At 54.7% G+C, this 44288-nt stretch carries 37 protein-coding genes (1 of these 37 only partly in view); 22 read left to right on the top strand and 15 right to left on the bottom strand.

Annotation, left to right across the window (positions count from 1 at the left end):
• The 3 genes from ABJL60_RS19970 to ABJL60_RS19980 all read right to left on the bottom strand — a co-directional run.
• Positions 1-711: the 5' portion of a TRAP transporter large permease gene (locus ABJL60_RS19970; protein WP_348374114.1), read on the bottom strand. It extends 654 nt beyond the left edge of the window; the window shows 711 of its 1365 coding nt (coding positions 1-711); the start codon lies at positions 709-711; its stop codon lies off the left edge, out of view.
• Positions 711-1382 carry a TRAP transporter small permease subunit gene (locus tag ABJL60_RS19975; protein ID WP_348374115.1) on the bottom strand — a complete coding sequence of 224 codons (672 nt, stop codon included), beginning with the start codon at positions 1380-1382 and terminating at the stop codon, positions 711-713. Before ABJL60_RS19975 ends, ABJL60_RS19970 begins: the two co-directional genes overlap by 1 nt.
• Positions 1383-1498: 116 nt before the next feature.
• Positions 1499-2731 (bottom strand): TRAP transporter substrate-binding protein, encoded by a 1233-nt coding sequence (locus ABJL60_RS19980; protein WP_348374116.1) that lies wholly within the window; start codon positions 2729-2731, stop codon positions 1499-1501.
• Positions 2732-2838: 107 nt separating this feature from the next.
• On the opposite strand from ABJL60_RS19980, the gene ABJL60_RS19985 reads away from it, so the two are divergent.
• The 6 genes from ABJL60_RS19985 to ABJL60_RS20010 all read left to right on the top strand — a co-directional run bounded on the left by ABJL60_RS19985 (position 2839) and on the right by ABJL60_RS20010 (position 10152).
• Positions 2839-4434, top strand: coding sequence for a choline dehydrogenase (locus tag ABJL60_RS19985; protein ID WP_348374117.1), 1596 nt, complete (start codon positions 2839-2841; stop codon positions 4432-4434).
• 85 nt (positions 4435-4519) lie between these two features.
• On the top strand, positions 4520-4897 hold the full coding sequence (locus ABJL60_RS19990) for a rhodanese-like domain-containing protein (RefSeq protein ID WP_348374118.1): 378 nt from the start codon (positions 4520-4522) through the stop codon (positions 4895-4897).
• 405 nt (positions 4898-5302) lie between these two features.
• A complete protein-coding gene (locus tag ABJL60_RS19995; protein WP_348374119.1) occupies positions 5303-6343 on the top strand; it encodes a TRAP transporter substrate-binding protein in 1041 nt (346 codons plus the stop codon).
• Positions 6344-6439: 96 nt separating this feature from the next.
• Positions 6440-7237 carry a TRAP transporter small permease subunit gene (locus tag ABJL60_RS20000; RefSeq protein ID WP_348374120.1) on the top strand — a complete coding sequence of 266 codons (798 nt, stop codon included), beginning with the start codon at positions 6440-6442 and terminating at the stop codon, positions 7235-7237.
• 5 nt (positions 7238-7242) lie between these two features.
• On the top strand, positions 7243-8688 hold the full coding sequence (locus ABJL60_RS20005) for a TRAP transporter large permease subunit (protein ID WP_348285836.1): 1446 nt from the start codon (positions 7243-7245) through the stop codon (positions 8686-8688).
• A 9-nt stretch (positions 8689-8697) separates the two neighbouring features.
• Positions 8698-10152: an aldehyde dehydrogenase family protein gene (locus ABJL60_RS20010; RefSeq protein WP_348374121.1), complete on the top strand. Its 1455-nt coding sequence runs from the start codon at positions 8698-8700 to the stop codon at positions 10150-10152.
• Here the strand turns inward: ABJL60_RS20010 and ABJL60_RS20015 are convergent.
• The 10 genes from ABJL60_RS20015 to ABJL60_RS20060 form a co-directional block, all read right to left on the bottom strand.
• Positions 10149-11093 carry an SUMF1/EgtB/PvdO family nonheme iron enzyme gene (locus ABJL60_RS20015; RefSeq protein WP_348374122.1) on the bottom strand — a complete coding sequence of 315 codons (945 nt, stop codon included), beginning with the start codon at positions 11091-11093 and terminating at the stop codon, positions 10149-10151. The genes ABJL60_RS20010 and ABJL60_RS20015 overlap by 4 nt on opposite strands.
• Positions 11090-12919: a hypothetical protein gene (locus ABJL60_RS20020; RefSeq protein WP_348285833.1), complete on the bottom strand. Its 1830-nt coding sequence runs from the start codon at positions 12917-12919 to the stop codon at positions 11090-11092. The genes ABJL60_RS20015 and ABJL60_RS20020 overlap by 4 nt, the downstream gene beginning before the upstream one ends.
• Positions 12916-13884 (bottom strand): DUF4123 domain-containing protein, encoded by a 969-nt coding sequence (locus tag ABJL60_RS20025; protein ID WP_348374123.1) that lies wholly within the window; start codon positions 13882-13884, stop codon positions 12916-12918. The genes ABJL60_RS20020 and ABJL60_RS20025 overlap by 4 nt, the downstream gene beginning before the upstream one ends.
• A 115-nt stretch (positions 13885-13999) precedes the next feature.
• Positions 14000-15097 carry an NAD(P)/FAD-dependent oxidoreductase gene (locus tag ABJL60_RS20030; protein WP_348374145.1) on the bottom strand — a complete coding sequence of 366 codons (1098 nt, stop codon included), beginning with the start codon at positions 15095-15097 and terminating at the stop codon, positions 14000-14002.
• Between the two features lies 1 nt (position 15098).
• Complete coding sequence (locus ABJL60_RS20035; protein WP_348374124.1) at positions 15099-16964, bottom strand: LodA/GoxA family CTQ-dependent oxidase; 1866 nt, start codon at positions 16962-16964, stop codon at positions 15099-15101.
• A gap of 70 nt (positions 16965-17034) precedes the next feature.
• Positions 17035-17811: a glutathione S-transferase C-terminal domain-containing protein gene (locus tag ABJL60_RS20040; protein ID WP_348285830.1), complete on the bottom strand. Its 777-nt coding sequence runs from the start codon at positions 17809-17811 to the stop codon at positions 17035-17037.
• Positions 17808-19151: a cytochrome P450 gene (locus tag ABJL60_RS20045; protein WP_348374125.1), complete on the bottom strand. Its 1344-nt coding sequence runs from the start codon at positions 19149-19151 to the stop codon at positions 17808-17810. Before ABJL60_RS20045 ends, ABJL60_RS20040 begins: the two co-directional genes overlap by 4 nt.
• Positions 19152-19179: 28 nt before the next feature.
• The gene (locus tag ABJL60_RS20050) at positions 19180-20922 is read right to left on the bottom strand and encodes a peroxidase (protein ID WP_348374126.1); all 1743 of its coding nucleotides are present in this window, start codon (positions 20920-20922) and stop codon (positions 19180-19182) included.
• A gap of 10 nt (positions 20923-20932) precedes the next feature.
• A complete protein-coding gene (locus tag ABJL60_RS20055; RefSeq protein ID WP_348285827.1) occupies positions 20933-21952 on the bottom strand; it encodes a hypothetical protein in 1020 nt (339 codons plus the stop codon).
• Between the two features lie 4 nt (positions 21953-21956).
• Complete coding sequence (locus tag ABJL60_RS20060; protein ID WP_348374127.1) at positions 21957-22634, bottom strand: hypothetical protein; 678 nt, start codon at positions 22632-22634, stop codon at positions 21957-21959.
• Between the two features lie 354 nt (positions 22635-22988).
• Between ABJL60_RS20060 and ABJL60_RS20065 the strand changes: the two genes are divergently transcribed.
• A complete protein-coding gene (locus ABJL60_RS20065; RefSeq protein WP_348374128.1) occupies positions 22989-24020 on the top strand; it encodes a TRAP transporter substrate-binding protein in 1032 nt (343 codons plus the stop codon).
• A gap of 59 nt (positions 24021-24079) precedes the next feature.
• Positions 24080-25360 (top strand): flavin-dependent oxidoreductase, encoded by a 1281-nt coding sequence (locus tag ABJL60_RS20070; RefSeq protein ID WP_348374129.1) that lies wholly within the window; start codon positions 24080-24082, stop codon positions 25358-25360.
• 53 nt (positions 25361-25413) lie between these two features.
• On the opposite strand, the gene katG is transcribed toward ABJL60_RS20070, so the two are convergent.
• On the bottom strand, positions 25414-27612 hold the full coding sequence (gene katG, locus ABJL60_RS20075; RefSeq protein ID WP_348318582.1) for a catalase/peroxidase HPI: 2199 nt from the start codon (positions 27610-27612) through the stop codon (positions 25414-25416).
• Between the two features lie 133 nt (positions 27613-27745).
• On the opposite strand from katG, the gene ABJL60_RS20080 reads away from it, so the two are divergent.
• From ABJL60_RS20080 to ABJL60_RS20100, 5 genes are all read left to right on the top strand, one after another.
• Positions 27746-28648: a LysR substrate-binding domain-containing protein gene (locus ABJL60_RS20080; protein WP_348285822.1), complete on the top strand. Its 903-nt coding sequence runs from the start codon at positions 27746-27748 to the stop codon at positions 28646-28648.
• Between the two features lie 79 nt (positions 28649-28727).
• Positions 28728-29618: an L-threonate dehydrogenase gene (gene ltnD, locus ABJL60_RS20085; RefSeq protein ID WP_348285821.1), complete on the top strand. Its 891-nt coding sequence runs from the start codon at positions 28728-28730 to the stop codon at positions 29616-29618.
• The gene (gene otnK, locus ABJL60_RS20090; RefSeq protein ID WP_348374130.1) at positions 29618-30853 is read left to right on the top strand and encodes a 3-oxo-tetronate kinase; all 1236 of its coding nucleotides are present in this window, start codon (positions 29618-29620) and stop codon (positions 30851-30853) included. Before ltnD ends, otnK begins: the two co-directional genes overlap by 1 nt.
• On the top strand, positions 30850-31500 hold the full coding sequence (locus ABJL60_RS20095) for an aldolase (RefSeq protein WP_348374131.1): 651 nt from the start codon (positions 30850-30852) through the stop codon (positions 31498-31500). Before otnK ends, ABJL60_RS20095 begins: the two co-directional genes overlap by 4 nt.
• A complete protein-coding gene (locus tag ABJL60_RS20100) occupies positions 31497-32255 on the top strand; it encodes a TIM barrel protein (protein WP_348374132.1) in 759 nt (252 codons plus the stop codon). The genes ABJL60_RS20095 and ABJL60_RS20100 overlap by 4 nt, the downstream gene beginning before the upstream one ends.
• 48 nt (positions 32256-32303) lie before the next feature.
• Here the strand turns inward: ABJL60_RS20100 and ABJL60_RS20105 are convergent, their stop codons facing one another.
• On the bottom strand, positions 32304-33005 hold the full coding sequence (locus tag ABJL60_RS20105; RefSeq protein ID WP_348374133.1) for a response regulator: 702 nt from the start codon (positions 33003-33005) through the stop codon (positions 32304-32306).
• A gap of 416 nt (positions 33006-33421) precedes the next feature.
• Between ABJL60_RS20105 and ABJL60_RS20110 the strand changes: the two genes are divergently transcribed.
• The 9 genes from ABJL60_RS20110 (at position 33422) to ABJL60_RS20150 (ending at position 44096) form a co-directional block, all read left to right on the top strand.
• On the top strand, positions 33422-33967 hold the full coding sequence (locus tag ABJL60_RS20110) for a HAMP domain-containing sensor histidine kinase (RefSeq protein WP_348502187.1): 546 nt from the start codon (positions 33422-33424) through the stop codon (positions 33965-33967).
• Between the two features lie 252 nt (positions 33968-34219).
• Positions 34220-34825 (top strand): response regulator, encoded by a 606-nt coding sequence (locus ABJL60_RS20115; protein WP_348374135.1) that lies wholly within the window; start codon positions 34220-34222, stop codon positions 34823-34825.
• A 241-nt stretch (positions 34826-35066) separates the two neighbouring features.
• Entirely contained in the window at positions 35067-35219 is a 153-nt protein-coding gene (pufB, locus tag ABJL60_RS20120) for a light-harvesting antenna LH1, beta subunit (RefSeq protein WP_108829195.1), read from the top strand.
• 13 nt (positions 35220-35232) lie between these two features.
• The gene (locus ABJL60_RS20125) at positions 35233-35565 is read left to right on the top strand and encodes a light-harvesting protein (protein ID WP_348374136.1); all 333 of its coding nucleotides are present in this window, start codon (positions 35233-35235) and stop codon (positions 35563-35565) included.
• A gap of 114 nt (positions 35566-35679) precedes the next feature.
• The gene (locus ABJL60_RS20130; protein WP_348374137.1) at positions 35680-37131 is read left to right on the top strand and encodes a BCD family MFS transporter; all 1452 of its coding nucleotides are present in this window, start codon (positions 35680-35682) and stop codon (positions 37129-37131) included.
• Positions 37128-37808 carry a hypothetical protein gene (locus ABJL60_RS20135; RefSeq protein ID WP_348285811.1) on the top strand — a complete coding sequence of 227 codons (681 nt, stop codon included), beginning with the start codon at positions 37128-37130 and terminating at the stop codon, positions 37806-37808. The genes ABJL60_RS20130 and ABJL60_RS20135 overlap by 4 nt, the downstream gene beginning before the upstream one ends.
• Before the next feature lie 263 nt (positions 37809-38071).
• Positions 38072-39850: a BamA/TamA family outer membrane protein gene (locus ABJL60_RS20140; RefSeq protein WP_348374138.1), complete on the top strand. Its 1779-nt coding sequence runs from the start codon at positions 38072-38074 to the stop codon at positions 39848-39850.
• A gap of 11 nt (positions 39851-39861) precedes the next feature.
• Complete coding sequence (locus ABJL60_RS20145) at positions 39862-43491, top strand: translocation/assembly module TamB domain-containing protein (protein WP_348374139.1); 3630 nt, start codon at positions 39862-39864, stop codon at positions 43489-43491.
• Positions 43492-43706: 215 nt separating this feature from the next.
• Complete coding sequence (locus ABJL60_RS20150) at positions 43707-44096, top strand: Arm DNA-binding domain-containing protein (RefSeq protein ID WP_348374140.1); 390 nt, start codon at positions 43707-43709, stop codon at positions 44094-44096.
• Positions 44097-44288 lie beyond the last annotated feature (192 nt).

The raw sequence follows: 44288 nt of genomic DNA on the forward strand, positions 1-44288 counted from the left end.
GCCCGTGTAGATGCCCCAAAGCACCAATCCGATGGCAAAGAAGCCAAGCCAAGCGCCGACAGCCGTTTTGAACACCCGAAACGGTGACAAAGCGATCAGGATGCCCCACTTGTTGATGGTGGACACGATGAAGCACATTGCCATCATCGCAAAGACCATCAACGATCCGGGGATGATCCCCGCAATGAACAGATCCGAGATCGGCAAGTTCATCAAGAAGCCATAAACGATGAAAATGATCGACGGTGGGATGATGATCCCAACAGTCCCGCCCGCCGCAGCCGTTGCCGCAGAAAAGCGTTCATCGTAGCCACCGTTGGTCATTTCGGGGTGCAACATCGAACCGATTGTGGCCGTTGTGGCAGAGTTTGAGCCCGAGATCGCCGCAAACAAGCCGCAAGCCCCGATGGCCGCCATCGCCAGACCACCGCGCAGCCAACCAAGGCAGGCATAGGCAAAGTCCGATAATCTTTTGGCGATCCCTGATTTATTGATCAGATCCCCTGTCAGAATGAACAAAGGCATCGCAAGCAGCGCAAAGCCGTCTTTGAACACGTTCAGCAATTCGTTTCCTGCGTTGTCCAAGGTCAGGCCAATCACAAGGCTACAGCCCACCGACCAGTAAAAGATCACCAGCAAAACCGGTGTCCCCAACATAAACAAGACCGTTACAGCCAGAGAAATAAATGTAATCCACGTTCCATCGGTCACTACGCTTCTCCCCCGATTACCGCTTGTTCGATCAGCGTTTCGTTGTTGCGGAAACGGCCAAGATCAATCAACGCGTTGCTCAGAACGCGGCCCGCCATCATGATGAAACACAAAGGCATCGTTATGATGAACCACCAGCGCATCACGCCGTCGGTGCCCAGAACAATCTGGAAGTTATCATAGGTGTTGATTGTGATCCGCGACATGGTTGTCACGCAGATGATGCAGAAGATGAACCAAAGCACATTGTCCATCAACAGGCTGTAGTATTGGCCCTTGTGGCTGAATTTGGTGCGAAATTCGCTAAAGCTGAGGTGCGTGCGCAGTTTCACATTATACGAACACCCGTACCACGACATGATCATGAAGATCAGCGGCGGGATGGTTGTGGACCACGGCACCTGACTGGAAAAGACAAAGCGCTGGATCACACCGACAAAAATGATAAGCGCAATAAGAATGTAAGCCGTTACAGCCACAGTGCGCTCAAGGTGACGGTCCAGAAACGGAAACGCCTTGTACAAATAGTGCACAGCAATCGCGCCAATAACAGTGAGCGGGCCGAAAACCAGCCACGCTGCATCTGATCGATACGCTTGTGTAACCTTGAAATTAATATCGCCACTCAACGTCGCGGTGACGATGGTGACCATGTCTGACCAGATCGACATCTGGCGTCCCTCCCTATGATTTCGTTGCGCCCACCAAGCCGCTTAAATGCGATCTTTGGGACAAAAAAACCGGCCCGAAATCTCGGACCGGCTGATTTTAGACGTGAAGCCGGTATTTAGGCTTTCCACCAGCGACGTGGTTCCACGTTCTCTGGCAGTGTGTCGCCATCGATTGTACGCACTTCGTCGTAGATTTCTTGGTAGGTATCCGCACCACCCTGCCAGCCGTTGATGCGCTCGCGCCATTCTTCCCACAGCTGCGGTTGGAATTCGGGTGAGCACATTTCTTCGGCTTTCTTCTTCTCTTCGACAGACAAGAATGCGTTACGCACGTTGTTTTGCGCGAAGATCGTGCCTGGAAGCTGTGGATCGGATTGACCAACAGTTTTAACCAGTGCCGCCTCATTCGCCGCTTGAACGTGTGTTTGGGCCCAGTAAGAGGATTCCATCACTTCGTCTTGCAATTCGCCAGACAGACCGTCGAAGACGCCTGCGTTCATCGCTGTGTGCTCTGTGCCGCAGAAGAAGTCGAGGTGAACAGACTGAGATACAACAGGGGACATGTTGGCATATGCCACGGCCGAAGCCCATGTTTCCGCGCCATCAATCAGACCTTGCTTCAGACCATCAAGTGTTTCTTCCCATGCAACCGGAACCGGGTTCAGGTTCAAAGCCGTCATCGCGATGCGACCCAGCTGAGTGCCTGTGACACGGTTTTTTGTGCCTGCGAGTTGGTCGATGGATGTGACTGTTTCTTTGCCTTCCCATGCCAGACCCAACTGGATGCCGCGCAATTCAGCGTGGGAGAACAGGAATTTCAGACCATGGCGACGCTCATAAGGCTCACGCAAAAGCGCCTGGGACTTAGGAGAGTACAAGAAATGGTATTGGTCCGCACGGTTACGGAACATGTAGGCGTAGTCCAGAACGTTCAGGTAAGGCGCACCGCCCGCCGAGTTCTGTGTAGACGCCGCATAGATGTCGATGATGCCCTGCTGGCATTTCTCTACGCAAGACACCTGACCACAGATCTGGTTGTCGCCGATGAACTCAACGCGAATCTCACCGTCTGTGCGTGATTCGAGGTCACGCGCAAATTCCAACGCGCCCGCACGTTCGATCAAAAGGTTGCGTGCGTTGAAGCCAGCCGCGCCAAATTTCAGCGTGTGCTTTGGTTCTTTTGCGAAGCGTTTCTCATATGTGGATTCTGCCGCAGACGCCAAGTTTGCAAGGCTCATCGCCCCACCGAAGCCACCTGCCGCCATAAGCGTCGAGCTCATGCCGTAGCGACCTGCAACACGGAACAGATCTCGGCGCGAGATACCCGCTAACTTATTTCCCGTAGACATGACAATTTCCTCCCATTTGTCAATTATTGAGACTTTTAGTTTCAAAAAACTGTAGTATGACAAAACCAATCTGTATAGGGTTAATTCGAACCAAGGGAGGATATTTTGTGGAAGCGGACTATATTGTAGTAGGCGCAGGCTCTGCGGGATGCGTTTTAGCGAACCGCCTCAGTGCCAATCCGGCCAACAAAGTCGTGTTGCTGGAAGCCGGTGGCCGTGACATCAATCCGTGGATCCATATCCCCGTCGGATACTTCAAAACGATACATAACCCCAACGTAGACTGGTGTTACAAAACAGAACCTGATCCCGGTCTGAATGGCCGTTCCATCGAATGGCCCCGTGGGAAGGTCCTGGGTGGGTCTTCTTCATTGAATGGTTTGCTTTACGTACGTGGACAACCACAAGACTACGACCGCTGGGCACAAATGGGCAATAGCGGATGGTCTTGGGACGACGTGTTGCCGTTGTTCAAGAAAAGCGAAAACAACGAACGTGGTGCCGATGAATATCACGGCGACAAAGGCGGATTGTCGGTGTCGAATATGCGCATTCAACGCCCGATCACTGACGCATGGGTCGCAGCAGCGCAGGCTGCAGGCTACAAATTCAATCCCGATTACAACGGCAAATCGCAAGAGGGTGTCGGCTTTTTCCAGCTCACTGCGCGTAACGGGCGCCGGTGTTCGTCGGCAGTGGCCTTCCTTAATCCAGTGAAATCCCGCGACAACCTACGCATCATCACCCGCGCCCTTGTTCAAAAGGTCAACATCGAGAACGGCGTATGCACCGGCGTCACCTACACGGACAAAGGCGGCGTGGAACACACCATAAAAGCCAACCGAGAAGTCATTCTAAGTGGCGGAGCCATCAATTCACCACAAATCCTGATGCTGTCCGGTGTTGGCGAAGCCGCACAACTGCAAGAGCACGGCATAGAAGTCAAAAGAGACCTTCACGGGGTGGGCAAAGCAATGCAGGACCACTTGCAAGCGCGCCTTGTCTACAAGTGCAAGGAACCCACTTTGAACGATGAAGTGTCCAGTCTTTTGGGCCAAGCCCGCATTGCGTTAAAGTATGCCACGTCACGCACGGGCCCCATGGCTATGGCCGCCAGCCTTGCGACTGGCTTTATGAAAACCCGCGAAGACCTTGAAACGCCCGATGTCCAGTTTCACGTGCAGCCGTTGTCGGCAGAAAACCCGGGCAAAGGCGCGGACAAGTTTTCGGCCTTCACCATGTCCGTGTGCCAATTGCGTCCGGAAAGCCGCGGTGAAATTCGCCTGCAAAGCGCTGATGGGAAGGTCTACCCCAAAATCATCCCCAACTATCTGTCCACCGAAACCGATTGCCGCACTGTTGTGGCGGGGGTCAATATTGCGCGAACCATTGCGCGGCATGCACCACTGGATCAGAAAATCTCAACGGAATTCCGACCCGATCCTGATCTGGATATCAACGACTACGATGCAACACTGGATTGGGCACGCAACAACACCGCGTCGATCTATCATCCCACCGGAACCTGCAAAATGGGATCAGGCAGTGACGCAGTCGTGGATGACAAGCTTCGCGTGCACGGGGTTAAGGGCCTGCGCGTGGCGGATTGTTCGATAATGCCCGAAATCGTGTCCGGCAATACCAATGCACCGGCCATCATGATCGGCGAGAACTGTGCAAAAATGATTCTGGCAGGCACATAAGTCTTCCTTTTTAATGCGCAAAGGATGCGGCGCCCCCGATAGGTCGCCCATTTTGCTTCTTGATCAAACGACAGGACTGTCCAACATGAAAACCTCAAAAGACTATATGGAAGATGCCAACGCGGTTGTGCCACGGATCGATTCTGCTGATGCCGTTGCCAAACATGGTGATACAGCCTGCGTCTTTGTGGACGTCCGTGACAGCGCGGCCATTGCGCAAACCGGCACAATCGCAGGTGCACATCACATCCCGCGCGGTATGTTGGAATTCATCGCCGACCCTGCAACAGGTGCCTATAATCCTGCCCTGACAAAAGACGCCCCCATTTACCTGATTTGCGCGGCAGGCGGGCAAGCAGCCTTGGCTGGCAAAACGCTGACTGACATGGGGTACACGAATGTCACCAACATCGGCGGCATCTCGGGCTGGAAAGACGCAGGCGGCCCGATTGAAAGCGCTTGATCGTGCATCAAGCCCACCACCTATAGGGGAAAGTCGGGGCAATTGGCCCGACTCACCCAAACTAATGATCTTGCGATTTGCAGCCAAAAGTTAACACATCCCCACTTTGGCCAAATCTTTTTACCAAAATAGGCGTTTAATATTCCAACCCACTTTTGGCAATTTACGTTTAAATTCAAAGACCTGATGTATATTTTGGCATGTTCTGTGCGAATTGGGCCGTTTCATACCCCTTGCCAAGACCCCTGCTGTCGCCAAAAACTTAACCCGTGCGACGGGGGAGAAGTTTATAGACAGCTCTTTAATGTATACGTTAGCGTATTCATTGCGAACTGACCCAAATCAAAGAGGTCACTGACCCAACGACATCATCGGCCAAAATGGTCACCTAGGGAGGAATACCAAATGAAAACCAACTTTATCGCAGCCGCTGTCGCGGCCACGGTTGCCGCAACCGGCGCTATGGCCCAAGACACGCTGGAAATGACATCGTCATTCCCGTCAAGCCTGCCCATTCTTGGCACAGCTTCCGTGGACTTCAAGGATCGCCTGAACTCGATCTCGACTGATGTCCAAATCGAACACTTCGATCCCGGCAAACTGGTTCCGACACTTGAAGCACTGGACGCCGTGTCCAACGGTTCTGTTGATGCGGCTTTTGCGACATCCGGCTACTGGCAGGGCAAAATCAAATCTGCATCCCTTTTCGCGGCTGTGCCTTTTGGCCCCGAAGCTGGCGAATTCATGGGCTGGATCCTGTATGACGATGGCGCAGAGCTTTGGCAGGGCATGTACGACCAAGCGGGTTACGACGTCAAAGTCATGCCTTGCGGTATCATCGCGCCAGAAACATCCGGCTGGTTCAAGAACGAAATCAACGGTGTGGCTGACCTTGAAGGCCTGAACATGCGCTTCTTCGGCCTTGGTGCGGAAGTTATGCAGCGTTTGGGCGTGTCCACGTCCCTGTTGGGTGCGGGCGACATCTTCCCGGCGCTGGAACGCGGTGCGATTGACGCCACAGAATTTTCCATGCCGCGCATCGATGCGCGTTTGGGCTTTCACAAAATCGCCAAATACAACTACTTCCCTGGCTGGCACCAGCCGTCCACGTTGTTTGAGCTGATTGTGAACATCGACGTCTGGGAAGACCTGTCCGAGATTGCACAAAACCAGATCGAGACAGCTTGCTTGGCCAACGTGACGACATCTTTGGCCGAAGGCGAAGCCACCAACTATGCGGCGATGGTCGAGAACTCCGAAACGAACGGCGTTCAAATTAAGCAGTGGTCCCCAGAAATGCTGGAACTGTTTGAAAGCACATGGAACGAAGTTGCGGCTGAGCTGGCAGCGGAAGACGAGTACTTTGCAAAAGTCTGGGCTGATCTGGCCGACTACCGCGAAGGCTACAAAATCTGGTCCAACAACATCTACCTGCCACGCAAGTAATTGCGATGCTTGAACAATTGAAAGGCGGCACTTTCGGGTGCCGCCTTTTGAACAAAAAAAGACCCGTCGCCACTGGCCGGTTTGAGGAGTGAGAGCATGACACAGAAAACAGACCCCCAAGAAGAGCTAACAGTTGATGCCGTCTTGGCCATCAGCGATCCCGGCGAGGTCGACCGCGACCAGCACGGTGTCTTTGATCGTTTGATGATCAATGTGGGCAACGTGGTGGCCTGGGCGTTTCCACTTTTGATGTTGGCCATCGTCTCTCAGGTCGTTTTGCGCGGCAACGGCTTCAACCAAGCCTGGTTGGACGACGCCCAATGGTGGATCTACGGCTTTGCCATGCTGACCGCCTTTGGCTATGCGATCACAACATCCAGCCACGTGCGGGTTGATATTTTCCACGAACATTACACCCCCGAAAAGAAGGCCCGCATCGAAGTCTTTGCACTTGGATGGTTGTTGATGCCGTTTCTGGGCATCATGTTCGATACGCTGTTCCACTACGCCATCGCGTCGATCGTCGCAGGTGAAGGGTCGGACAGCCCCAACGGCCTGCACCGACTGTATTTGTTGAAAGCCTCCCTGCCCCTATTGTTTGGCGTGTGCATTTTGGCGGCCTACGCGGTCATGATCCGCAATTTGCGCGTCATCAAACCCGTCAATCTGTGCACTGTGATCGTGGGTATGTTGCCTATGGCGATCTTCGTCGCGTGGCGCGTCGTGGTTTATGTCATGTACTGGTTTGTCTATCTCACAAACGCCGACATCAAGCCGCGTCGTATCTTGCGCGAACCGATGTTCGAGTACGCACTTTGGGTCGCTATCGTCTTGCTGGCGGTGCTTTATCTTGTCGGATTTATCCGCAATCGTTCTGTTCAGGCTAAGGGTTAAATCACATGCAGCTGTTGTCCCTTATCGACTTTCTGACCCTGAACGAATGGTTCGTTCTGATCATTTTCCTGACGTTCATTGCCATGCTGTTTCGGGGCATCCCCGTGGCTTACGCGTTGGTCGGTGTGTCCCTGATCTTTATCGTGCTGGCCATTTTTGTGCTGGACCCAAACAAAACCGGTATCCGCGAATATATCGAATATGACGACACACGCATCAGCTACAAAAAGATGGGGGCCGCAGCGGGTCGATTCTTTGGCGGGGTTATCAAAAACCCTGTTCTGGTCGCTTTGCCGATGTTCATTTTCATGGGGCTTATGTTGGATCAATCCGGCGTTGCCCAGCGCATGATGCGGTCGATGCAGGTGCTGTTTGGCGCGTTGCGCGGCGGGTTGGCCCTGTCGGTGATGCTGATCGGTATCATTCTGGCGGCATCTACCGGTGTGATCGGCGCGTCCGTTGTGTTGCTGGGGGTCATGGGCCTGCCCGCGATGATGGAACAAAACTATTCCAAATCCATCGCCACAGGCACCATCGCCGCATCCGGTACGCTTGGCATTTTGATCCCGCCATCCATCATGCTGGTGATTATGTCGGATCAGCTGTCCATCAGCTTGGGCGATTTGTTTATGGGGGCGCTGTTCCCAGGCCTATTGCTTGGCGCACTCTATATCACCTTCATCGTGATTTACGGCGTGCTGCGACCGTCCGCGATGCCAGTGCCTGAAAACCGTGAACCCGTGACAGGTAAAGTGATTGCCGAGGTCGCCTTGTCCGTGATGCCGCCGATGGCACTGATTTTGGTGGTTTTGGGGTCGATCTTTTTCGGGTTCGCCACCCCAACCGAAGCCTCGGGCCTGGGCGCATTAGGCGCAATGGTGTTGGCGATTTTGAACCGCAAACTGACCTACACCGTGTTTCGCGACGTGATGCGCCAGACGCTGAACACCTCAGGCTACATCGTTGGTATTTTCATCGCTGCCAACTTCTTTGCCTATGTGTTGCGGCTGTATGGTGGGGACGAAACGATCAAACACATGATCGCGGGGTCTTTCGACAACCCGTATATGATCGTGATCTTTATTCTGTTTATCGTCTTTCTACTCGGCTTCCTGCTGGATTGGATCGAAATCACCTTGATCATCATGCCACTGGTGTTGCCAGTTGTTCTGGGCCTTGATCTGGCTGTGGATGGCTTTGGTGTTGTGGATGATCCGCAGATCGTGTGGTTTGCTATTCTGGTGGCGGTCACTTTGCAGACGTCGTTCCTGACGCCACCTGTTGGGTTTGCACTGTTTTATCTGAAAGGTGTGTGCCCCCCCGGCGTCACGCTGGGGCATATCTACAAAGGCGTGATCCCCTTCGTGCTGTTGCAGTTGTTTGGCTTGTTTATCGTGTTTGAATTTCCTTGGCTGGTGACATGGTTGCCAGCGGTGGCCTACGCGAACTAAGGTCGCGCCATGACAGTCAAACCTATGAACATCGGCCCCACGCTGTGCTTTATCGGCGGCGCGTGGGGCCCCTCACGCAGCGGCCAGACGTTGCCTTTGATCAACCCGTCCGATGGCGCAGCCCTTTGCAACATCGCGCGGGGGTCAGCCGAAGATATCGATGCAGCCGTTCAAGCCGCGCAAACGGCGCTTGACGGTACATGGGGCAGACTGCCAGCCTTTGAACGGGGCCGCGTTCTGGCGCGGATCGGGGAAGAGGTTCTGAAAAACATCGACCATCTCACACAGTTGGAATCGATGGATGTTGGCAAGCCCTTGACCCAAGCGCGCAACGATGTGGTGGCTTTGGCCCGCTACATGGAATTCTATGCGGGTGCTGCCGACAAAATCCACGGCGAGACCATCCCGTTTCAGGACGGTTACACCGTTTACACCCTCCGCGAACCACATGGCGTGACAGGACATATCGTGCCGTGGAACTATCCCATGCAGATCATCGGGCGCTCTGTCGGGGCGGCTTTGGCGATGGGCAATGCTTGCGTTCTGAAACCCGCCGAAGAAGCCTGCTTAACGGCGCTGGCGTTTGCACAAATTTGCAAGGACGCCGGACTGCCTGACGGGGCGTTGAACGTGGTGCCGGGTCTTGGGGCTGAGGCAGGTGCCGCATTGACCGCGCACAAAGGCGTGCATCACATGTCCTTCACGGGCTCTGTGGGTGTTGGTAAAATCATCCAAGAAACCTCTGCCGCCAACGCAGTCCCTGTCACGTTGGAACTGGGGGGCAAATCCCCGCAACTGGTGTTTGACGATGCCGATTTGGATGCGGCTCTGCCGTTTTTGGTCAATGCGGGGCTGCAAAACGCAGGCCAAACCTGTTCCGCCTCCTCGCGCATTCTGGTGCAACGCGGTGTCTACGATGCCGTCGTCCAGCGCATGGGAGACACCTATAAGGCGCTGAGCGTCGGTCCGGCATCAGATGATCTGAACGTAGGCCCGCTGATTTCAAACCGCCAAAAGGACGTCGTGGACGGGTACATCGCCAAGGGCCATGACTTGCGGCTTGTCGCCCAAGCGTCCATTGCATCCAACGCCCCTGAAGGCGGCGCTTATGTGGCCCCGACCCTATTCGCAGATGTCCCGCCGGATCATGTGCTTGCGCAGGAAGAAATATTCGGCCCTGTTCAGGTGATTATCCCTTTCGACACCGAAGACGATGCTGTGCGTATCGCGAATGGCACGGACTTTGGGTTGGTCGCATCTGTTTGGACCCTATCGGGTGCGCGTCAAATGCGGTTGGCCAAACGGCTTCGCGCAGGTCAAGTGTTCTTGAACAACTACGGCGCCGCGGGTGGCGTTGAGCTGCCCTTTGGCGGCGTCGGCCTATCGGGTCACGGACGCGAAAAAGGGTTTGAGGCACTTTACGGCTTTTCCACCCTGAAAACCGTGGCCGCCCTACACGGCTAAAACGGCCAGACGTAAATCGTTGGAAAGCCAATCGCGTCCAGATCGGGCGCTGTGCCAAATCCGCTTTGTGCAGGGGCCTGTGTCACGTCCGCGACGCAGCGTGCCGTCGCGTTGAACAAATACAATGTGTCGGTTTTGATGGCGCCGTATCGGGCCGCGTTGTCAGACAAAGTTACGGTGTCGGCCGTCTTTGCAAACCCTTCAATCACCGCGCGGCTTGGGATCGTTTCATAGGCTGCGCTGGACACGTTGCTGCCGCCCTTGGCGATCCGCACGCGGCCCATGTCACCGACCCATTCATACAAACCGTCTGCCATATTGTAGAACCCCATAGGGCTTGGCCCAAACACGCCGCGTGTGGCTGGATTGTTGCCTATGACCGTATCATGGGTGTTTTTGCCTTCCAGAAACTGACCGTTGTCTGTGGCATAGGGCGGTGTGCCACCGCGGGCGCGGGCCGCGAATTCCCATTCGTTTTCTGTGGGCAGACGCATGTTCAAACCGGCAACATCCCCCAGCCAGTCGCAGAAATCCCGCGCTTCTGACCATGTCATTTCCGCTGCAACACCTGCTGTCCCACGTGAGGTTTGGGGCGACTTATACTGCTCGGGCCGTCCTGTGGCCGCAAGAAACATGTCAAAGTCTGCGTTGTCCGCTTCATGGGCCTGCAAATAATACGAAGGCAGCGTGACATCCGTGCTTGTCTGGCTTTGGGACGCATCGCGCACCGGCAGGTCAATCCGGCTACCATCCGGCTTTTGCCATGTCACACTGTAGGTGCCGTTTCGAAAATCCCCGCCTTGCACAAAGACCAGCTCTGCAAGGGTGCGGGTTTTCAAAGCCTCCACGGCACGGCCCTGCATCAACCCCGGCAAAGCAACGGCCCCGATAGCTGCTGCAACCAAAGCTGCCGCCCCTGCGATGATAATACCACGCGTCATGCGATGGTCTGCACGCGCACAGGCGATCCTGCATAAAGCGTTGTGGGCGGCAGGCTATTGATGGCCGCGATCAAAGTCGTGAATTTACGCTGCGATCCGCCGTCCATGATGTAGTTCAGACGTGCCAATCCTGCAGAGGCTGAAGACTTGCTGCCTGCCGGAGTGATGCGTTCCACGATTTTATCCCACTCCGCTTTGGATTGCACTGTGCCGACAACCGTCAGAATGGCCGCTTCTTGATGTTCTTCGAACGAGAAGGTGTAGGTTTCCGACAGGCGGTACAAGATGGCGCCTTTTGCTTCTGGTGGCGCAAAAATCAAAGCACTTGGGCGGGCTTTGATCTTTTTCGCATAGTCTTCCGCTGCTTGCGGTTCCGAGAACAGTTTGGCGGTTGAAGACAACACTTCGCTGACCGCAAAGGCACCAAGACGGGCCAGATCAACGCCTTTTTCGATGGCGTATAAAACGGCTGCAATGACAAAGTTGAACGCCCCTTCGTCGATAAATTCCAGATAGCTAAAATCGTTATCTTTCAGCTGGTTGTACAAATACATGATGAATTCGTACATCTTGTCGAACCCAATGGTGCCCGATAGGCTGCCTTTGGCCCCAAGCCCCACAACCAATTGCGCCTTACATTTGAAGATCAATTTGCCACCGTCATAAGTGATCTTGAAATCGATCTGTGCGCCAACGCCGAAATTGCCCGCCAATGACGCACCGACTTCGATGATCGCACCCCATTCCTTGTTGGTGACGGGCTGCCCGTCCACGATCAAACCGGGGTTCAGCCATTCCAGCGCCCCTTTGACGCTGCCGCCCGCTTCTACCCCTGCAAAAGCCCCAAGTGCGGCTTCGCCTTTAACGCCAGCCATTGAGGGTTTGGCCAAGATAGAGCCATCGGGTTCGGCCTTGTATTCTACCCCTGCCGTGGCAAAGATGCTGGCCCCCAACATGGCATGGGTTGCAAAGGTAAAGTGGCCACGGAAATAGCCGAAATTCAGTTCTTTTTGGCGCCCGTCTTCTGATGCTTGTGGTGCGCCATACGGGATCAGCGCATGCCAGCCATCGCGGTGTGGGGCATAGTAATTAAAGGTCGCTTTGGCCTCGGCCAGAATGGCGCGTGCCTCTGCGTGGCCCGACATGCCAGCGCTTTTCTTTTTCGGGTTGTAGCCCAGGTTCACACCAAACCCTGCATAGGCCCGCAAAAGCTGTGCGCCTGCCGACAGATCAAACGTTGGCTCGGCATGGGAATAGGTCATGCTTTCGTTGACCGCATCAATCCACTTCGCCCAGCTTTCGTCAAAAAGCTCCAGAATACCCGCGCTGACGCTGCCCTTGGCGATTTGGTTGCGGAAGGTGATGCCGCCTTGCAGGTCGTCCTTGACCTTATTGCCGACCTCTTTGAAGGCCTCTACCAGACGCGACTTGGGCAGCTGATCCCCCGAAGGCTGCAACATGTCCTTGCCGATGCGGTAGCGGCGCCAGTGGTTGGCCATCTTGTCGCTGCGCACCCGCGTCCAGCGTTTGCCTTTCAGCGAATACATCTGCACCAGATGCTTGTCGGGCAGATGCACACCGGGTTTGACGTAGCTGTCGAGGGTTTTGGCCAAGGCTGCTTGCGCTTGAACGATCAATTCAACGTCTTCTGTGTTGTTGGCTTGATCCAGATCCCCGAAAAGCCCGTCCATTTCACGGATTTCGGCATTCACACCAAGCAGCTCATCCCCCGCAAACAACAACACGTCGCTGTCGCCAACGGCAGCGTCTCCGCAAGACGGCACGTAAAACAGTTCAAAATCGCCACACTCAACGCAAACACTCATTGTACTAAGTCCTCAAGGCCGTAATGGGCGGCCAACCGGTGGTTCAGGTACCCCAACGAATGGTCACCGCTGCGCACCGCATCCCAATAGGGTTGCAACGCACCCTCAGGCACGCGCCGCAACAGGTCGTGGGTCTTGATGACGGTGGGTTCGTTGTCATAGCCCGTCATCAGGATTTTGTAATAGGTGTCTGCACGCGCTTCGCGATCTGCCAGATCAGCGCCTGTTTTTACCGCCAAAGCCCGCGCCTGAATAAGATTGCGCATGTGGCGCAGATTATTACGCCGTGCTTTGTCCAGTTTGGGGCGTGCATGCAAGCCTTGTGCGTTTTGCGCCGTCACAGTGGGGGCCCTGACGCTGATTGCATCCCACTTTCCATCTTCCAGCGAGGGCAAAAGATACGTCAGTTCCAGAACATGCGAAAAGAATGTCGCGATTTCGGCGTCACTGGACACCGCCAGGAACGCATCCAGATATCCCGGTTCCTGCATGCGAAATACCATCCGCACCCCGCCTTCATCCGGCAGCACAGTGTAGTGGCGCAGATGGCCGCGCAAAGCTGCGATGTCCGCATGGCTGCGCAGCAAAATACCCCCCCCATGCACCAACATATGGAAGGGATTGTCGTCGTCCGCGTCGAACGAGAAAAACTGCCGCGTGATGTCGCTGTCTGCTGTCAAACGCACCAGCCAAGGGGCAACCTGTTGTGTATCGTCATCGAAATCATCAAAGTCATACAAGCAAACGTGATCCAGTTCGGCCTGACCCAAACGATCCAAAAGAAACGGAATTTTGCCCGCATCAAGCAATGCATACAGAAACTGGGGCGCACTGCCTTTGGGAACATCAGGAAAAAGCCGCGTCTGCAGGCACTCGGGCACAAACACGCGCTCTTCACCAAACTCAGGGTCCGTCAGCGGGGTCACCCCTGCATCGACGTGATAATCCAACATTTTTTGTGTCATTTTCGCAATCTATAGCTGTGATCCGGCCAGTCCACTTATATCTAACCGTGCCACACTGTTTACGGCAGTTGCAACCGACGATGGTCTAAAAACCTCTGAACCCACCAGAACCCGTTCATCCCTGCCGCCGCTTCCAGAACGGGGCGTCCTGCCAACGTCGTTCTGTTCTATAAAACAGATCCAGATGCCCACGGTACGTCGCGGCGATATCCTGAAGATGCGCCGCGTACACGGCAAAATCCATACCAGTTTTGTTTTGCAGGGCCGCATCAATTTCAGCAGCCGCGGCCAACCCGGTGTAAAGCGATTGGAACACACCGCGCGATGACAACGGATCCAACGCCAGCGCTGCGTCCCCGACCGCCAGCCACCCCTTACCCGCAGGAACAGGCAAAAGGGACGTGTTGGCGGCGGAAATACGGGGGTGGGCACTGTCATTTGCACAAGTTTGCGCCAAGGCTGCGCCAACAACCGCGTTTCGCCGTGCGGCTTCGACAAACCCGTCACTGCGACGCAGGTTTTCTGTCACAAGATCGGAGTCCGTGTGCAAGGACACAACGCGTCCGTCGCGCACAGGGGCAGTGTACCACCATCCTGTCGCACAGCTGGCAATCGTCGACACACCTTTGTGCAGCAGGCTTTTATGTAGCGGGCGCGTTGCAGCATTCGGCAACCGCATCCAGACCGCCACGGTTTTACTTAGAACCACAGGGCGCTGGCCGATCATACGCGCAATCGAGGCTTTGCGTCCGGTCGCATCCACCACAATTCTTGCATGGATCCGGGCGCCCGACACACAGCCCAACCCCCAACCTGCCGCGTCCCTTTCGCAACTTGAAACAGCTTGAGACGTCAAAACCGAAGCACCGCGATTGCCCGCGACATCACGTAGGGTTCTTTCAAAGTCAGCGCGGTCCAAATGCCATCCCGGACCGTCAGGGTCCCGAATGAAATCGGTGTTTTCCAACTGGTCGCTGCCCCACACCGATTGGTTGCCAAGATACGCAGGGTAGCCGCGTGCCTCAATCGCCTCCAACAGCCCCATATCCCGCAACAGGCGCCGTGCCCCCGGGATTAGGCTTTCACCAATGCGCGGCGCAGGCTGGCTTTGTTTTTCAACGATCACCACAGAATATCGAGACGCCAGAAGACATGCCAATGCGGACCCCGCAGGGCCCGCACCAACAATCGCGATATCGCAATCGTGCCTCAGACTATCTGCCTTTCACGGGCAACCGTTGGACTTTGTCGATATGCGAAAGATCCGAGTGCCCTTGCGGTGCAGCGCCTTTTGCCATCGCCATCAAACGCGTCTTTTGTGGTTGATCAGACACTTGGATCGTGGCCGGAAAGGCATCACTGCTGCCTTCGGGGCCCGGGTGTACTTCGACAATGCCCATCTGATCGAAGTGGTGGATCATATGGTTGATCTGATGTTGATAATATTTGTCAGGCCCCAACGGCTCCAGCCAGTCGGCGCGGTTTGTGAAGGCTGCAATGCGATCTTGCATGGATGCAGACGTGTCGGTGATCACACCATACGCTTCGGTGCTGACCACTTCGTTGGGGACCCGTGCGGGCCAGAACGTAGGCACATAGGGGTCGTAGGCTTTGGTATATCCTGACCGGCAAGATGCAGTATCTGTCTGCCAGGGCACAGCCATCCATCGTGTGATAGAGCCCGGCGATTGGCCCCCGTTGACAGGCCCGCCCGGTGCATCCCAAATTGGCGTCAATTCCTGACCATAATCCGGTTCCGCCCCGTCTCGTGTCTTAAGGCGAAACGCGCTGGCGTACATACCGGCTTGCCGCATCGGCCAAGTCATTTCGCAACCGGGGTGAAACGCGTCGGCCAAACAAAACTCCATCGCCGCACGCGTCAGCATGTCGGGCTGGTCTGCCACCGGCACAGCGTCAATGGATGCAGGTGGGCAGGCGTTCGGATCGTAGTCGGCGATGAAATCGCCCTCGACCCATTGCGCAAGAAAACCCATCTGCAAATCCGACAGCGTGGTATGTTGGCGCGGCGTGTCTGCTGGTGGCACATTCATCGCATCACCATACAGCCAAGGCCACGGCACGGGCGATTTGCTGTCGCGATCAAACACACGGAAATTGTTGTAAAGCACACGCCGCGTTTCTGCGCCTGTGTCCGTGGCATCATTCAATCGTGCCAACCATTCAGGCGACGAAAAGTCGAAAGGCCCCTCAAAGCCAAAGGCCGCAGCGAAGCCCGCATTGACCCATTGCAATTCGGTCATCCGTTCAAAAATCGGGCGAATGTCGTCTTGGAACGATGGTTTCGCAGGGCGATCCAGCATCTTAGCACTGACGGCTGTGTCGCGCATCAAGTCCCACATCGTCCGCACCGATTTGATCTGCGGGCCATAATTTGGCGGCGCACAAATGACCCACGCGGGGGCCACATCCAACTGGACGCCGTCCAGTGTCACCGTCGCGGTCACAGGCCCGTCCGATGTATCGTCATACCAACCTTCGTTGTTGGCAAATGTGATCGCGGGGCTGTCATCGTTGGAGGCTGATTTGCCATGCCCGCCAAGCACGATCAGTCGTCCGGCGTCATCGGTATGCAGTTCCCCCAGATAGACCCGTTGGCCAAAGCAGGTGCCATCGTCAAACTTGGTGCTGTCCCCCTTGTGGTTCGTGCCTGAAACCGATTGCGGGGAAGGCGCAATTGTCAGGCTGTCGCGGTCGGCCACTGCAAGATTGCGTTTGACACTGGGGTCGGCCTGCGCGGCTTCGGGCACATCTTGTGCCAGTTGAAATTCGTACCAGCTGGACTTTTGGTTGGCCAAGGCGACCTGCCATTCGATGTCAGCAGTATCGGCCGTCAACTCGGCCACGGCCTGCCCGGCTGCGTTCAATCCATAGATGCGAAATCGTGCAGCTTCACGTTTAATGCGGCCGCTGTCATCGCGGTAGCTGCCCGGTGGCAAGGGGGCCGGTTCGTTCACCTCGGGTCCGATGTAGTATTCGGACGGGCTGTTGCCCACCCGGCACACACCGATGGGGGGATAGATGGCCGCAGATACGATTGTGGTGTCCTGGACGTCAGTCAATGTCACTCTCCCTTAGAACTCATTCGATAAAATTAGGTGACGGAAATCCGCCAAGTCGTTGAAAAATAGTTTAAACCTGCAGTAATTGCGCAGGTCTGTGCAGGTCATACATACGTTGAATATAAAGCCCCGTGGGCCGTTGGCGCAGTTCAGCATAAACTTTTTGCATGAACACGGGACACAAAGCGTGGTTGGGCAACATCCCGTGATACCCTTGCGCCAAAATCATCGGCCCTAAACATGCAGCGGTGATCAGATCAGCATATGTCAGCCTATCACCGTACATAAAGGTACGTCCATCAGCCAACAGCGCGTCGATTTTGTCAAAACCTTCATAGATGGTTTTCAACGCTTCATCGGCCACGGCCTGATCCAGTTCCAACCCCTTGTACATGGCCCAACGGATCAGCGGAAACGCGACACGAAGTGTCAATTTCTCGTACCACGGCACCGAGGTCGTCACCGAAGACCAGACGACCGACTTGTATTTCAACAAGTTCCAATAAGACCAATTGACCACAGCCCCGCCGACAATGTTGCCTGCGTAATTTGCCATCTCAAGCACTTTTGCCTGTCCAGCCTCATCATCAGGCATCAAGCGCTTTTCTTCCGGCATTTGCGGATCTAGATGCAGCGTGATGCCTTTCGATCCATAGGCCGCGACTTTGCCGTCAACCACCAGCCCGGGGTATTGATCTTTGGTCAGCCCCCAGGATTTCAACGCCAAGACATGAAATATCGGGGCGTGGGGACGCTCTGTGTAGGCGTAGTCATAATGGGCCAGCACCCAACGGGATGTATCGACGCCTGAAGACGGCAACAGTGTGATCAGAAGTGGTTTGCTCATGTGTCAAACTCCACGTGGAAATGTTGCGGATGTGGCGTGCCACCGCCATCGATCTGGCCAGCAGCCCCCGCTGCACGGCGCAGGTTTTTCTGCGCCAGAAGGGGTTTCAGAATTGCCGGAATAACGGCGGCATTGATCGCGGCCCCGAAACAATTGTGCATGCCGTATCCCCAGATGATATAATCCTCGAACGGGCGATCGGTGCGGAACTGGTTTGGCGTGGGAATGTCATAGCGGTCGAATTGCGCAGATGCGGTGCCCGCAAAAACAATCTGGCCTTTTTTGATGGTGCGCTGGCGCAGGGTTGAACGCCCAACAACGGCGTCCCGTGTGGCACGGCGGTAAATGACAGGGTTGTGCGGATTGAACCGCAACGCTTCCCAGATGTGCATCGCAAGCAGGGCATCATCGCCCGCAAGCGCCGCTTTGTGGGCTGTGGCCAGTGCATCGGGACGGTTCAGCAATTCGTCCAGCGCAAGGCAGCACGCCTTGGAAATGGTCGGGATCGCCCCGATCAGAATACCCAGCATATTGTTGCGAATGCCAAGGTCGCTCATCCCCGGTGTGTCCGCGCTTTGCAAGGCAAGGCAGCGGTTCAGGATGTCTTCGGCATCTGTTGGGTTGGCTTTGCGATCCTGGATCAACGTATCGAGGTAACTGCGCAACGCGCCTGCGAATTTCATCGCTTTGGCATCCAGCTCAGGGTCCGCAGGCAGGTCTTCAAACAAGTACCAAAACAAGTCGGTCGTCCATTCCTGCATCGCTTCACGTTCGCCGCCTGCACCGAAATAGGTCGCAGTCATGTCCCAAGGCACTTCAAGCGTTAGCGCAGGGACAATGTCGATCTTGCCACCCGAGGCCTTGACGATGTCGCCGGCCCGTTCAGTGGCACGCGGCAGTACAATATTGGGCACATCGTCCATCCGCGCGGCAAGTCGCATCGCGGATGTATCACGCGTGTAGTCCCACCCCGGTTGCATCCCCAGAAAGAAGTTTTCCCCTTCGGTCAGCTTGCGCATACGGGTGCCATACACCACCTCGAAATCATCGTTGCGGTTCAGCACATCCAGCACATCGACGCGGCGCGACACCACGGCGGTGCCCGTGTTGTCATAGGCTTTCATCAGCACTTTGTTCAGCGTGAAATTGGGCACAAAGGCCCGCAGGATTGCAAAGACCCTGCGTTGGGCCGCAGCCGACGTGGCAAACGCTGCGATGCCACCCGCCATGGCGGCTTTCGCCCCGTTCAGGATCAACCAGCCCAACGCCAAAAAGGCTTCGAGCACGACTTGAATAATCCGAAACGCTGTTGTGAAGACGTTCGTGAATACTGCGACCATGGCTGGTCTCCTTTAAATTTGAGACCGGTTAAGTCGGATCGACGATGCCCATGCCAAGCATCCGAAGTGCCGTCATGGAGGGGATGAAAAAGTAGTCCCCACCGCGACATTCCACAAACGTCTTCAGCTTGCTCATCACATAGGGTGGTTTGCCAGTCATCGGACAAGACGGGATTGTGTGCCGCTTGTGGTGATCGTGGTTGCCCAACAGGGGATCGGTGTTGTTGCCTTGATGAAAATCAAGCCCGTATTGGATCCATTGCTGTTGCACAAATTCGAACTGCCGGAACAAGCTGGTGCCCAAAAGCATCATGGCCACGCCCTGTTCGGTGTCGTCGTCTTTGCTGTCAAAATTCGGCGGGCCATACGGCAGACCGCGCCGCAACACACGGCGGCGTTTGTTCAGCGCGGTGCTGGCATCCGGATTTTCAGGCTGCGTGCCATCCGCGTCCACCCCGAATTTGTTCATCGGGTCCATGTAGTCGCGGGTGTTCACACGCCGCATATGCGCACCCACTGGGCATTTCAGCCCGGCCATATCATCGGCATAGCGAAAATCGGACGCTTCCGGGGATTTGATGTATTTGATCTGGTTCATATAGGCGTCAAAGGGCGATACCGCGTCTTCTTTGCTGACTTTTCCCGCATCAATGTCTTTTTGAGGCGTAGGCACAAAGTTCATTTTGGCGCGGAACGCTTGCCACTCTGCGTAAGTCGGCACCACAGACAAGGGCACCCCGTCGGTCCAGCGACCACACATTTTGGCAAGCAGGGTCTCGCGGCCTTCGTCCTCATCCACGTCCATGACTTTGCAATACTGCGCAACTTCCGCGTCCACGACGTCCCAGAAGGTGCCGACGTTTTCGTGCAATTTGCGGTACGCCATGTAAGTGCCGTTGTGCATAAATTCGGCGGGGCGCGACGTCGGCGGCAATTCCTGGCTTTCGTCGGGATGGCCCAAAATGAACTCGCCGGTTGCTAAAGGTTCCCAACCGTTGCCCATCATTTTACCGCGTCCGATCACAGCGGTCTTCATTTGCGCGTCGTTGTATTGGCCTTCGAATACCGGATCACCAATGCCATCCGTGAAGCCAAAGTGTTCTTTGGGCGATGGCACTTTCAGCCCGCCAAAGTCTTCAAAAACAGCGGAAGCTTCCTGACATTCGCCCGGTCCGGTCTGGCTGTTGCCTTCCATCAGGCGGACACCATTGCCAAGCAGGGCTTTGATCTGGTTCACACGGTGCTCCAGCTCGGGCACAGGCTGCACGGTGCCGGGCACGCATTGCGCGTTCAAGGACAGCCAGATGTGCACGTCGTCTTTGCCCCCTGCCCCCGGAACGCGGTTTTTCTGCCAGATTGGATCCCAGTGGGCGCACCAGTTGTCTTTGGCCGCTTCCTCTTCCGTTAGCGTTTGGTCACGATCGCCCAAGACAAAGGCACGCGCCTTCATGCCTTCGGCAAACACATCCGGCATGCCTTGCAAGGTGCGCACAGGCAATTCCAGCGCCCAAAGACCAAGAAACGTAAACGCCATGTTGGTTGTGACTTTGGGTTTGTAATTGACCCCCGGCACATGGTCTTCGCCTTTTGCAGGCTCGGGTGCCCAGCGCTCGGCCGTGGTGACCAGTTTGCGCACTTCATCAATGAATTTCCGACCAGCCGCAGCGTTGTCGATGTGGAAAAAGTAATAGCGGGCAAAGGGAAAGGAAAAGCGGCCATAAGCGCGTGTGACATTGCCTTGAATGTCGTTCAAATTCAGTTCGCGGGTCATAATTGTGCCCTCAAGCGTTTATAATGTTGTCGGGACGGGACGATGAAATCACGCCCGGTTTTTGCATCGGGCCTGTGCGGTCGTCGGGCCTGTGTTCAGCCATAAATGCGCCAAATGCAGCATGCAGATCCGCGTCGGACGCGCCTTGGTGTTCCACCACAAAATCGGCAAATTTTTGTTGAATATAAATGGACTTCAACACGGACGGCAGATCATCAAATTCGGCAGGTGCCAGCGGTTTGGCCCCGTTGCGTATGGTGTAGCCGATCGCCAGTTTGGCGGCGATAAACGCCAAGACAAGCGCAATAATGCTTGTCCAGAACGTCGCCATGCCCATCACACTGCCCACGCCGACAAGCCACAAGACCAACGCAAGCACCCCAACAAGGGCCGGGATCGCCACAACCGCCAAAAGCGGCTTTGTGGGCAAAGTGTGAAAATCCGGCAGCTTCATGTAATAGTCATGAAACGGCATCGTCGTTTCGACGTGGCATTTTTCGAGATAATCAGCAAAGCCATCACCCGTCGAAATCCCGTCAAAGCCCACGCAGTTGCGATAAATTTCGACGATTTCCTCTTCCATGCTGTCCCAGATTTCCAACGCATAGGCACGCCGGACGGCTTTTTGCTGCTTGGGCGACAAATCGGTGGGCAATGGATCACCGTCTTTGGTGATCGCGTCGATGTCAGCGTTAAACACCAGATACGAACAGTTCAAACGGTCAACAGGTTGCGGAATGATCGTGTTGGTTTTTTGGATCGTTTCTTTCAAGGCGTTTTCACCGATGCGCCCATTGTAGATCACATCGTCGATGACAAACATGCGTACAAAATGGTTGCGCAAGTTGCGTGCAAAGGGGCTGTTGTACTTCGCGCGCTCTGTCGCGGGGGATTGACGTGCGGTCGGCAATTCGGCCAGCGCAATCCGCACGCGTTGGTCGTATGACGTGCTGTCGGGATCCAAAGGCGTGCCGGTTTTGATGGGTGCAAGTGTGGTCAGAAAAACGTGACCTGTGTCGAGATCTGCCATGGGTTCAAGCCTTCTTTTTACGCAACAAGTGGAACTGTTTCTGCGCGGCATTCACATAGGCCGTACGGTTCACATCGGCGCGTTCCGTATCAAGGCTGGCCACGGGGCCAAAGCCCGGATCGCCAAGGTCGTCCTGCACCTGCAAAATGGCGGTTTTGTAAGCACGCGCAAAGTCTTCTGCACTGGTGTTTGCGTGATCGCCCGACAGCGCCAGAACCTGCTGGTACACTTGAATGGCAGACTTTACGTCGCGCTGCGCGGACCCCGGCGTGGCGTTGTAGTAGTAGTCGTTGGAAAGCTGGTTGTAGGTGATGTACTCCTTGAACGGGGTCACAGGGATAGAACCCGGATACTTCGTTGCCGAGTACCAAAACAGGTTCAGCCCGTTTGGAATACCGTCCGAAAACGCATCAATATATTGGTCCCACGTGCCGTTAAAATTGGAACAAAACAGCATGTAGTCGTTGTTCAAATTTTGCTTACCCTGCCCCAGATCAGGCCAGTCTTCGGGTTTGATAATGACCCAACGCGCGAAATGGATGATCGACAGTCCCAACAGGCCCATCAGATTTGCAGGCAACCCTCGTGCCGCCATAAAGACCAGACGGTTAAGCCATGTTTTCGTAGGTTTGCTTGGCGTCACGATATTCATCGCATACGCTTTGCCGGCAATATTCGACATTGTGCCCTCTCAAAAAATTTGCTGCCAATTGTAAACGGCATGGTCGGTAAAATAATTTCCCTTAGGGAAGGCGATCAGAGGGGGTGAGTCAATGGAAAAATTCGCGTCATAAGGGCAATGCAGAGTTGCATCCCAAATTGCGAGGCAGTGTAACTAAGAAACAGGTCAGATGAAAGTTTCCAAAATCACATTTAAAACAAATACTTATACATCTCATAATCATTTGAACACCGCCATTTTCATCAACGCGTAATATACCGTTTCAAATCCCCTGTTTCACACCGAACCTCGCGCTTTGAATTGACAGTGCCACAAACTGTTCGCACTCTGATCAGCGAACCGGGGAGACAACACATGAAAAAACGCGCTTTTTTGACCGCTTTGGCGACCGCAGTTTTTGCCGCTTTGCCTATTGGCGCATTCGCCCAAGACGTCACCTTGCGACTGCACCAGTTCCTACCGGCACCCGCAACTGTTCCGAAGCTTGTGTTGAAACCCTGGGCGGATGATCTGGCCCAAAAGTCAGACGGGCGTTTGAAAATCGAACATTTTGACGGCATGGCCCTGGGTGGCCGCCCCCCCGAATTGATGGATCAGGCCGTTGACGGTGTGGCCGATATTATCATGACCGTCGTCGGCTACACTCCGGGCCGTTTCCCCAAAACAGAAGTGTTCGAATTGCCCTTTATGATGACTGATCCTATCGCCACATCGATGGCGTTCATGGACATGGTTGAAACCGATCTTCAAGCGGAAGAATACAAGGACGTCAAAGTGTTAGGCGCCTGGGTTCATGGGCCTGGGGTCATTCACACCCGCACCGGGGTCAGCGCTTTGGAAGATATGTCAGGCAAAAAACTGCGCGGCCCAACCCGTGTGATTGTCGATATGTTGAAAGAGCTGGGGGCGACGCCAGTGGGGATGCCCTTGCCCGCTATTCCCGAGGCCTTGTCCAAGGGTGCAATCGACGGCACCGTCATCCCATGGGAGGTCTCGCCCGCCATCAAACTAAGCGAGCTTGTCACAAAACACACAGAGTTTTCGGGGGACGAGGCACTCTATACAGCCACAATTGTGATGGTCATGAACAAAGACGCATATGCAGCAATGCCTGACGATTTGCGCGCTATTCTGGACGCAGAAACCGGCATGAAATTGTCAGCGTTTGCATCGCAGATCATGGAAGATCGCGACGCGCCGGGTCGGGCCATTGCGCAAAACCTTGGAAACGACATCACCCTTTTGGACGCCACTGAAGTCGCCCGCTGGAAAGCCGCTGCACAGCCTGTGATCCAACGCTGGATCCGTGAAATGGATGACAAAGGTTTTGATGGCGCAGCATTGATCGAGCAGGCCAAAGCGTTGATCAAGAAACACGGCGGTTGACCACATCTGTAAATGCAGGTGAAGACACAAGCCAACGCAAGCAATTGGGATGCAGTGGAATGACGGTGTTAATTGCGGGGGGTGGCATCTCTGGTCTGGCACTTGCCCTGTCTTGCCATCAGGCCAACATCCCGTTTCAGGTCTTTGAAGCAACCCCAATGCTAAATCCATTGGGCGTCGGGATTAACTTGCAACCTTCGGCCGTTCGCGAACTATACGCGCTTGGGGTGCAGGATCAGCTGGACGACGTCGGCATACAAACGCGTGACTTTGGGATGTACACCAAACGCGGATTGCACATCTGGACTGAAGCACGCGGCCTGCATGCGGGATACCACTGGCCGCAATATTCGGTGCACCGTGGCAAGTTCCACATGATGCTCTACAATGAGGTTCTGCGCCGTGCAGGACCGGATGCGGTGCGCACCGGCTGGAAGGCCACAGGATTTGACACACAAGACGATCGCGTGATTTTGCATCTGGTGGATGGGCAAATGCACACACAAAGCGTTGAAGGGTCCGTGTTAATCGGGGCCGATGGCATCCACTCTGCTTTGCGCAAACAAATTGCCCCATTCGAAGGCGCACCCTGCTGGGAAGGGGCTGTTTTGTACCGCGGCACAACACTGGCAAAAGCACCTTTAAGCGGTGCTTCAATGGCGTTGATCGGCCATGCCTCGCGCAGGTTTGTCACCTATCCTATTTCCCAAGCAGACCCTGAAACGGGCCTATCGACCATCAACTGGATCGCAGAACTGAATTTTGGCACCGATACGGCCTTCGACAAAGGCAACTATGCGCAGAATGTGCCGCTGGAAAAATTTGCGCATCATTTCAAAGACTTCAAATTCGACTGGCTGGACTGCCCGTCATTGATCGCAGGGGCAGAAGAGGTTTTTGAATATCCGATGGTTGACCGCGATCCTCTTGATCGCTGGACCCATGGGCGCATGACACTGATGGGGGATGCCGCGCATGCAGCTTATCCCGTTGGATCAAACGGCGCAGGCGCGGGCATTATTGATGCACGCAAACTGGTCGCGGCATTCTTGAAACATGGTCTTTCGACTACAGCCTTGCAGACTTTCGAAGACGAAATGCGCCCTTTGACCAACCGCATGGTGCTGACCAATCGCGGGGCTGGGCCGGACGAGATTTTGAACACTGTCGAAGACCGGTGTGACGGGTATTTCGAGCATATCCACGACGTTATTTCGGAAGAGGAAATGGCGCAACATGCTGCTTTCTACAAACGTATCGCAGGCACTGGAATTTCAGACACAAACGAACGGCCTGATATCGTGCCAGAAGGCGCACAGTTTACGCAACAGAGCTTGTAACGAAAAACGGCGCCCCGTATGGGACGCCGATTTCCAGTTCATTGATGCAGCGTTTACGCCAGGTCGAAACGGTCTGCGTTCATCACTTTGACCCATGCCTCGACAAAGTCGTTCACAAAACGCCCTTTTGCGTCCTGCGCGGCATATACCTCGGACACGGCGCGCAAGATTGAATTCGATCCGAAGACCAAATCCACACGTGTGCCTGTCCACTTCTTGTCGCCTGTCGCGCGGTCTGTGCCCTCGAACAAGTCTTCGTCTTCGGACACGGGTGCCCAGACAGTGCCCATGTCCAACAAATTCACAAAGAAATCGTTGGTCAATGCACCCGGAGTGTCAGTGAACACACCATGGGATGAGCCGTCAAAGTTGGCATCCATAGCGCGCATACCGCCCATCAGAACTGTCATTTCTGGCGCTGTCAAAGTCAGCAACTGGGCGCGATCCACCATCAGCTCTTCCGCAGAGATGTTGAATTTCGCTTTTGTATAGTTGCGGAACGCATCGGCTTGTGGCTCCAACATGGACACCGATTGCTCGTCTGTCATGTCCGCTGTTGCGTCTCCGCGACCGGATGCGAAGGGAACCGTCACATCGTGACCCGCCGCTTTGGCCGCTGTTTCCACACCGACGTTGCCCGCCAGCACGATCAAATCTGCCAGTGAAACCGACCCGTGATCTGCTTGGATTGCTTCAAGCGTGGACATCACCTTGTTCAGCTGATCGGGGTTGTTCACCTCCCAGCCGTTCTGAGGTGCAAGACGGATACGCGCGCCATTGGCACCGCCGCGCTTGTCCGAACCGCGGAATGTCACCGCAGCACCCCAAGCCGTTGTCACCATTTCCTGCACCGTCAGGTCTGACGCGGCAATCTTGGCTTTCAGGGCATCAATATCCGCATCCGACAATGTTGTGCCTTGTGGGATGGGATCCTGCCAAATCAACACTTCTTCCGGAACGTCTGGTCCCAAATACAGATCGCGTGGCCCCATGTCGCGGTGTGTCAGCTTGTACCATGCACGTGCATAAGCGTCCGCAAATTCATCGGGGTTGGCGTGGAAACGTCGCGCGATTTTTTCATAGGCGGGGTCCATGCGCATGGCCATGTCCGCTGTCGTCATCATCAACGGAACGGTTTCTGCAGACCCATCAACCTGTGGCGCGTGGTCGTCAGCCTCAAGACCTTTTGCGTGCCAAATGTGCGCGCCGGCTGGGGATTTCGTCAATTCCCAGTCATAGCCGAACAACACATCGAAGTACCCCATGTCCCATTGGATCGGGTTGGCTGTCCAAGGACCTTCAACGCCAGAGGTGATTGCATCGACACCACGGCCTGATTTATGTGTGCTGGTCCAGCCCAGACCCTGCGCCGCAAGACCTTCGCCTTCAGGCTCAACGCCAACAAGGTTCGCATCCCCTGCACCATGCGCTTTGCCAAAGGTGTGACCACCCGCAACCAACGCCACTGTTTCTTCGTCGTTCATGGCCATACGCGCAAAGGTTTCGCGGATGTCATGGGCAGACAGATTTGGATCAGGGTTGCCATCCGGGCCTTCGGGATTGACGTAGATCAGACCCATCTGCACAGCGGCCAGCGGGTTTTCCAGCTCGCGTTCGCCTTGATATCGTGATCCTTCGCCGCCCGACGCGGCAAGCCATTCGGCCTCTGCGCCCCAGTATACATCTTCTTCAGGTTCCCACACATCCGCACGACCGCCTGCAAACCCGAAGGTTTTAAAGCCCATGGTTTCCATGGCGATGTTGCCCGTTAGAACCATCAAGTCAGCCCAAGACAAAGACGCACCGTATTTTTGTTTGATGGGCCATAGCAAACGACGCGCTTTGTCGAGGTTGCCATTGTCTGGCCAGCTGTTCAGCGGCGCAAAGCGCTGTTGGCCAGCCCCTGCCCCACCGCGCCCGTCCGCCGTCCGGTATGTCCCGGCAGAGTGCCACGCCATGCGCACAAAAAATGGTCCGTAGTGACCGTAGTCGGCAGGCCACCAATCTTGGCTGTCTGTCATCAAAGCTGTCAAATCAGCTTTTACAGCTTCCAAATCCAGGCTTTTGAAGGCTTCGGCATAGTCAAAATCGTCACCCATCGGGTTGGACAGATTGGACTGCTGATGCAAAATTTTCATGTTCAACTGGTTTGGCCACCAGTCACGGTTCGAGCGCACTTTGTTGCTTGTCGGGTTGATCGCGTGGTGCATTACGGGGCAGCCGCCGCCTGTTGGGATGTCGTTTCCGTCCATGATGTCTCTCCGGTGTAATTTTCGTGGCTCTGGCCGCAGTGCGACTCGGGGTCATGCGTCCTTGCCGCAGGTGTACCAAGTCACTGCCATATATATAAGTTGTATTTTCCGATGGTCACGATAACTTCAAGTTATGACAAATATCACATTGAAACAGCTCAGATATTTCGAGGCTTTGGCCCGTCACGGGCATTTTGGACGCGCCGCCGACACCTGTGCCATTTCGCAGCCTGCGCTGTCTGTGCAAATCAAAGACATGGAAACCGAACTGGGTGCGCCATTGTTTGAACGGGCCGCCCGACACGTTCGCCTGACGTCCATCGGAGAAGACCTTGCGGGTCATGTTCGTCAAATTCTGCAGTCTGTGGACGATCTTGCCGATGTCGCCCGCGCGGCGCAGGATGGGACAATGGCGCGGTTGCGGCTGGGCGTTATTCCAACCATCGCACCTTATTTGTTGCCCAAACTGATCGGTCAACTGACACGTGCCTATCCCGATCTCGATGTTCATTTACGCGAAACAATGACGGCGCGCCTTGTGGAAGAATTGTTTGAAGGGCGCATTGATGCCGCGATTGTGGCGTTGCCCATTGGCGATCCGGGGCTGACTGAATTGCCACTGTTCGACGAAAGCCTTGTGCTGGTGCGTCCCGCAACAGACGCCGCGATCCCCGTGCCATCACGCGCGGAACTCACACAAATGCGGATGCTTTTACTGGAGGAAGGGCACTGCTTTCGGGATCAGGCACTGTCGTTTTGCAATATGCCCTCCGCCATGCCCCGCGACGGGTTGGACGGCAGCGCACTCTCGACTTTGGTGCAAATGGTGGGTGCCGGACTTGGCGTGACGCTGATACCTGAGATGGCTGTCAGTGTCGAAACAGGTGCCGCTGCTGTGTGTGTCGCAAAGCTGGATGGCCCACAACCACAACGCACCGTGGGAATCGTATGGCGCAAAACCAATCCGCTGCGTGCGCAGCTGCAAGAGATCCGGCATATTGCCAGAACCGCAGCTGGCCATGCGCGCAACGAATGATGTAGGCAAAAAAGGTAGCGCTAAAGTGTGATCTGTGGTTTAGGGCGCTTAATGTATACATTAAAATGGACGGCAAAACATGAAATCATCAAATAGAATCGCTGTCGTTGGGCTTGGATCAATGGGATACGGCATCGCGACCTCATTGCTTCGGGCGGGTCACACTGTCGTTGGATTAGATGTCAGCGAGACTTTGGTGCAAAATTTCCATGCCGCCGGAGGCGCCACAGACGACGGGGTGGTTTTTGATGCAGCTGTAGTGGTGGTTCTGAATGCGGCGCAAACAGAAGATGTTCTGTTTGGGGCGGATGGTATCGTGGCGCGGCTTCATCCGGGTGGCGTGGTTGTTTCATGTGCCACGGTTCCCCCACAATTTGCTGTTGAGATGGAAACGCGCTGTGCTGCGCAAAACGTGTTGTATCTGGATGCACCCATTTCTGGCGGTTCGGTAAAAGCTGGCCTTGGGCAGTTGTCCATCATGGCATCCGGATGTTCCGAAGCCTTCGCCGCGGCCAAACCCGTTTTGGACGCCACCGCACAAACCGTATTTGAACTGGGTGCCAAAGCAGGCCCCGGATCAGCGATGAAGGCCGTGAACCAATTGTTAGCCGGCGTTCACATCGCAACCATGGCAGAGGCCCTGACGTTTGGAATGACCCAAGGCGTCACCCCTGAAAAATTCCTCGAAGTGATCAGCAAATGCGCCGGGACATCGTGGATGCTGGAAAATCGTGCGCCTCATATTGTAGAAGGCGACTATACCCCGCATTCGTCTGTGAACATCTGGCCGAAAGACCTTGGTATTGTGCTGGACGTGGCACAGGCTGCGGGCTTTGAGGCGCCAATCACCACAGCCGCACTGGCCCAGTTCGACGCGGCCAAACACATGGGGTTGGGGGCAGAAGATGACGCTGCTGTGGCCAAAGTCTATGCAAAACAAGCCGGTCTGACACTGAAGGGAGACGCCTAATGCTTTTGGGGTGCATCGGGGACGATTTCACCGGATCAAGTGATTTGGCCAACACGCTTGCCAAAGGCGGTATGCGGGTGACACAATATTCAGGTGTGCCAAACGGCCCCGCCCCGCAAGACGTTCAAGCGGGCGTTGTAGCCTTGAAGTCGCGGTCAATACCGGCAAGTGACGCCATAGCGAAGTCTTTGGAGGCTTTGGACTGGCTGTTGGCACAGGGCTGCACACAGATCTTTTTCAAATATTGCTCTACTTTTGACAGCACCGCAGGGGGCAACATCGGTCCTGTCGCGGATGCTTTGGCCGACGCGCTGGACGCGCACAGCGTCATCGTATGCCCCGCGTTTCCCGGTACCGGACGATCTGTGTATCAGGGGCACCTCTTTGTGAAGGACGTGTTGCTGAACGAAAGCGGCATGCAAAATCATCCTTTGACCCCTATGACAGACGCGGATTTGCGCAGATGGTTGGCGCACCAAACGCCAAACGGTGTGGGCCATGTTGCGACGCAAGACGTCTTCATGGGGGCTGTCGCTATTTCAAAAGCTCTCGAAGCGGAAACACGCAAAGGCAAACGCCATATCGTCGTGGATGCCATTCGAGACGAAGATTTGTTCGAAATCGGCAAAGCAGCAAAGGATTTACCCTTGGTCACTGGTGGCTCTGGCGTGGCCCTTGGATTGCCTGCCAATTTCGGGTGCACCGTTGCCCCGGTCCCATGGACTTTACAAAACGGGCCCGCGGCCGTGTTGTCGGGATCGTGTTCCATAGCGACGCGCAATCAAGTGGCCCATCATATCGCGCACAATCCGGGTCGCGAGATTATCGCAGAGGACGTCATCGACGGTACATTGACGGCACAGGATCTGGCGGATTGGATGCTGTCGCAAAAAGGTGTTCCCATCGCATACAGTTCTGCGGATCCGGACGTGGTACGTGCAGTACAGGACACATTCGGCGCCCAACGCGCATCCTCAGCCATCGAAGCCTTTATGGCGGATGTCGCGGGGCGGCTGACGGCGGGCGGTGTCACACGACTGATCACAGCGGGCGGCGAAACGTCCGGCGCGGTTGTGGAAGGTCTTGATTTGCACACGCTTGAAATAGGGCCCGAGATCGACCCCGGCGCTCCCGCCTTACGGGCAAGCCCAAATCTTGTAGTCGCTCTGAAATCCGGTAACTTTGGCGCCGTGGATTTCTTTGAGAAAGCCGCGCAACAGTTGGGACAGCCATGAGCACCGAAACGCGCTTGCGTGACCAAATCTGTGAATTGGCAAAATCCCTGTTTGACCGCGGTTTAACCCACGGCAGCACAGGTAACATATCCGCGCGGACGGATGATGGCGGCCTTTTGGTCTCGCCAACAGGCACCAGTTTCGGACGGCTAGATCCCAGCCGGCTCAGTCACTTCGATGCGTCAGGTCAACTGAAATCCGGGGATGCTCCGACCAAGGAAATGCCACTGCACACAGCCTTTTACGACACACGATCCAGCGCAGGGGCGGTGGTTCATTTGCACAGTTGTCATGCCGTGGCCTTGTCGCTTTTGCCAGATTTAGACGCAGACAGTTTCCTGCCACCGCTCACGCCTTACGGTTTGATGAAGCTGGGCAAAGTCAAATTATTGCCCTTCTTTTTACCTGGCGACCCAGCCATGGGAGAGGCTGTGCGCGGTCTAGCGGGAAAACGCAGCGCGGTGATGTTGGCAAATCACGGGCCTGTTGTGGCGGGCAAAGACGTAGAAGCCGCGTGCAATGCAATCGAAGAATTAGAGGACACCGCACGCCTTGCTTTGATGACCCGCCATATGGGTGCGCGTGCGCTGACAGATGATCAAATCCATGCGGTCGTGACAAAATTCGATGTGGAGTGGGACCAGTGACAAAATTTTCTGCAAACCTTGGTTTTCTTTGGCAAGACAGGCCTTTGCCTGATGCGATACGCGCGGCGAAAGCTGCCGGGTTTGATGCCGTGGAATGCCATTGGCCATACGCCGTGCCTGCCGAAGACACCTTGGCGGCTTTGTCCGAGACAGGTCTGACGATGCTTGGCTTGAACACCTCCCGTGGCAACACCGAAAATGGCGAAAATGGGTTAAGTGCGTTGCCCGGTCGTCAAGCGGACGCACGCGCTGCGATTGAAACGGCAATCAGCTACGCACGCACGATCGGTGCAAAAGCTGTCCACATTATGGCCGGTTTTGCATCAGGCCCGGAAGCCCATCGCACCTTTGTCGAAAACCTGGTCTTCGCAGCTTCAGCGGCACCAGACCTGACCCTGTTGATTGAACCTTTGAACCCGCATGATGCGCCGGGATACTTTCTACAAACGACATCGCAAGCCATTGAAATAATTGAAGACTGCAAATGCCCCAACATAAAGTTGATGTTCGATTGTTATCACGTTGCACGCACCGAAGGTGACGTGACCACCCGACTTCAAAACTTGCATTCCAATATTGGACATATCCAATTTGCAGGCGTTCCAAGCCGTGGCCGCCCAGATGAAGGCGAGATCAACTATCTGGCCATATTTGATGCGATTTCCAAACTGGGGTGGTCAGCACCGTTGGGGGCTGAATATAAACCAGCGAACGACACAGATGCATCTTTGGGGTGGATGCAAACCCTAGTCTGATCGTCGTTTTCCCGGCCTGTTGTATCGCCCCAGATCCGTCTTTAAACCTTAGTGCAATTTCTTGTCCGTTTTGAGTTCCGCACATAAATTTGGGGCTTTGGCCAACGCATTCCACATCTCGATACAGTTTCTATCGATGTTTTCCAACCGTTCGGGGATATTGGTATCGGGCTGACTTAACTGACGCTTCAAAGCGCGTAAGTCGCGCAGCATGTTTGCGAGTTTTGGCTGAAGAATACCCGACAGGTCACTTAGAACATCTTTGGCCAGATCTTGAACCATCAGCTCCATTTTCGCCGAAGAATTTTGAGCCGCCGCGCGTTTTCTGATAGAGGTAACCACAGCCTGTTTCAGCCGTTCCGCCGTCATCTGCGCTTTTGAGATATAATCCTCGCAACCCATTTTCATGGCCTGAACGGCAACATTGGATTGATCATCACCAGTGATCATGATCGCTTTTGTGTCTGCGTGTTCCGGATGGCTATGCAACAGTGTAACGGCATCTATACCCGTGCCTTCCGAAAGATTATAATCTATTATAACAATATCATAGCTGGTTTCATTTAACATCTCTTGCAAGTTGCTGATTGTATCAACTTCATCCAGGAACACATTCAGTCCGGCATCGCGAAACAACCGACGGATGCGTTTTCTATCAAACTCGCTGTCGTCGATAATCAAGACACTCGCAGAGTTGGCCGACCCGAAAAAAACATCATTTTCAGTTTCAATATAACTGGAAGACAGCATGGTTCTATTCCTCGGTTGCGTGTTGGTGCTTGACAGGGACAATGCTCAAAAAGCGCAAATCAATGGTTAAATGCATCTTCGAATTGCAAACCTAATTCCTAAAATTTTTACTATCTGGGAAACTCATTCGACGCTTTTATGCGCCTCCCGCTTTCGGTTTTAACCTGCGATTAAACTTACCAAGCTTTACTCATTTTACACTTTTGATGCTTGGCGTGATCGTTTTGCAGCAAACAAGGGACAAAGAGTTGACCGACCCATCTGATCAAACGGCAACTGTATGCGATGCGGACGATTTTGAACGATTTGTGCACATCTTAGGGCACGATCTAAGGGCATGTGCACGCGCCTTGAGCGTCCTTCCCACCTGGATTGAAGAAGATGTTGTGTCACATGCACCAGAATTGATGCCATTGATGTCGGAAAACATCACGATGATGAAAACCCAAAGCGTTCGCTTGGACCGAATGTTGGTTGATCTCTTGGAGTTTTCACGGGTCGGTAGACTTCAGAACATCGAAACTATTTCGATCGCCACAGTTGTCGAGAAAAGCTTGCAAAAGCTCGGAATGGGCACAAACGGCACCACGACGACGCGCATCGAGCTTTCGAAGATTAGATGTGGACCAGATGATGCTCGAAGAATATTTGATATTCTTTTGTCAAATGCACAAAAACACGGTGCACCACCCTTTGAGGTCCAAGTGTACGAGGCCGATGGGTGTTGTGTCATCCATGTCGCGGATGCAGGTCACGGCATTCCCTTCGCGCATCGCGGCAAAGTTTTGGAACCCATGTCAACTTTGCAATCGCGCGACGCTATTGAGGGCAGCGGCATGGGATTAGCCATTTTGCAAAAAATCGCAGCGATTTACCAAGGTTCAATAACCTGGCGGGATGTTGAAGATTCAGCCTCAACCCAGGCAGCCCTTGTTGAAATTCACCTGCCGCTGGCAAGCTGATTTTTCTGGGCGACTTATTCGCATCCAGAGTTAAAAGCACACCAAAGTCTACGCCAAACCGCCCTTTCACAAAACGTGCTGAAACCAAATTTCAAATGCTCTTCAAATTGGTATCAGAATTTGAACATGGGTTAAGATATCCGCATTGGTTCTCCCCCATCCTTGTTCATGGGTTAGGTAGTGGGGCAAAATACAATGCAATTTCAAATCGGCGACAGCCAACCGACAACAGCACCAATCAAAGCGTTGGTGTTGGACGATGACGCGACTGATAGAAAGCTTATTCGGCGGTTCACAGAGCGTTCCAATCTGGACGTGACCATTGAAGAGGCTCCGACTTTGTCCGTTATGGCGGACCTTATAGGCGAATCATCCTTTGACGTCATTATGGTCGACTACAACCTGTCAGAAGGCGACGGGTTGGATGCGCTCAATATGATCCAAAACAATAAAAACAACAAAAATGCGGCTGTTATTATGATTTCTGGCCAGGATCAAACTGCGCTGGCGGTATCGGCTTTTCGGCAGGGCTGTAGCGACTTTCTAAACAAAAATGAACTGTCCACGGAGGCTTTGAACCACGTCATGACAACCGTCATGGCACGAAAAGATACCCGACGGTATTTCAATCCTTTCGGATCCAAAGATTTTCAAAATGCCGTCGAACACGCAGTCTTAAAAGCACTGGAAAGCGCATCTGTACAAGACGCGATTGCCGCTGGGTGCAAAGCCGCGGCCAATCAGTCAGCAGGAATTGGTTTTGATCAGCAAAACGCTGAACTGGTACAGCATTTTGTAGCTGATTTTCTCGAAGAGCCGGATTTTCACTTCAACACATACACAAGAAATCCGTCATGAGTTTTTCAATGGCACATAGGCCCGAATGCTTTAGGACCTTGCGTTTGCAAAGACGGCCAAATCAGCAAAATACACAAACTTGGCAGCGCGTCCAAAAGTGTCATTTTTTATTTACACTTGAAAATGTAAAACTTTGAGTACAGTATGGATGATACAGTGTGCGTCTTTTAACCTATAGTGGCCATCGTCTGCGTTTGCGGCAGCCACTGATGCTTGCGTCAAATTTACGGAGGATCCAAACGTGGCAAATGACGACAAAGTATGGCCAACAGGCCTAACACTGGATGAGGCTGAGGAAGTGCATAGCTACCTCATCGATGGGACACGCGTTTTCGGCGCGATTGCCTTGCTCGCTCACATTCTGGTCGCGGTTGCGACCCCTTGGCTCGGATAAGGGAGGCTAACTCATGAACAATGCAAAAATGTGGTTGGTCGTAAAACCAACAGTTGGTGTTCCCCTGTTCCTCAGCGCTGTGGCAGTCGGCTCTTTTGCCGTACATGTTGCGGTCTTGAGCAACACATCTTGGGTATCTGATTTCTTGTCCGGCAAAGAGCTGGGCGCAGGTGATATGGAAGCATCAGCGGCCATGCTGGCGGACCCTGACACGGCCAAAGCGGCTTATGTCATTCCGGCCGCAGATGGATCACGCGATGTGACTATCATCATGCCTGACGGCACGCCGGTTCAGGCGACGCTTAAAGGGCCGGAAATACACGCCTCTTTGAAAATCACAGAGTAAAACTTTAAGCCTGCAGCCAACCGCTGCGGGCTTTGCCCCTTTTCAGCTTTTACGCATTTGTTTCGCCAGCATTATCGCGATTGGCGCAGCCTGTGCAGGACCTGCTTGAAGCCGATGTTCAACTACCGCTCTCTTGTTGCTCAAAAATTATCGTCCCTCGGGCCGAAGTATTTGCCATTCGCGGATGTTGCCACGGACGAGGTCCCCTTGTCGCAATTGCTGCGGCTTTCTTTGTTTCAGATTACGGTTGGCATGGCGCTGGTTCTGATCGTCGGCACGTTGAACCGTGTCATGATTGTCGAACTCGGTGTGCCAACGTCGCTTGTTGCGGTCATGCTGGCGCTTCCGCTTATCTTTGCGCCTTTCAGAACGTTGATCGGTTTCAAATCCGATGTACATGTATCCGCCTTGGGCTTGCGTCGTCTTCCCTACATCTGGAAAGGGACGCTGTACCAGTTTGGCGGCTTTGCCATTATGCCCTTTTCACTGTTGGTTTTGTCTGGATACGGTGACAGTTTTGATGCGCCACGTTGGCTTGGATACTCCTCTGCGGCTCTTTCATTCTTACTGGTTGGCGCTGGTGTTCACATGGTTCAGACCGTGGGGCTTGCGCTGGCAACCGATCTGGTCAAACAGGAAGATCAGCCAAAAGTTGTCGGTTTGATGTATGTGATGCTTTTGGTCGGGATGGTTGCCAGTGCGCTCGTGTTTGGGACACTTTTGGAAAACTATACCCCGGGCCGCTTGGTTCAGGTCATTCAAGGGGCGGCAGTCGTCACTGTGTCCCTGAACCTATGCGCCATGTGGAAACAGGAAACCCGTGACCGGATACGCGCCCAAGCCATGAAGGCTGCGCGTCCCATGCAGTTCAGACAAGCCTGGGCGCTTTTGATGCAAGCCCCCGGAATGATGGCGTTGCTTGTTGTGATAGGTCTTGGCACCTTTGGTTTCGGGATGGCCGATGTTTTGCTAGAACCTTACGGTGGCCAAGCTTTGGGGCTGTCTGTCGCGGCCACCACCAAGCTGACAGCCTTATTCGCAACTGGCACTTTGATCGGCTTCGCATTGGCATCACAAGGATTAAGCCAAGGCGGCACGCCCACCCGCTATACATTGATCGGTGCGACCATCGGAATACCGGGGTTTGCGGCTATCATTGCGTCCTCTTTGGGGGCTGGCATCCCCTTGTTCCTCATCGGAACTTTCGCGACAGGATTGGGGGCAGGACTGTTCGGGCATGCGACCTTAACAGCCACCTTACGTGCAGCCACGCAGGACCAAACCGGACTTGCTTTGGGTGCATGGGGGGCTGTGCAAGCCAGTTGCGCCGGATTGGGCATCGCAGCGGCAGGTATTGTACGCGACATCATCGTGGGCACACACAGCGCGACTGGATTAAGCGTTGAAGCGCCCTATAACGTAGTTTTCACGATCGAGATAATATTCCTAGTCCTGGCTGTCTTGGTGACACTGCTTTTCATGCAGCGTCGCTTGGATCAGCCAAACCAGTGCGCACCCGGTTCTGACGTCTCGAACACACACACAAACCCGGTGGAGGTATCATGACAACAATCATAACACGTTTGTTTCAAGACGAAGCAACAGCACAGGACGTCGCCGAAAGAGTAATCTTTCGTGGCGTGCCCAGTCGTGCAACATCTGTAATTTCGGCGGACACTCCTGATCTACATGCAAAAATGGACGCCGCACTGGTGCATCCATCGGCGCAAGACGCATATGCAAAACAGATCAAGGACGGGCGCGCCTTGGTTGTGGTGCGTGCCACATACAAGCCGTTGACAGCTGCGACGATCGTGCGCGACATGATGGCCCAGCGCAATGCCATCGCTGTCGATGGTGTGGTTGATGATTACTACATGCCAGACGGCCCGCAACGTGCTTCAAGTGTTTTGAAGGAACACCCCCACTTTCTGACCGTACGAAGCAGCCGCACCGGATATGCGGGTGGTCCCGTGACCGTCGGCCTCGGATTTCGGCTGCTCAGCGAACGCAAAACCAAAACATCTGCCAAGGGCAAATCGGGGGCGCGGTCCCGTTGGTTCTGGCCCATGCCGCTTCTGTCCAAGAAAAGCCGTTCATCTTCGGTGATCAGTGGCGGGCGGTATATGTCACGTGCTTTCTGGCCGATGGCTTTGCTGTCCAAAAAGCCGCGCAGCAATTCCGTCATTCGCGGCGGTGATTTGCCATTTTCCCGCGCTTTGGGTTGGCCTCCCGTCAGCTGATCACAACGTCCCGAGACGTGCCAGGGAAAGGTCGATGTTCAGGCATCGACCTTTTTTCGTTGATCACGCATCCGAATGCTGGAGGCTCAAAATCAATGCCCCTGATCGTGCCCGTCTGCAGGGTCCGGATTCCGCCCATCAACAAATTTTTATCGCCCGACTGGTATAAGCTCTGAACCATTGGTGCCATAAGCGCGTTAGTGTCATACTGCCTGTTATGCCAATCCATTCACGCCAATCCAGTCACGGGGCGCTCCATCCAAATGAAACATCTTGCGATTGCTCTGGCGTTTGCACTGCTTCCAACAATCGGGATTGCATTTGAATTTCGCATCACAACGAACGCGCTGACAGACGCGTTGCGCCAAAATTCACTTTTGACCCCGCTTGCAGAAGCAGAAGAAGGCGCCCCCGCCGCACAAGATGTGATCGCCGCAGCACAAGCCGACTATGCACGTCTTGTGGCTGTGTTGTATGACCGCGGATACTTCGCGCCGACGGTTTCCATCCTTATCGATGGACGTGAAGCGGCGACACTGTCGCCTGTGCAACCCCCGCGCCAAATCGGCACCGTTGAACTGCGCGTCACGACTGGGCGGCCGTTTGTGTTCGGCACTGCAAGAATTGCCCCGTTGCCACAAGGCACACAATTGCCGGAAGGTTTTGCAACCGGTCAAACCGCATCAACAGGCACCCTGCAATCTGCGGCCACTGAAGGCACGCAGGCTTGGCGAAATGCAGGGCACGCCAAGGCAAATGTCCAATCGCAATCTATCACAGCACATCATGATACCGGGCGGCTGGACGTCGATGTAACGCTTGCACCCGGGCCTCGTCTTCGGTTTGGTGATTTACAAATCACTGGCAATGAACGCATGCGCACACAGCGCATCATCGACATTGCCGGTCTGCAAACAGGCACAGTTTACGATCCCGCTAAACTGGATTTGGTCGCCACCCGTCTGCGCCGCACTGGTGTGTTTTCGGTTGTCGCGCTGTCAGAGGCAGACACGGTAACAGGCGGGGACCAGTTGGATATCATCGCGCAATTCGCCGAAAACAAACCGCGCAGGTTTGGATTTGGAGCCGAGCTTTCAACCCAGGACGGGCTAAGCCTAAGCGCATTTTGGTTGCACCGTAACTTGCTTGGCGGCGCAGAGCGTTTGCGCATCGGGGCCGACATCTCGGGCATCGGGGGCGACACGGGCGGCGAGGACTTTGATCTGACCGTCGCGTTCCGACGTCCCGCGACGTTTAATGAAGACACCGATTTCTATGTCGATGGACAGCTGTCCAATCTGGAAGAACCAAATTTTGCGCTGGACCGCTTTTCTCTTGAGGCCGGAATACACCGCTATGCGTCGGCACAACGCGAATACACGCTGGGCATCGGTCTGGATATTGCGGACACCACAGACGCCTTTGGCCGCAGATCTTACAGCATTCTGACCTTGCCGCTTGGCGCCGAATTCGACTACCGCGACGACAGCTTAAATGCGAAGGATGGGTACTATGCCAACGCAACCCTGACCCCGTTTCTGAACCTGCAAGGCAGCGCGAATGGCTTACGTGGATCTCTGGACGCCCGCACCTACCACAGTTTCGGCAAAGCCAAACGCGTCACCTTTGCGTTGCGTGGGCAGCTTGGGTTTTTGGTCGGTCCATCCCTGTCCGAAGCGCCAACAGATTTTCTGTTCTACTCGGGCGGTGGCGGCACGGTACGCGGGCATGATTTTCAATCGCTTGGTGTCGATATTGGCGGCGGGAACACGGTTGGCGGACGCTCGTTTTTGGGGCTGTCGGGCGAAATCCGGGTCAAAACCGGCGACAAACTAAGCATCGTGGGGTTTTACGATGCGGGCTATATTGGATCCGAAGAATTCCCTGACGCGTCTTCCGGGGATTGGCAAACCGGCGCAGGCCTTGGCATTCGCTACGACACCGGCATAGGCCCGGTGCGATTGGACGTTGGTGTCCCTGTCAGCGGTCCTGACACATCTGGTGGGGCTGCGTTGTATATCGGGATCGGACAATCGTTTTGATGGGGCGTTACATGCACGTGATACCGGCCATTTGGGCTATTGCCGTTTGGGCAATCCTGCTTAGCATTCCGGCCTTCGGGCAAGACACCGGCGCCACTGACGCAGAAACGTCACAGGAAGATCGCGGGTTCATCGTTGGCCTGCTTGAAGACGCCCTTGGGGGCGAAGGCCGCCGTGTCCGCGTGGACGGGTTCGCGGGTGCGCTAAGCAGTGTGGCAACCATCGAACAGATCACCTTCGCGGATGATGATGGTGTTTGGTTGGCCCTTGATGACATTCAATTGGAATGGACACGGTCCGCGTTGCTGCGAGGGCGCATCGAAGTCCAGCAACTCAGCGCCAAGACGCTAGAACTTACCCGCTTGCCCGCGTCTCAGGACACCGACGATACGCCAGCCGCAGAAGCAGGCGGGTTCGCCTTACCTGATTTGCCCGTTTCTGTCGAAATTGATCTGTTAAAACTGGACCGGATCACCTTGGGGCCTTCCATTCTGGGGGAAAAAGCGGAACTGACCATGGAGGCCGCAGCGCAGTTGTCCGGTGGTTCGGGCAACGTCACGCTAAACGCGGCGCGCATTGACGGGCAAGATGGCCAGTTTGTTATCGACGCCAGTTACGCAGCCGCCAGCCAAACCGCAGCCATCAACTTTGACCTAAAAGAGGCCAAGGATGGCATCGTAGCCCGACTTTTGAACATCCCTGACCGTCCTGCATTGCGACTACAAATCGCCGGTGAGGGGCAACTGGACGATCTGGTAACGGACATTTCGTTGGAAACGGGCGGTGCCAAACGGCTTGCAGGACAGATTACGTTGCAAGGCGACACTGACACCGGCCGTGATTTTGCACTAGATGTCCAGGGTGATTTATCCCCGCTTTTGCCCGAAACCTACCGCGCCTTTTTTGGCGACAGCACCACGGTACAGGCCATTGGAAACCAAGACGAAAGCGGTGCGCTGACCCTGTCTGATCTAGACCTGCGATCAGGGGTTTTGGCCTTGCAGGGGAAAATCGCCCTGGACCCAAGTTATTGGCCCACACAGATCGCTGTCATCGGGCAGATTGAACCCGTGGAAAACGGCCCCGTGGTTTTGCCCTTTGCAAATGGATCAACACGCATTGATCGTGCCAAACTGCAAGTCGACTATGATGCGGCGCAAAGTCCGGACATCGATGCCCGGTTTGATCTCAGCAACCTTGTCACATCCGAAGCAACCCTACGTGAAACCCGGTTGCAAATTAACGGAGCTTTGGAAAACAGCGCATCTGCACAAAAGAACTTGCAAGCCGATGTTACCTTTTCCACACGCGGTGTTGCCTTTGATGACGCCGCAATGCAAGACGCCGTGGGCGATCAAATCTCTGGCGCTTTCGGGATCAGCTATCAGACCAACGGCGCCTTGCGACTGGACCAGATAAACGTCGCAGGATCGCAGTATCAGCTCGGCGGAACAGTCGTCACCGCAGGTCTTTCAGATGCGTTTGAAACCGAACTGGCCTTGTTTTTGGACGCCCAAAATCTTTCACGTTTTTCAAAGCTGGCAGGATTGGAATTGGCGGGGCAAGCCGAGGCAGCAATCGCTGGAACGTTGGATTTGGGCGGATCATTCGATCTGACATTGGACGGCAAAACCACTGACTTTGAAACGGGCATAGAACAAGCTGACAATGCCTTGGCCGGTGTCACCCGCATGTCCATAGACGTGATACGCGACGCGTCTGGCACGCGGCTTCCCCGTTTCGAGCTTCGCAATGATGCCTTTCAGTCCAGCGGTTCTGCGGTTTTGAAAACAAATGCCTCTACGGCTGACGTCACACTGCGCATTGCCGACAGTTCGGCGATTGATGCACGCCTGAAAGGTGCGATTGCCTTGTCCGGCCAAGCCGTTCAAGACACACAGGGTTGGCGCATCGACACGGCCCTAAGTGGCCCGTTTGACGCCGAAACCACCTTGAAGGGTCGCACAACCGGGCCTGCACCTGCTTTGGACTTCAAGCTGTATTTGCCACAGGTTCAACGCATCGCCAGTCAATTCCGCGGTGCTGCGACTATGTCTGGCACGGCCAAACGCACAGCCGGTGTCTGGGATATTGATACGAAGTTAACGGCCCCTTACGGCATTTCCGGCGACGTGGCTGGCACCGTGACAGGGCCCACCCCAAAGGTCAGCTACAGCCTGAGCATTCCGAATGTGGCTGCCGTCGGCGCGTTGATCAACGGCCCCCTTAACGTGGAAGGCACCGCCGCACAGCAAGGTGCGGCTTGGCAAATTGAAACCGCATTGCGCGGGTTGAGTGGGCTGCGCGCAGATGTGTCAGGCCGTGTTGGCGCAGGCGGCGACATGAACGTGACAGCCAAAGGATTGGCCCCTCTGGCCTTGGCAAACCCCTTTTTGGCACCACGCAACGTGCAGGGATTGGCGAACTTTGATCTTGCGATGCAAGGTCCTGCCGCACTGACATCTTTGTCGGGCCGCTTGTCCACGACAGGGGCGCAACTGTCTGTGCCCACACAAAATATATCCCTGACAGGTATCCAGTCACAAATCGCCTTCAACCGGGGGCGTGCACAGATCGACGTCTCGGCGGATGTATCTTCGGGAGGGCGCCTGACAATACGCGGACCGCTTACCTTGACAGGCAACCTTCCCGCTGACCTGGCCATATCGTTGGATGCCGTACGGCTGACCGATCCCTCGTTGTACGACACAACCGTCAACGGTGCCCTCAATTTACGCGGCCCGCTGACGGGGGGTGGTGTCATTTCGGGTCGCATCGACGTAGGTGAGACAAATATTCAAGTGCCTACATCTGTTGGCAACGGTTTTGCCATCGTTCCGCAGATATCACATCGCAGTCCTTCACAGGCGGTACGTCGCACCATCCAACGGGCTGGGTTGAACAAAACAGACGGCACCGACGCCCCAAAGGGAAACGACCCCACAGCTTTGGGGCTGAATATTCAGGTGAATGCGCTGTCGCGGGTGTTCGTACGCGGCCGCGGATTGAATGCGGAACTGGGCGGCGCGTTAAATTTAAGCGGGCGCACCGATCAGGTTATCTCGTCAGGTCGGTTTAATCTTATTCGCGGACGTTTGGACATATTGGGCAAACGGTTTGCACTGGACGAAGGCAGCATAGCACTGCAGGGCAGTCTGGATCCCATACTGCGGTTCGTAGCCACCACGCGCACCACACTTGGCACGGCAAGCATCATCATCGAAGGACCTGCATCGCAACCAGAGGTGTCATTTACCTCGACACCGGCGGCCCCCGAAGACGAAGTGTTGGCGCAGATTTTTTTCAACGGAAGTGCTGGCAACCTCTCTGCATTTCAAGCTTTGCAATTGGCGCAAGCCGTTGGAACCTTGGCAGGTAAAGGCGGCGAAGGGCTTATTTCCAAATTCCGGCGCGGCTTTGGTCTGGATGATCTGGACGTGACGACCAACGCGCAGGGCGAAACCGGATTACGGTTGGGAAAGTACATCAGCGACAACATCTACACAGACGTCACAATCGGAAACACCAACACAGCGGGTGTTTCTGTCAATATCGACCTGTCCAAATCCGTCACAGCGCGAGGGCAAATCAAGTCCAACGGTGACAGTTCAGTCGGTGTTTTCTTTGAAAAAGACTACTAGGCGGATCACCGTCTTTGCTGGATAACCAAAACCGTCACAAGCGTCAGGTCCAGAAAAGTGGTGCGGGTGGGGATAACCCCGCACCAACATCATAGCTTCTCATACCTTCTCACAAGCCATAATAGCCCATATTTATATAGCCATAGTGACAATATGGGTGAACACTGATACACCTCCAAGCACACCTCAAAGGGTGGTTAGGAAGGTGGTTGGCTGTGAAACGATTTGCTTTAAGTGCACTTAAGGTTCGTAAACTTAATCAGGGCAAGTTCGCAGATGGTGAAGGTCTGTGGTTGGTTAAGCACAACAAAAGGGCGGGCCGTTGGATGTTGCGTATCGTGGTGTACGGTAAACGACGTGAAATGGGTCTGGGGCGCTGGCCTGATGTTAGTATTGCCGAGGCACGTGAACAAGCCGCGCAAGCACGCAAGGTAGTCCGTGCTGGGCGTGACCCAATCATTGAACGTGAGAAACAGCGTTTGCATACTAAACGTTTGAGTTTTCATGATGCAGTGCAAGGATGTTTTGAAGCCCGACAGGCTGAACTAAAAGGAGACGGCAAGGCGGGGAGATGGCTCTCACCATTGAACATTCATGTTGTCTGACGTCAGCGCTTGTGGGTCCAAATAGGGTCAATTGCTAAGAGAGTGTTTGTTGCTCATCGTAGCCACTGAGGAGTGGATGATGAGAAAGACAACGAAGAGCCCTGGCGAGAAGATCGTCAAAGACATCAAGCGCGCGACGCGCAAGCATTATTCATCCGAAGAGAAGATCAGGATCGTGCTGGATGGCCTGCG

This window comes from Ascidiaceihabitans sp. (genome assembly GCF_039986515.1).
Lineage (GTDB): Bacteria > Pseudomonadota > Alphaproteobacteria > Rhodobacterales > Rhodobacteraceae > Ascidiaceihabitans.

What these genes read in the sequence shown, in the direction of transcription:
- ABJL60_RS19975 (WP_348374115.1), bottom strand. Translation starts at nt 1,382, where the DNA reads ATGTCGATCTGGTCAGACATGGTCACCATCGTCACCGCGACGTTGAGT.
- ABJL60_RS19980 (WP_348374116.1), bottom strand. Translation starts at nt 2,731, where the DNA reads ATGTCTACGGGAAATAAGTTAGCGGGTATCTCGCGCCGAGATCTGTTC.
- ABJL60_RS19990 (WP_348374118.1), top strand. Translation starts at nt 4,520, where the DNA reads ATGAAAACCTCAAAAGACTATATGGAAGATGCCAACGCGGTTGTGCCA.
- ABJL60_RS19995 (WP_348374119.1), top strand. Translation starts at nt 5,303, where the DNA reads ATGAAAACCAACTTTATCGCAGCCGCTGTCGCGGCCACGGTTGCCGCA.
- ABJL60_RS20000 (WP_348374120.1), top strand. Translation starts at nt 6,440, where the DNA reads ATGACACAGAAAACAGACCCCCAAGAAGAGCTAACAGTTGATGCCGTC.
- ABJL60_RS20005 (WP_348285836.1), top strand. Translation starts at nt 7,243, where the DNA reads ATGCAGCTGTTGTCCCTTATCGACTTTCTGACCCTGAACGAATGGTTC.
- ABJL60_RS20010 (WP_348374121.1), top strand. Translation starts at nt 8,698, where the DNA reads ATGACAGTCAAACCTATGAACATCGGCCCCACGCTGTGCTTTATCGGC.
- ABJL60_RS20015 (WP_348374122.1), bottom strand. Translation starts at nt 11,093, where the DNA reads ATGACGCGTGGTATTATCATCGCAGGGGCGGCAGCTTTGGTTGCAGCA.
- ABJL60_RS20020 (WP_348285833.1), bottom strand. Translation starts at nt 12,919, where the DNA reads ATGAGTGTTTGCGTTGAGTGTGGCGATTTTGAACTGTTTTACGTGCCG.
- ABJL60_RS20025 (WP_348374123.1), bottom strand. Translation starts at nt 13,884, where the DNA reads ATGACACAAAAAATGTTGGATTATCACGTCGATGCAGGGGTGACCCCG.
- ABJL60_RS20040 (WP_348285830.1), bottom strand. Translation starts at nt 17,811, where the DNA reads ATGAGCAAACCACTTCTGATCACACTGTTGCCGTCTTCAGGCGTCGAT.
- ABJL60_RS20045 (WP_348374125.1), bottom strand. Translation starts at nt 19,151, where the DNA reads ATGGTCGCAGTATTCACGAACGTCTTCACAACAGCGTTTCGGATTATT.
- ABJL60_RS20050 (WP_348374126.1), bottom strand. Translation starts at nt 20,922, where the DNA reads ATGACCCGCGAACTGAATTTGAACGACATTCAAGGCAATGTCACACGC.
- ABJL60_RS20055 (WP_348285827.1), bottom strand. Translation starts at nt 21,952, where the DNA reads ATGGCAGATCTCGACACAGGTCACGTTTTTCTGACCACACTTGCACCC.
- ABJL60_RS20060 (WP_348374127.1), bottom strand. Translation starts at nt 22,634, where the DNA reads ATGTCGAATATTGCCGGCAAAGCGTATGCGATGAATATCGTGACGCCA.
- ABJL60_RS20065 (WP_348374128.1), top strand. Translation starts at nt 22,989, where the DNA reads ATGAAAAAACGCGCTTTTTTGACCGCTTTGGCGACCGCAGTTTTTGCC.
- ABJL60_RS20070 (WP_348374129.1), top strand. Translation starts at nt 24,080, where the DNA reads ATGACGGTGTTAATTGCGGGGGGTGGCATCTCTGGTCTGGCACTTGCC.
- katG (WP_348318582.1), bottom strand. Translation starts at nt 27,612, where the DNA reads ATGGACGGAAACGACATCCCAACAGGCGGCGGCTGCCCCGTAATGCAC.
- ABJL60_RS20080 (WP_348285822.1), top strand. Translation starts at nt 27,746, where the DNA reads ATGACAAATATCACATTGAAACAGCTCAGATATTTCGAGGCTTTGGCC.
- ltnD (WP_348285821.1), top strand. Translation starts at nt 28,728, where the DNA reads ATGAAATCATCAAATAGAATCGCTGTCGTTGGGCTTGGATCAATGGGA.
- otnK (WP_348374130.1), top strand. Translation starts at nt 29,618, where the DNA reads ATGCTTTTGGGGTGCATCGGGGACGATTTCACCGGATCAAGTGATTTG.
- ABJL60_RS20095 (WP_348374131.1), top strand. Translation starts at nt 30,850, where the DNA reads ATGAGCACCGAAACGCGCTTGCGTGACCAAATCTGTGAATTGGCAAAA.
- ABJL60_RS20105 (WP_348374133.1), bottom strand. Translation starts at nt 33,005, where the DNA reads ATGCTGTCTTCCAGTTATATTGAAACTGAAAATGATGTTTTTTTCGGG.
- ABJL60_RS20110 (WP_348502187.1), top strand. Translation starts at nt 33,422, where the DNA reads ATGTCGGAAAACATCACGATGATGAAAACCCAAAGCGTTCGCTTGGAC.
- ABJL60_RS20125 (WP_348374136.1), top strand. Translation starts at nt 35,233, where the DNA reads ATGAACAATGCAAAAATGTGGTTGGTCGTAAAACCAACAGTTGGTGTT.
- ABJL60_RS20130 (WP_348374137.1), top strand. Translation starts at nt 35,680, where the DNA reads ATGTTCAACTACCGCTCTCTTGTTGCTCAAAAATTATCGTCCCTCGGG.
- ABJL60_RS20135 (WP_348285811.1), top strand. Translation starts at nt 37,128, where the DNA reads ATGACAACAATCATAACACGTTTGTTTCAAGACGAAGCAACAGCACAG.
- ABJL60_RS20140 (WP_348374138.1), top strand. Translation starts at nt 38,072, where the DNA reads ATGAAACATCTTGCGATTGCTCTGGCGTTTGCACTGCTTCCAACAATC.
- ABJL60_RS20145 (WP_348374139.1), top strand. Translation starts at nt 39,862, where the DNA reads ATGCACGTGATACCGGCCATTTGGGCTATTGCCGTTTGGGCAATCCTG.